The organism is Loigolactobacillus binensis (assembly GCF_005405165.1).
Classification (GTDB): Bacteria; Bacillota; Bacilli; order Lactobacillales; family Lactobacillaceae; genus Loigolactobacillus; species Loigolactobacillus binensis.
In genome coordinates this window covers 1-56,093 of the sequence record NZ_BJDN01000008.1, presented here as the reverse complement: position 1 = coordinate 56,093, position 56,093 = coordinate 1, and the positions used below count along the sequence as shown (strand labels likewise).

Annotated in this window: 63 protein-coding genes, 2 tRNA genes and 1 other annotated feature (1 of these 66 running past the window's edge); of the genes, 47 read left to right on the top strand and 18 right to left on the bottom strand. The window is 42.4% G+C overall.

The annotated features are described in order from the left end of the window. From FFM78_RS05550 to trxA, 4 genes are all read left to right on the top strand, one after another. Positions 1-241 carry the 3' portion of a cell division protein ZapA gene (locus FFM78_RS05550; RefSeq protein ID WP_137637451.1) on the top strand. The gene continues 35 nt to the left of window position 1, outside the view, so the window shows 241 of its 276 coding nt (coding positions 36-276); its start codon lies beyond the left edge, outside the window; the stop codon is at positions 239-241. A gap of 27 nt (positions 242-268) precedes the next feature. Further along, complete coding sequence (locus tag FFM78_RS05545; RefSeq protein WP_137637450.1) at positions 269-802, top strand: CvpA family protein; 534 nt, start codon at positions 269-271, stop codon at positions 800-802. A 195-nt stretch (positions 803-997) separates the two neighbouring features. Next, positions 998-3,355, top strand: a complete 2,358-nt coding sequence (locus FFM78_RS05540; protein WP_137637449.1) for an endonuclease MutS2 — start codon at positions 998-1,000, stop codon at positions 3,353-3,355. A 105-nt stretch (positions 3,356-3,460) separates the two neighbouring features. Continuing rightward, on the top strand, positions 3,461-3,775 hold the full coding sequence (gene trxA, locus FFM78_RS05535) for a thioredoxin (RefSeq protein WP_137637448.1): 315 nt from the start codon (positions 3,461-3,463) through the stop codon (positions 3,773-3,775). A 171-nt stretch (positions 3,776-3,946) separates the two neighbouring features. Here trxA and FFM78_RS05530 read toward each other — a convergent pair whose 3' ends face one another. Further along, positions 3,947-4,558, bottom strand: a complete 612-nt coding sequence (locus tag FFM78_RS05530; RefSeq protein ID WP_137637447.1) for a YslB family protein — start codon at positions 4,556-4,558, stop codon at positions 3,947-3,949. Positions 4,559-4,813: 255 nt separating this feature from the next. Here FFM78_RS05530 and racE point away from each other — a divergent pair, with 255 nt between their 5' ends. The 12 genes from racE to FFM78_RS05470 all read left to right on the top strand — a co-directional run bounded on the left by racE (position 4,814) and on the right by FFM78_RS05470 (position 14,532). Next, positions 4,814-5,656, top strand: a complete 843-nt coding sequence (racE, locus tag FFM78_RS05525) for a glutamate racemase (protein ID WP_137637446.1) — start codon at positions 4,814-4,816, stop codon at positions 5,654-5,656. Further along, positions 5,643-6,998 (top strand): ribonuclease PH, encoded by a 1,356-nt coding sequence (gene rph / locus FFM78_RS05520; RefSeq protein ID WP_137637445.1) that lies wholly within the window; start codon positions 5,643-5,645, stop codon positions 6,996-6,998. The genes racE and rph overlap by 14 nt, the downstream gene beginning before the upstream one ends. A 35-nt stretch (positions 6,999-7,033) precedes the next feature. Continuing rightward, complete coding sequence (gene cbpB / locus FFM78_RS05515) at positions 7,034-7,504, top strand: cyclic-di-AMP-binding protein CbpB (RefSeq protein ID WP_137637444.1); 471 nt, start codon at positions 7,034-7,036, stop codon at positions 7,502-7,504. Positions 7,505-7,522: 18 nt separating this feature from the next. Beyond that, positions 7,523-8,233 (top strand): 2,3,4,5-tetrahydropyridine-2,6-dicarboxylate N-acetyltransferase, encoded by a 711-nt coding sequence (gene dapD, locus FFM78_RS05510; RefSeq protein ID WP_137637443.1) that lies wholly within the window; start codon positions 7,523-7,525, stop codon positions 8,231-8,233. Between the two features lie 14 nt (positions 8,234-8,247). Beyond that, positions 8,248-9,387 carry an N-acetyldiaminopimelate deacetylase gene (locus tag FFM78_RS05505; RefSeq protein WP_137637442.1) on the top strand — a complete coding sequence of 380 codons (1,140 nt, stop codon included), beginning with the start codon at positions 8,248-8,250 and terminating at the stop codon, positions 9,385-9,387. 128 nt (positions 9,388-9,515) lie between these two features. After that, a complete protein-coding gene (gene folP, locus FFM78_RS05500; RefSeq protein ID WP_137637441.1) occupies positions 9,516-10,616 on the top strand; it encodes a dihydropteroate synthase in 1,101 nt (366 codons plus the stop codon). Between the two features lie 10 nt (positions 10,617-10,626). Continuing rightward, the gene (gene folB / locus FFM78_RS05495; RefSeq protein WP_137637440.1) at positions 10,627-10,986 is read left to right on the top strand and encodes a dihydroneopterin aldolase; all 360 of its coding nucleotides are present in this window, start codon (positions 10,627-10,629) and stop codon (positions 10,984-10,986) included. Then, positions 10,986-11,471 (top strand): 2-amino-4-hydroxy-6-hydroxymethyldihydropteridine diphosphokinase, encoded by a 486-nt coding sequence (gene folK, locus FFM78_RS05490; protein ID WP_137637439.1) that lies wholly within the window; start codon positions 10,986-10,988, stop codon positions 11,469-11,471. Before folB ends, folK begins: the two co-directional genes overlap by 1 nt. Beyond that, the gene (gene folE / locus FFM78_RS05485) at positions 11,468-12,028 is read left to right on the top strand and encodes a GTP cyclohydrolase I FolE (RefSeq protein ID WP_137637438.1); all 561 of its coding nucleotides are present in this window, start codon (positions 11,468-11,470) and stop codon (positions 12,026-12,028) included. Before folK ends, folE begins: the two co-directional genes overlap by 4 nt. After that, positions 12,028-13,329, top strand: a complete 1,302-nt coding sequence (locus FFM78_RS05480; RefSeq protein ID WP_137637437.1) for a bifunctional folylpolyglutamate synthase/dihydrofolate synthase — start codon at positions 12,028-12,030, stop codon at positions 13,327-13,329. Before folE ends, FFM78_RS05480 begins: the two co-directional genes overlap by 1 nt. Then, a complete protein-coding gene (locus FFM78_RS05475; RefSeq protein ID WP_137637436.1) occupies positions 13,322-13,894 on the top strand; it encodes a non-canonical purine NTP pyrophosphatase in 573 nt (190 codons plus the stop codon). The genes FFM78_RS05480 and FFM78_RS05475 overlap by 8 nt, the downstream gene beginning before the upstream one ends. A 152-nt stretch (positions 13,895-14,046) precedes the next feature. Continuing rightward, on the top strand, positions 14,047-14,532 hold the full coding sequence (locus FFM78_RS05470; RefSeq protein ID WP_137637435.1) for an S-ribosylhomocysteine lyase: 486 nt from the start codon (positions 14,047-14,049) through the stop codon (positions 14,530-14,532). Positions 14,533-14,550: 18 nt separating this feature from the next. Here FFM78_RS05470 and FFM78_RS05465 read toward each other — a convergent pair whose 3' ends face one another. Further along, positions 14,551-15,234, bottom strand: coding sequence for a metal-dependent transcriptional regulator (locus FFM78_RS05465; protein WP_137637434.1), 684 nt, complete (start codon positions 15,232-15,234; stop codon positions 14,551-14,553). 351 nt (positions 15,235-15,585) lie between these two features. Here FFM78_RS05465 and FFM78_RS05460 point away from each other — a divergent pair, with 351 nt between their 5' ends. Continuing rightward, the gene (locus FFM78_RS05460; RefSeq protein ID WP_137637433.1) at positions 15,586-17,223 is read left to right on the top strand and encodes a C40 family peptidase; all 1,638 of its coding nucleotides are present in this window, start codon (positions 15,586-15,588) and stop codon (positions 17,221-17,223) included. Between the two features lie 55 nt (positions 17,224-17,278). Here FFM78_RS05460 and FFM78_RS05455 read toward each other — a convergent pair whose 3' ends face one another. Continuing rightward, positions 17,279-18,352, bottom strand: a complete 1,074-nt coding sequence (locus FFM78_RS05455) for an LCP family protein (RefSeq protein ID WP_137637432.1) — start codon at positions 18,350-18,352, stop codon at positions 17,279-17,281. 244 nt (positions 18,353-18,596) lie between these two features. Continuing rightward, positions 18,597-18,836: a binding site (T-box leader), on the top strand. 72 nt (positions 18,837-18,908) lie between these two features. Here FFM78_RS05455 and FFM78_RS05450 point away from each other — a divergent pair. Beyond that, positions 18,909-19,748, top strand: coding sequence for a homoserine O-acetyltransferase/O-succinyltransferase family protein (locus FFM78_RS05450; RefSeq protein ID WP_137637431.1), 840 nt, complete (start codon positions 18,909-18,911; stop codon positions 19,746-19,748). 24 nt (positions 19,749-19,772) lie between these two features. Beyond that, positions 19,773-21,047 (top strand): O-acetylhomoserine aminocarboxypropyltransferase/cysteine synthase family protein, encoded by a 1,275-nt coding sequence (locus FFM78_RS05445; RefSeq protein ID WP_137637430.1) that lies wholly within the window; start codon positions 19,773-19,775, stop codon positions 21,045-21,047. A gap of 85 nt (positions 21,048-21,132) precedes the next feature. Here FFM78_RS05445 and FFM78_RS05440 read toward each other — a convergent pair whose 3' ends face one another. The 3 genes from FFM78_RS05440 to FFM78_RS05430 all read right to left on the bottom strand — a co-directional run bounded on the left by FFM78_RS05440 (position 21,133) and on the right by FFM78_RS05430 (position 23,401). Then, complete coding sequence (locus tag FFM78_RS05440; protein ID WP_137637429.1) at positions 21,133-21,513, bottom strand: hypothetical protein; 381 nt, start codon at positions 21,511-21,513, stop codon at positions 21,133-21,135. Between the two features lie 29 nt (positions 21,514-21,542). Beyond that, a complete protein-coding gene (locus tag FFM78_RS05435; RefSeq protein ID WP_137637428.1) occupies positions 21,543-22,391 on the bottom strand; it encodes an aldo/keto reductase in 849 nt (282 codons plus the stop codon). Positions 22,392-22,516: 125 nt separating this feature from the next. Further along, positions 22,517-23,401: a mechanosensitive ion channel family protein gene (locus FFM78_RS05430; protein WP_137637427.1), complete on the bottom strand. Its 885-nt coding sequence runs from the start codon at positions 23,399-23,401 to the stop codon at positions 22,517-22,519. A gap of 207 nt (positions 23,402-23,608) precedes the next feature. On the opposite strand from FFM78_RS05430, the gene FFM78_RS05425 reads away from it, so the two are divergent. Beyond that, positions 23,609-24,076 (top strand): DUF948 domain-containing protein, encoded by a 468-nt coding sequence (locus tag FFM78_RS05425; protein ID WP_137637426.1) that lies wholly within the window; start codon positions 23,609-23,611, stop codon positions 24,074-24,076. After that, complete coding sequence (locus tag FFM78_RS05420; RefSeq protein ID WP_137637425.1) at positions 24,076-24,522, top strand: YtxH domain-containing protein; 447 nt, start codon at positions 24,076-24,078, stop codon at positions 24,520-24,522. Before FFM78_RS05425 ends, FFM78_RS05420 begins: the two co-directional genes overlap by 1 nt. A 52-nt stretch (positions 24,523-24,574) precedes the next feature. Here the strand turns inward: FFM78_RS05420 and FFM78_RS05415 are convergent, their stop codons facing one another. Further along, positions 24,575-25,675, bottom strand: a complete 1,101-nt coding sequence (locus FFM78_RS05415) for a M24 family metallopeptidase (RefSeq protein ID WP_137637424.1) — start codon at positions 25,673-25,675, stop codon at positions 24,575-24,577. Between the two features lie 208 nt (positions 25,676-25,883). Here FFM78_RS05415 and ccpA point away from each other — a divergent pair, with 208 nt between their 5' ends. Next, a complete protein-coding gene (ccpA, locus tag FFM78_RS05410) occupies positions 25,884-26,885 on the top strand; it encodes a catabolite control protein A (RefSeq protein ID WP_137637423.1) in 1,002 nt (333 codons plus the stop codon). A 46-nt stretch (positions 26,886-26,931) separates the two neighbouring features. On the opposite strand, the gene FFM78_RS05405 is transcribed toward ccpA, so the two are convergent. The 3 genes from FFM78_RS05405 to FFM78_RS05395 form a co-directional block, all read right to left on the bottom strand. Continuing rightward, on the bottom strand, positions 26,932-29,460 hold the full coding sequence (locus FFM78_RS05405) for a transglycosylase domain-containing protein (protein WP_137637480.1): 2,529 nt from the start codon (positions 29,458-29,460) through the stop codon (positions 26,932-26,934). Between the two features lie 200 nt (positions 29,461-29,660). Then, positions 29,661-30,761: a baeRF6 domain-containing protein gene (locus FFM78_RS05400; RefSeq protein WP_137637422.1), complete on the bottom strand. Its 1,101-nt coding sequence runs from the start codon at positions 30,759-30,761 to the stop codon at positions 29,661-29,663. A gap of 104 nt (positions 30,762-30,865) precedes the next feature. After that, on the bottom strand, positions 30,866-31,831 hold the full coding sequence (locus tag FFM78_RS05395) for a biotin--[acetyl-CoA-carboxylase] ligase (RefSeq protein ID WP_137637421.1): 966 nt from the start codon (positions 31,829-31,831) through the stop codon (positions 30,866-30,868). 218 nt (positions 31,832-32,049) lie between these two features. On the opposite strand from FFM78_RS05395, the gene FFM78_RS05390 reads away from it, so the two are divergent. Beyond that, on the top strand, positions 32,050-32,298 hold the full coding sequence (locus tag FFM78_RS05390; RefSeq protein WP_137637420.1) for a hypothetical protein: 249 nt from the start codon (positions 32,050-32,052) through the stop codon (positions 32,296-32,298). Between the two features lie 24 nt (positions 32,299-32,322). Here the strand turns inward: FFM78_RS05390 and FFM78_RS05385 are convergent, their stop codons facing one another. Next, positions 32,323-32,787 (bottom strand): alanine acetyltransferase, encoded by a 465-nt coding sequence (locus FFM78_RS05385; RefSeq protein WP_137637419.1) that lies wholly within the window; start codon positions 32,785-32,787, stop codon positions 32,323-32,325. 82 nt (positions 32,788-32,869) lie between these two features. Here FFM78_RS05385 and FFM78_RS05380 point away from each other — a divergent pair, with 82 nt between their 5' ends. The 4 genes from FFM78_RS05380 to FFM78_RS05365 all read left to right on the top strand — a co-directional run bounded on the left by FFM78_RS05380 (position 32,870) and on the right by FFM78_RS05365 (position 34,397). Further along, a complete protein-coding gene (locus FFM78_RS05380; protein WP_137637418.1) occupies positions 32,870-33,328 on the top strand; it encodes an ASCH domain-containing protein in 459 nt (152 codons plus the stop codon). Between the two features lie 60 nt (positions 33,329-33,388). After that, positions 33,389-33,568, top strand: coding sequence for a hypothetical protein (locus tag FFM78_RS05375; RefSeq protein ID WP_137637417.1), 180 nt, complete (start codon positions 33,389-33,391; stop codon positions 33,566-33,568). 217 nt (positions 33,569-33,785) lie between these two features. Further along, the gene (locus tag FFM78_RS05370) at positions 33,786-34,001 is read left to right on the top strand and encodes a hypothetical protein (protein WP_137637416.1); all 216 of its coding nucleotides are present in this window, start codon (positions 33,786-33,788) and stop codon (positions 33,999-34,001) included. A 96-nt stretch (positions 34,002-34,097) separates the two neighbouring features. After that, a complete protein-coding gene (locus tag FFM78_RS05365) occupies positions 34,098-34,397 on the top strand; it encodes a hypothetical protein (RefSeq protein WP_137637415.1) in 300 nt (99 codons plus the stop codon). 433 nt (positions 34,398-34,830) lie between these two features. Here FFM78_RS05365 and pepV read toward each other — a convergent pair whose 3' ends face one another. Next, entirely contained in the window at positions 34,831-36,234 is a 1,404-nt protein-coding gene (pepV, locus tag FFM78_RS05360) for a dipeptidase PepV (protein ID WP_137637414.1), read from the bottom strand. 108 nt (positions 36,235-36,342) lie between these two features. Here pepV and FFM78_RS05355 point away from each other — a divergent pair, with 108 nt between their 5' ends. Further along, the gene (locus tag FFM78_RS05355) at positions 36,343-36,912 is read left to right on the top strand and encodes a GNAT family N-acetyltransferase (protein WP_137637413.1); all 570 of its coding nucleotides are present in this window, start codon (positions 36,343-36,345) and stop codon (positions 36,910-36,912) included. Beyond that, entirely contained in the window at positions 36,909-37,562 is a 654-nt protein-coding gene (locus FFM78_RS05350; RefSeq protein ID WP_137637412.1) for an HD domain-containing protein, read from the top strand. The genes FFM78_RS05355 and FFM78_RS05350 overlap by 4 nt, the downstream gene beginning before the upstream one ends. Before the next feature lie 32 nt (positions 37,563-37,594). On the opposite strand, the gene FFM78_RS05345 is transcribed toward FFM78_RS05350, so the two are convergent. From FFM78_RS05345 to FFM78_RS05335, 3 genes are all read right to left on the bottom strand, one after another. Next, positions 37,595-37,933, bottom strand: coding sequence for an ArsR/SmtB family transcription factor (locus FFM78_RS05345; RefSeq protein ID WP_137637411.1), 339 nt, complete (start codon positions 37,931-37,933; stop codon positions 37,595-37,597). A gap of 41 nt (positions 37,934-37,974) precedes the next feature. Beyond that, a complete protein-coding gene (locus FFM78_RS05340) occupies positions 37,975-38,460 on the bottom strand; it encodes a GNAT family N-acetyltransferase (protein WP_137637410.1) in 486 nt (161 codons plus the stop codon). Between the two features lie 111 nt (positions 38,461-38,571). Beyond that, the gene (locus FFM78_RS05335) at positions 38,572-39,993 is read right to left on the bottom strand and encodes a glycerophosphodiester phosphodiesterase (protein WP_137637409.1); all 1,422 of its coding nucleotides are present in this window, start codon (positions 39,991-39,993) and stop codon (positions 38,572-38,574) included. A 204-nt stretch (positions 39,994-40,197) separates the two neighbouring features. On the opposite strand from FFM78_RS05335, the gene FFM78_RS05330 reads away from it, so the two are divergent. The 15 genes from FFM78_RS05330 (at position 40,198) to FFM78_RS05260 (ending at position 51,266) form a co-directional block, all read left to right on the top strand. Next, positions 40,198-41,424: a NupC/NupG family nucleoside CNT transporter gene (locus FFM78_RS05330; protein ID WP_137637408.1), complete on the top strand. Its 1,227-nt coding sequence runs from the start codon at positions 40,198-40,200 to the stop codon at positions 41,422-41,424. Between the two features lie 278 nt (positions 41,425-41,702). Then, complete coding sequence (locus FFM78_RS05325; RefSeq protein ID WP_137637407.1) at positions 41,703-42,662, top strand: nucleoside hydrolase; 960 nt, start codon at positions 41,703-41,705, stop codon at positions 42,660-42,662. Between the two features lie 11 nt (positions 42,663-42,673). Continuing rightward, entirely contained in the window at positions 42,674-43,378 is a 705-nt protein-coding gene (gene rpiA / locus FFM78_RS05320) for a ribose-5-phosphate isomerase RpiA (protein WP_137637406.1), read from the top strand. A gap of 29 nt (positions 43,379-43,407) precedes the next feature. Further along, the gene (gene rihA / locus FFM78_RS05315; RefSeq protein WP_137637405.1) at positions 43,408-44,343 is read left to right on the top strand and encodes a pyrimidine-specific ribonucleoside hydrolase RihA; all 936 of its coding nucleotides are present in this window, start codon (positions 43,408-43,410) and stop codon (positions 44,341-44,343) included. Between the two features lie 23 nt (positions 44,344-44,366). After that, positions 44,367-44,714, top strand: a complete 348-nt coding sequence (locus tag FFM78_RS05310) for a hypothetical protein (RefSeq protein ID WP_137637404.1) — start codon at positions 44,367-44,369, stop codon at positions 44,712-44,714. A 495-nt stretch (positions 44,715-45,209) separates the two neighbouring features. Next, positions 45,210-45,758 (top strand): GNAT family N-acetyltransferase, encoded by a 549-nt coding sequence (locus FFM78_RS05305; protein ID WP_137637403.1) that lies wholly within the window; start codon positions 45,210-45,212, stop codon positions 45,756-45,758. A gap of 46 nt (positions 45,759-45,804) precedes the next feature. Continuing rightward, a complete protein-coding gene (locus tag FFM78_RS05300; protein WP_137637402.1) occupies positions 45,805-46,110 on the top strand; it encodes a hypothetical protein in 306 nt (101 codons plus the stop codon). 180 nt (positions 46,111-46,290) lie between these two features. Continuing rightward, positions 46,291-46,362, top strand: a tRNA-Asn gene (locus FFM78_RS05295). Positions 46,363-46,487: 125 nt separating this feature from the next. Next, a tRNA-Asn gene (locus tag FFM78_RS05290) sits at positions 46,488-46,559 on the top strand. Positions 46,560-46,714: 155 nt separating this feature from the next. Next, complete coding sequence (locus FFM78_RS05285; RefSeq protein ID WP_137637401.1) at positions 46,715-47,326, top strand: metallophosphoesterase; 612 nt, start codon at positions 46,715-46,717, stop codon at positions 47,324-47,326. 83 nt (positions 47,327-47,409) lie between these two features. Next, positions 47,410-47,649 (top strand): hypothetical protein, encoded by a 240-nt coding sequence (locus FFM78_RS05280; RefSeq protein WP_137637400.1) that lies wholly within the window; start codon positions 47,410-47,412, stop codon positions 47,647-47,649. Between the two features lie 100 nt (positions 47,650-47,749). Beyond that, positions 47,750-49,132, top strand: a complete 1,383-nt coding sequence (locus tag FFM78_RS05275) for a bifunctional metallophosphatase/5'-nucleotidase (protein WP_137637399.1) — start codon at positions 47,750-47,752, stop codon at positions 49,130-49,132. 9 nt (positions 49,133-49,141) lie between these two features. Next, entirely contained in the window at positions 49,142-49,807 is a 666-nt protein-coding gene (locus tag FFM78_RS05270) for a YutD family protein (protein WP_137637398.1), read from the top strand. A 53-nt stretch (positions 49,808-49,860) separates the two neighbouring features. Beyond that, entirely contained in the window at positions 49,861-50,631 is a 771-nt protein-coding gene (locus tag FFM78_RS05265; RefSeq protein WP_137637397.1) for a TIGR01457 family HAD-type hydrolase, read from the top strand. Then, positions 50,619-51,266 carry a TIGR01906 family membrane protein gene (locus FFM78_RS05260; protein WP_137637396.1) on the top strand — a complete coding sequence of 216 codons (648 nt, stop codon included), beginning with the start codon at positions 50,619-50,621 and terminating at the stop codon, positions 51,264-51,266. Before FFM78_RS05265 ends, FFM78_RS05260 begins: the two co-directional genes overlap by 13 nt. 227 nt (positions 51,267-51,493) lie before the next feature. Here the strand turns inward: FFM78_RS05260 and FFM78_RS05255 are convergent, their stop codons facing one another. From FFM78_RS05255 to FFM78_RS05245, 3 genes are all read right to left on the bottom strand, one after another. Then, positions 51,494-52,147, bottom strand: coding sequence for a VTT domain-containing protein (locus tag FFM78_RS05255; RefSeq protein WP_137637395.1), 654 nt, complete (start codon positions 52,145-52,147; stop codon positions 51,494-51,496). A gap of 173 nt (positions 52,148-52,320) precedes the next feature. Beyond that, entirely contained in the window at positions 52,321-52,821 is a 501-nt protein-coding gene (locus FFM78_RS05250) for a phosphatidylglycerophosphatase A family protein (protein WP_137637394.1), read from the bottom strand. Position 52,822: 1 nt separating this feature from the next. Continuing rightward, entirely contained in the window at positions 52,823-53,818 is a 996-nt protein-coding gene (locus tag FFM78_RS05245; RefSeq protein ID WP_137637393.1) for an NAD(P)/FAD-dependent oxidoreductase, read from the bottom strand. Positions 53,819-54,010: 192 nt separating this feature from the next. Between FFM78_RS05245 and FFM78_RS05240 the strand changes: the two genes are divergently transcribed. The 3 genes from FFM78_RS05240 (at position 54,011) to FFM78_RS05230 (ending at position 55,535) form a co-directional block, all read left to right on the top strand. Continuing rightward, positions 54,011-54,595: a peptidylprolyl isomerase gene (locus tag FFM78_RS05240; RefSeq protein WP_137637392.1), complete on the top strand. Its 585-nt coding sequence runs from the start codon at positions 54,011-54,013 to the stop codon at positions 54,593-54,595. A 155-nt stretch (positions 54,596-54,750) separates the two neighbouring features. Next, entirely contained in the window at positions 54,751-55,122 is a 372-nt protein-coding gene (locus FFM78_RS05235; RefSeq protein ID WP_137637391.1) for a CvfD/Ygs/GSP13 family RNA-binding post-transcriptional regulator, read from the top strand. Positions 55,123-55,154: 32 nt separating this feature from the next. Further along, on the top strand, positions 55,155-55,535 hold the full coding sequence (locus FFM78_RS05230) for a hypothetical protein (RefSeq protein WP_137637390.1): 381 nt from the start codon (positions 55,155-55,157) through the stop codon (positions 55,533-55,535). The last annotated feature ends 558 nt before the right edge of the window (positions 55,536-56,093 follow it).

Below are 56,093 nucleotides of genomic sequence, written 5' to 3'. Positions count from 1 at the left end.
CGACGGTAAAACTTACATTATTATCGGGAATGCTTCTGATGCACATATTCAGGCAGTGACCCAGTTAGTTAATGACGAGTTAACGCAGATTAAGTCATTAGCAACGACCCTAGATGATGAGCAGGCCGCGGTTTTATTAGCAATTAATACCGTTTCCGATCAGTTAAGATTGCAAACCAAGCTCGAACGCTTGGAAAAAGAAAATGAGCAGCTTAAACAACAATTAGCGGCACAGAATTAATTTCGAACAAAAGCGAAGAGGAAACTAATGTTATCATTTATAATTATAATCTTTTTAGCCTATGCTTATTATGCAGGTACGCGAAGAGGCTTAGTCATGCAGGGCGTTTATACGCTTGGTTATTTGATTGCATTTATTATTGCTCGACTAGGCTATTTACATACAGCACCAAAATTGACGCTATTGATTCCTTATCAGTCAGCCACCGAAGCCAGTCAATTTACTTTCTTTAGTCACAAAGTTGGTTTAGAATTAGATAATGCTTTTTACGCCGCGATCGCCTTTATGTTGATTTTATTTTTTGGTTGGCTAGTGACGCGGTTCGTCGCGGTTTTATTGCAGCGGCTGACTTTTTATCCGCTGCCACAGCGACAAAGCACGATCGGTGGTGGGGTTTTGTCATTACTCACTGTCTATGTCGGTATTTTTCTATTGTTGACCGTATTAGCTTTAATTCCAGGTGCTGGGATTCAATCATTATTAAAACACTCATTATTAGCACAGGGGATGGTCCGATTTACTCCCATTCCAGCAATTCATTGGTGGTTACAGGCAATTTAAGTTAATCTTAGGGTAAGACTTAATTTGTTCAATCGGGTTGATATCTTAACTAGCAATTAGTGGCTTGCAACCGCTACTTGGAAATGGTGGTTATCAGGAGAAAATACCCTTTGCGACACATTTTAGTGGAAGATAGGCTGCTGGCAGGCTATCTTCTTTTTACGTTTTAACTAGGTACGAGCAAGGAGGCCTACTTTGAATTCAAAAATTTTAGCGATTTTAGAGTTTGCTAAAATCAAACAAGCATTACAACAGTATATTGTGTCGGCGATGGGACAAACACAGATTGAAGCGCTAAAACCATTGACTGACAGTACGCAGATTCAGCAACAATTAGATGAAACAAAGGACGGCGCCGATATTTTGCGGTTGAAGGGTCCGATTCCGATTCCTAAACTGACTAGCGTTGCTGCGCATATGCAGCGTCTAGCTATTGGCGGGACTTTAAATGGTAGTGAATTAGCGGAAATTGGTCGGGTGCTGCGAGCCGCCAATGCAGTGGAACAATTTTTTGTCGAATTTGCCGATGAAGAGATCACTTTGCGGCAAGTTGATCAAATCCAAGCTCAGTTAGTCACACTACCTGAATTAACTAAACGGTTGCGTTTGTCTTTGGAAGAAGATGGTCACGTTACCGATGATGCTTCCGTTAAGTTAAAGGGAATTCGGAATGGTATCCATCAATTGGAAGGCGATATTCGCGCGAAAATGACGGGATATACACGTGGCAACAGCGCTAAATATTTAAGTGATCCAATTATCACTATCCGGAATGATCGCTATGTGATCCCAGTTAAACAAGAATATCGTAGTCATTTTGGTGGTGTTGTTCACGATCAGAGTGCTAGTGGCTTAACGTTATTCATTGAACCACAAAGTGTGATGGCGCTGAATAATCGTTTACGCCAGCGCCAATTGGAAGAACAACAGGAAATTCAACGGGTTTTAGCTGAATTATCTGCGGCGATCGCGCCGTATCAAAATGAAATTACAGCTAACGCGACGATTTTAGGACGGCTTGACTTTATTAATGCTAAGGCACGGTATGCTAAGGCAATAAAGGCCACGGAGCCGCTATTGAATTTGAACAATGAGGTGTATTTACGGCAAGCACGTCATCCGTTGATCGATCCGGCTAAAGTAGTTGCCAACGATATTATTTTAGGCAAAGATTATCGGGCGATGATCATTACCGGTCCAAACACTGGTGGGAAAACGATCACGTTAAAAACTGTGGGTATTTTGCAATTGATGGCCCAGGCGGGGTTATTTATTCCGGTGGCTGAAGAAAGTCAGGTTGGCGTTTTTGACAACATTTTTGCTGATATTGGTGATGAACAATCAATCGAGCAGAATTTGAGTACTTTTTCCGGCCATATGGCAAATATTGTGTCGATCTTGGCTCAAGTCGACGATCATAGCTTAATTTTGATCGATGAACTTGGCGCCGGTACTGATCCTCAAGAGGGGGCTGCTTTAGCAATCGCAATTTTGGACCAGTTAGGCACAACGAACAGTTATGTATTGGCGACAACGCATTATCCAGAATTAAAAGCTTATGGTTATAATCGGCCGGGAACCATCAATGCTAGCATGGAATTCGATGTCCAAACCTTACAACCAACTTATCGGTTGTTGATTGGTATTCCAGGACGGTCAAATGCTTTTGAAATTGCGGCTCGGTTAGGCCTAAGCGCGACCATCGTTGCACAGGCAGAAGGTCTGATCACTGCTGATAGCCAGGATCTGAATAATATGATCAGTGACCTGGAAGCACAACGTAAGGCAGCGGAAAATGAACGCCAAAAGGCCAAAAAATTATTGGCCGCAGCCACCACATTACATGACGAATTGGCTAGCGCCAGTACTGAGTTTGTCACTGCTCGGGAACAACAGTTAGATAAGGCTAAGGATCAGGCTAATCAGATCGTGGCGCACGCACAAAAAGAAAGCGAGCGCATTATTAATGACTTGCGACAGATGCAAAAGCACCACCAACAAACCGTTAAAGAGCATGAGTTGATTGCGGCCAAAACTGGCTTAGCTGACTTAAAACAAGAGAAGTCTTTAGCTAAGAATAAGGTCTTACAACATGAAAAAAGACGCCAAGCGCTAAAAGTCGGGGATGACGTGATCGTCACCACGTACGGACAACATGGTGTTTTGCTTAATCAATTAGATAAAAAGCACTGGGAAGTTCAATTGGGGATTCTCAAAATGAAGGTAGCCGTCACCGATCTAGAAAAAACTAAGGGTGTGCCGGAAGAAAAGCCGCAGCGGCAATTTGCAACTGTTCATATAGGTAACCACGTTAGTTCAACGCTTGATTTACGTGGTGAGCGCTACGAGGATGCTTTAGCAGATGTCGATCAATATATTGATTCTGCTTTATTAGCAGGTTATGGTCAAGTAACTATTGTTCATGGTAAAGGAACAGGTGCGCTCCGCCAAGGGATTACTAATTATTTAAAGACTAATCGGCAAGTTAAGAAATATGAATTTGCGCCGGCTAATGCTGGTGGAGACGGTGCAACTGTAGTTACTTTTAAATGATCAGTGGTTAATGGATGACGTTAGACTAATTTTAAGTAAGCAGTTTGTTTGTTGTTCAAGTCGTTTTCTGCTAGAATTAAACATAAATCAGAGGGGGTAGTAATAATGGTACAAGCGATTACTGATCAAGATTTTAAACAAGAAACTGGTACGGGCGTTGTTTTAACTGATTTTTGGGCAACTTGGTGTGGTCCTTGTCGGATGCAATCGCCTGTTGTTGAACAATTAGCGGAAGATTATGACGGTGAAGTTAAATTCACTAAAATGGACGTTGATGCTAACCCAGCAACGGCCCAAAGCTTTGGTATCATGAGTATCCCAACTCTTTTATTGAAAAAAGATGGTGAAGTGGTTGAAACACTTGTCGGCTACCATAGCAAGGATCAGTTAGATCAAGTATTAAAACAATACACTGCTTAATTCATAATGAATTTGACTAGTTTAGTGATATAAAAGACCGCGGCAATTTTTTTGCTGCGGTCTTTTAGTTATATTATAATTGTTTCACGTTAAGGATAGTCTTAGCATTGCTGTTGTGATTTATCTTTAGATAATAAAAAAACAGATCAACTCTGATGAGTGATCTGATCTCTAATTGCGGCCAAACCAGCTACGTTTATGACGTTGCGTCCGCTTTGGCATTAAGTCAGCGACTGGTGTGGGGCCAACTTCGGATGTTGGTGCCGCTGTGTCTTCTTTAGGCGGCGTTGCTTCATCAGCATCACCAAAATGATGTAGCTGAATGGGCTGCTCATGACTATTTTCTAGAGGAACATCAGTATGGTCGGTTTGGATGATGATCGTAATTTGATTATGATCGAATTCAAGTTGTCCTTCGGCGATTGTTTGGGTCAATTGCTGAATTTGTTGAGCAACAAAACCAGTTTCTAATTGAAAATCAGCGTTACTGAAGGCCTTTTGTCGTCGTTCGATCTGCGGGCCACTTAGTTGATAAATATAACGATTTTTAACTTGTTGACTAAGGGTTAAATCGCCAAAATTAAATTGGGTAAAAAAAGTTGGTAGATCTGCCAACTGACTTAAAGGTAAGCGACGAGCAAGATCCTTACCAGCCCAATATAAGATACCCGGAGCTTCTTGGCCCAATAGATCAGGTAGCAAAATATCGCGGAGTAACTCGTAGCCTAATGTTTCCGGCTTAGACACTGCCCGTAATAAACTTTCATAATGATTCTCTGGCATAAGCCTGATCACCTCATTTTTCTTCCCTCTCATTATAGCAAAAATAATTAGCCTAGTGGGCATCCGGCAAATAATTATTAAAAATTAGATAACGCTGTCGATTTACTTGAACTTAATTATAAAAAAGGTGAAAATCATATGTAGGTCAGCAATTTGCGGATCAAGTCAGTTTTAGTTAAGTAGTTATGGCGGTAGTCTCAACCAGCCTGTGAGTTTAGGTGATTAACTATTTTACGCAGAAAGAGGAAGGAATAAATGGTGAGTGTAAAACAAGGTATCGGCTATATGGATTCAGGCGTGGGTGGCCTGACGGTGGTGAAAGAGGCGTTACGGCAATTACCAAATGAGCAAGTTATTTTTATTGGTGATACAGCGCGTAATCCTTATGGACCACGACCAGCGGCCCAGGTCAAAACATTTACTTGGCAGATGACTAATTTTTTGCTCAGTAAAAATGTTAAAATGATTGTGATTGCCTGCAATACAGCGACTGCTGCGGCCTTACCAGAAATTCAGGCGGCTTTAGCCATTCCTGTGATCGGTGTGATCGTGGCTGGTAGCCAGGCGGCCATTAAAGCAACTCAAAATAGAAATATTGGTGTGATCGGTACTATTGGTACGATCAAAAGTCAGGCTTATCCCCGGGCCATCCACCAGCAGGTACCACAGGTCAAGGTTACTGGCGTCGCTTGCCCGAAGTTTGTGCCCTTGGTGGAAAGTAATGAATATAAATCTGCAGTTGCTAAAAAAGTAGTGGCTGAATCGTTAAATGCCTTTGATAACACTGGTATTGACACCTTAATTTTAGGCTGTACACATTATCCATTGATCCGCCACTTGATTCAAAATCGAATTGGTGATCAGGTGACTTTGATTGATTCCGGAGCGGAAACAGTTAATCAAGTCTCAGCAATTTTAAACTTTGATCAATTAACGGCGCCGGTGCGGCAGCCCCAACATGAATTTTATACCACTGGCAATCCAGCCATGTTTCAACAAATTGCTGGTGATTGGTTGGAGTTGAAGAATTTAGATGTGCGCCATGTTGAATTAGCGGATTTAATTAAAAATAGTGAGGTTAAGCATGCAAAGAAATAACAATCGGGATAACGCTGAATTACGTCCCTTCGAATTTACTGCTAACTACTTAAAAAACCCAGAAGGCTCCGTTTTAGTGACCTTAGGGGCAACCAAAGTTATTTGTAATGTTAGTGTTGAAAATAGCCAACCACCGTTTTTACGCGGGACAGATAAAGGCTGGATCAGTGCTGAATACAGTATGTTACCACGAGCGACCAAGGAACGAACGCGGCGCGAAGCCACAAAAGGGCGCCAAACAGGCCGCACAATTGAAATTCAGCGCTTAATTGGTCGTGCTTTACGGGCAGTGGTGGATTTGGATAAGTTAGGCCCCCGGTCATTAGTTGCTGATTGTGACGTGATCCAGGCCGATGGTGGCACCCGTACAGCAAGTATTACCGGTGCTTTTTTTGCTTTGAAGTTGGCTTTAACTAATTTAGTGACCGCGCAAGTTTTGCCGGAGAATCCTTTGAAAGACGATTTGGCCGCGATCAGTGTGGGTATTTTACCAGAAATTGGTCCGGTGTTGGATCTAGATGCCGCTGAAGATCAACATGCGGCAGTGGATATGAATATTGTGATGACTGGCCAAGGTGAATTTATTGAGCTGCAGGGAACTGGTGAAGAAGCGACTTTTTCTGGTAGTCAGCTCAATGAATTGTTATATTTAGGCACTAAAGGAATTGAACAATTGATCACTGCACAGCGCTACCAATTTGATAAATTACAACATCCTTACGATACCAGCGACATTAGCAATACGGTGGTGATCGCCACTCGTAATGCAGGTAAGGCGCGGGAATTTCAGGCTATGTTTGCGGCGGATAGGCTTCGGGTCAAAACCCTTAAAGATTTTCCTGATTTACCAGAAATTGAGGAAACGGGTAAAACCTTTGAAGAAAATGCCCGGCTTAAGGCCGATAAGATTGCACAAATATTGAATCTCCCCGTTCTGGCTGATGATTCGGGCCTGCAGGTTGCGGCCTTACATGGGCGGCCGGGAATTTATTCGGCGCGCTACGCTGGGGACCATAACGATGCGGCCAACAACGCCAAACTTTTATTTGAATTATCCGGTGTGCCACAAGAAAAGCGGAATGCTACTTTTCACACCACTTTAGTTTTTGCTAAACCGAACCAACCAACCAAAGATCTAGTAGTCGAAGGAGAAGTTAAGGGGGTTATTCTAGGCATACCGCGGGGGGATAATGGGTTTGGTTACGATCCATTGTTCTTAGTGCCTGCATTGAATAAAAGTTTAGCTGAATTAACTGAAGCAGAAAAAAATCAAGTCAGCCATCGTGGAAATGCTTTACGTCACTTGGAAAAAGTATGGCGTGACTGGCTTAACCAGAAATAAACGACTTAAACGACTCTGAAAAGGGGGATGCTGTATTGATCAGTCAACCAATTGTGGACATACTATTACAAAATAAAGCTCACTTTTTAATTCCAGCTGAAAAAGTTGCTAATGTGCAAGTGGATAATAATTTAAATCATGCGTTTTTAGTGCTGACCAAGGTACGCTACGCCAAAATTCCGGTTTTAGCCAATGATTCAAAATTTATTGGTTTAATTTCGTTACCGATGATCACGGAAACCATGCTAGGCCGTGATGACTTTGATTTAAGTCAATTAAATCAGCTTTGTGTCGGCGATGTTTGCGAAAAAAACGTTCCAACGGTTGAAAACCCATACGATATTGAGTTAATATTACATTTATTAGTGGATAATCCGTTTCTACCGGTAGTTAGTCACGAAGGTGATTTTACGGGCATTGTGACGCGGCGGGAAATTATGAAAAGTATGAATTACTTAGCCCATAATTTTGATCAGGTTTATCCGCTAAATGAGAGTGAAAAATGATAAATTATGGAGAGGTGCGTGCGTGATTTGGATGCAAAAGAAATCATCCGTTTCATTAGTGAGGCAAAGAAGAAGACCCCAGTTAAGGTTTATGTGAAGGGGCACTTAGATCAATTGACGATTCCTAGTTCGATTCAAACCTTTTTTGAGGCCCATAGTGGTGTATTATTTGGTGATTGGGCAGACGTAGCTCCCTTCCTGACTGCAAATCAAAAAGCAATCAGTGAATACCATGTTGAAAACGCAGCGCGTAATTCAGCAGTACCAATGGTTGATTTAAAGCAATTTAACGCGCGAATTGAACCCGGCGCTTTTATTCGTGATCAAGTTGAGATCCATGATAACGCGGTGGTTATGATGGGCGCAGTAATCAATATTGGTGCGGTGATCGGTGAAGGATCAATGATCGACATGGGCGCCGTTCTCGGCGGCCGCGCAACGGTGGGTAAAAATGCCCATATCGGTGCTGGTGCAGTATTAGCCGGTGTAGTTGAACCACCTTCAGCGCAACCAGTTGTGGTTGAAGATGATGTTTTGATCGGTGCCAATGCGGTTGTTCTTGAAGGCGTTCGAATCGGTAAAGGCGCCGTTGTTGCGGCAGGTGCGATCGTTACAAAAGATGTTGACCCACATACTGTTGTTGCCGGCGTTCCTGCCCGTAAGATCAAGGATATTGATGATAAAACGCGTAGTAAAACGGAAATTCTTGATGCTTTGCGTCAGTTATAAGCCGAGGCTATTAAATGACAATGACAACGGATGAACTAACAAAAATTTATCAAGATTTACACCAGATTCCAGAGATTGGGTTACAAGAGTTTGAAACGCAGGCTTATTTGTTAAGTGTGATTACAAAATTGCCGCAGACTTGGTTGACTGTCAAAAAGATTGCAACCGCAACTTTAGTTTTGGTCAGTGGTCGTGCACCGCACAAAACGCTAGGCTGGCGAACTGATATTGACGCATTGCCGGTTCAAGAACAAACAGGATTACCATTTGCGTCTAAACATCCGGGGATGATGCACGCTTGTGGTCATGATATCCATATGACGGTTGCTTTAGGTCTACTGGATTATTTTGCTCAGCAGCAACCGAAAAATAATTTGTTATTCCTATTCCAACCGGCTGAGGAGAATGCCAGCGGCGGTAAACGTCTTTACGAAATGGGTGCCTTAGATGAGTGGCGGCCAGATGAATTTTATGGTTTACACATTAATCCCCAATTACCCACTGGTGCGATTGGTTGTCGCCAAGGAACTTTATTTGCTGGGACTTGTGAGATCCATGCTCATTTCAGCGGTAAAAGCGGTCACGCGGCGTATCCCCATCTAGCCAACGATATGGTGGTGGCTGGTGCGCAATTCGTTAATCAAATTCAAACCATTGTTAGCCGCAATGTTGATCCAATTGAAAGCGGTGTGGTCACTTTAGGCCAATTTCATGCCGGCACGATCGGCAATGTAATCAGTGGTAGTGCTCAAATTGATGGCACGATTCGGGCGTTGACTCAGGTAATGAATCAACATATCCAACAACGTGTACGGACCATTGCGGAAGGTATTGCATTAAGTTATGATTGCCAAGTCGCCCTTGACTTACATCAAGGCGGCTACTACCCAGTAGAAAATGATCCTAAAACGACAGCGGCTTTCATTCAGACGATGCAGGCTGATCCGGCAATTGAATATGTTGAGACGGAACCTGCCATGACGGGTGAAGATTTTGGCTTTTTGATTTCTAAAATTCATGGGACCATGTTTTGGTTAGGCGTGGATCAACCTTACCAACTACATTCAGAACATTTGGCACCCCATGTTGGCGCAATCGAAAAGGGTATCTACGCCATGACCACGTATTTTAAAAAACGTGATGCAGAAGTGTAACATGACTTTTAAGGAGCAGTTTTTGCTCCTTTTTTTGTTACCATAAGGTGTATTAGGATATTTTATTGACGCTTCCGTTTTTTCTGGGTAAGATTGGGCTAATCAATTTAATAATTGGGGGGAGAAGTGTGCGACTTACACAACAATCGCTGGCAACGACAACCTTACCAGCGCAATTATTTAAACCAACTTTGATCTTGTTAGCGGCGGATGAGGATCTACCAAAAACGTCGGCGGCACAGCAGATCAATCGCGCCTTGCAGATCACTTATTTATCTGCGCAAACACTGATCGTCGACAAATATAGTTTATTGAACTTGGATAAATGGGTACCAACCATTGTTGAGACGACTGATTATCTAGCTGCTTTACGTGCTGTTGCCGTCAGCCTACAGCAAAGTCATTTATTCCAGGCACGGCATTATCGCCTGGCTACCCAAGATAAAACTCAGGTCTACGGAATTTTAAATATTACAGATGATTCATTTTACGATGGTGGCCGGTATTTTACCCCAGCTGCGGCAATTAAGCGAGCACAGGAAATGGTGGCCCAAGGTGCGGACGTTTTAGAATTAGGTGGGCAGTCAACCCGTAAAGGTTACCAGGAGTTAACTGCGGTCGAAGAATTAGCGCGGGTGATCCCAGTTCTAAAAGCAATTCGGCCGGTGATCGACATACCGATCGCAGTCGATACTTATAAATATGAAGTCGTTCAAGGGGTATTGGCGGCTGGTGCGGATATTATTAACAATGTGCACGCGTTGCAAGATGATCCGCGAATCCTAGAAGCCATCGCTGCAGTCGATGCAGGATTAGTGATCATGCACACACAGATTGGTGATCATTATAGTGATTTAGTGCAAAACATTCACGATTACTTTGCGACAGCTATTGATTTTGCTGGGCAGTATGGAATCCAACAGCAACAAATTATGATCGATGTTGGTTTGGGCTCAGTTTATGGTAAAAATTATGAGCAGGAGTATACGTTATTACGGGAATTGGATCGATTTAATGATCTAGGCGTCGCAACCCTGATCGCGCCATCGCGTAAGGGGTTTATTGGCACCCTACTAAATTTACCAGTTGAAGAACGCTTGGTTCCCACTATGGCGATTTTTGCTAATTCGGTTGGACTGGATGTTAATTTTATGCGGGCCCACGATATTGCTGAAACGCGTTATACTCTAGGTATTATTGATAAAATCAAGCGCAGTTTCAGCTGTTAGGGGGATAATAATGGGATTGATCAAAATTAATAATATTCAGGTCTATACTTACAATGGGGTTTTACCAGAAGAAAATCGGTTAGGGCAGCGCCTGGAAATTGACGTTGCGTTGACGGTACCAATCGAAACGTTGGGAACTCAAGATAAATTAAGCCAAACTGTGAGTTATGCTGAAGTTTACACAACGATCACTGAGATTGCCAAAACGCGGCAATATCAATTAATTGAAAGTTTGGCAAATCAAATCAGCCAAACTATTTTGGCGCAGTATCATTTGGTGGAAAAAGTTCAATTACGCGTACGCAAATATAGTGTGCCGATCGCCGGCATTTTTGACAATGTTGAAATTGAAGTGCAGGTGAGCCGTTGATGCATCAGGCTTATTTAAGTATTGGGTCCAATATTGGAAATCGTCAGGTTCAGCTACAGCAGGCCATTACGGCTTTACAGGCCGATCCGCAGATTCAGGTCGTGCGTATTTCCAGTATTTATGAAACGGCACCAGTTGGTGGGGTAGTCCAAGATGATTTTTATAATTGTGCGGTTTATTTGGAAACCGAGTTAACGGCGTTAGCATTATTGCAACGGATTCACACCATTGAACAGGCTCAAAAGCGCCGGCGCTTAGTTCATTGGGGACCGCGCACGATCGACTTGGATATTTTGTGGTACGATGATGTGGTTAGTCAAACAGCTGAATTGACTCTGCCGCACCCAGAAATGGCCCGGCGCGCTTTTGTATTAGTGCCATTACTAGAAATAACGACCGGGGAAAAAAGACAACAAGTCAAAAAATTATTACAGGCGTTACCAGCCGCTCAGCGGGTAACCAAAATTAAGGATGAGCGTTTATGAATGATGAACAGAAACAACAAATCGCAGCGGCCGTTAGACAAATCTTGATTGCTGTCGGTGAAGATCCGCAACGCGCTGGTTTATTGGAAACACCAGAACGGGTTGCCCGAATGTATGCTGAAGTTTTCAGCTCGTTACAGGAACCTGAATTTACTAACTATAAGTTATTTCAAACCGACAGCCAAACGGAAATGGTGGTCGTTAAGGATATTCCCTTCTACTCCATGTGTGAGCATCACTTATTACCGTTTTTTGGAACTGCCCATATTGCTTATTTACCGGCTGGTGGTCAGATCATTGGTTTGAGTAAAATTGCGCGTTTAGTCGATTATGTCGCGCACAAACCTAATGTTCAGGAACGACTGACTTCGCAGTTAGTTGATGAACTGCAGCGAATTTTGCAACCTAAGGGAATCGCTGTCGAATTACAGGCCCGCCACATGTGTATGGAGATGCGGGGAATCCAAAAAACAGGTAGTCAAACGGTGACAACTCGGTTTACCGGCGATCTAAATGATCCAGGGCGAATCGCCGAATTTGAGCGGCGGTTACGCTGATGACAATACAAGCACAGGTTCAAGCCGCGCAGGCAGAAATGACCCAAGGAATGCTTTACGAAATCGGCGATCGTGTCGGTTTGTTACGCCAGGTTTTAGCTCAATTAGACCATCCTGAAGAAACGTTTAAAATTATTCATATTGCAGGGACTAACGGCAAGGGCTCAACTACGCAAATGTTACGGACTATTTTGACTACAGCCGGGTACCGTAGCGGAGCGTTTATGAGCCCCTCCTTACGTGGTCCATTGGAACAAATTACGATTGATGGTCGGGCGTTGCCTGCTGCTGATTTTTTAGCGGTCTTTGTCCAAGTTAAGCAGGCTTTAGCACAACTAAAATTACAGCCAGCAGCTTTGTCTGAATTTGAATGGTATTTTGTATTGGCGATGGTGTATTTTCGCCGACAACAGATTGATTGGGCAGTGATCGAAACTGGTTTAGGTGGCGAATTTGATGCTACCAATGCTTTGGAACGGCCTAATTTAGTTATTTTCACCAAAATTGCGTATGATCATATGGCCTTGTTGGGTAATACGCTAACGGCGATTGCTACCACCAAAAGCAAAATTATGCGGCCAACGGTACCGGTAGTGAGTTACCCACAGCAAGCTACCGCAGCAGAGCACGTTTTACAGCAAGCCGCACAGCAAAATCACGCTACTTGGTGGCAGGCACAACATTTGACGACGCAAATCGAAGGTTTTAGTTTGACGGGTATCACGGTCAGTTTGAAGTGTGAATTATTTGATTGGCACCACCTTAAATTAAGTTTGGCAGGGGAATTTCAAGTGGCTAATTTAGTAACTGTTTTAACCGCGGTGGCTGCCTTGCAGCAACAAATAACTTTAGCGCCTGCAGTTATCCGACAGGCTTTGACTAAGGTCGTTCTACCTGGTCGTTTGCAAGTGATTGGTCAGCATCCCATGGTTTTGCTTGATGGTGCTCATAATCCCGATGGTGTTCAGGCTTTAACAGCAACTTTACGGCGCTTACGACCTCAACGCTGCTTGACTTTGGTTTTGGGGATGTTGCGCGATAAGAATTACCAGCAAATGTTGACTTTGTTACTACCTCAAGCCCAGCAAGTTGTGATCACAACACCTAATAATCCGCAGCGGGCTTTGCCGGCCGCTGAATTGGCGGCCGTCTGTCATCAGTTAGCGCCGCAATTGATCATCAAAGTTCAACCTGAACCCAAGCAGGCGTTACATCTTGCACGACAGCAGACGTCAAGTCAAGATCTAATTGTGGTCACTGGCTCTTTTTATTTAGTGAAGGAGTTGCTGCCAGATGCTTGAGCAACCGATTTTGCTGGCGTCACATAATGCGGGAAAATTGGCGGAGTTGCAGCAACTATTTGCCCAGTATTCGATTTCCTTGCAGGGCTACACTAGTCAACTAGCACCAATACCTTTTGGGCTTGAAGGTGGCGATTATTGGCAAAATGCAACCAGTAAGGCTGCTCAGGTAGCGGTTTTAACGTCATTACCAGTACTAGGTGATGATTCCGGAATTGATTTAGCTGCCTTTCCCAATGAATTTGGTGTTTATACTGGCCGTACTTTAGCGCGACAAGCAGTAGCGGCCAATACCTATTTGCTGGCGCGGCTGCGTGATAATCCACAGCGTCAAATCACGTTGCACAGTTATTTAGTCCTTCAAATCGGGCACCGCCTAGTACGCGCCCATGGAAGCCTGACAGCTCAGGTGGCCCTACAAGAGCAAGGGCAGTTAAGTGGCGGGTTTGATCGCTTAGTGTATATTCCGGAGTTAGGTGCTACTTTGGCCGAGTTACCGGCGCTTCAGCGAGCACATTATAGTCAGCGAGGACGGGCAGTAGCGGCCTTGATGCAACAAATTTAGGCGCTTATTTTCTAAAAGTATTGTTTATGGCCGTGCTGATTTTTTAAGCGCGTTCAAGCAATAATTAAATTAGTAATTTTCCAAAAGGTCTGGTTAGCAGTACAATGGATTTAGCGCATTTTTACGCAATTAATTAATTGGAGGAATCGGAAATGGCAAAAGTTGAAAGTTTTACTTTAGACCATACTAAAGTAAAAGCACCCTATGTTCGCTTAATTACAACGGAATCTGGTGCTAAAGGTGATGAAATTCAGAACTACGATCTGCGGTTAGTTCAACCTAACGAAAATGCGATTCCAACTGCTGGGTTACATACGATCGAACATATGCTGGCTGGTTTGTTGCGTGACCGTTTAGACGGTGTGATCGACTGTTCACCATTTGGTTGTCGGACAGGCTTCCATTTGATCTTATGGGGTCGCCATAAGCCAGAAGATGTTGCTGCTGCTTTGAAGGGCTCGTTGGAATTCATTGCTGGTCCAACAACGTGGGATGATGTTCAGGGTACCGACATCACGAGTTGTGGTAATTACCGTGATCACTCTTTGTTCTCCGCTAAAGAATGGTGCAAGAAGATTCTTGAAGAAGGAATTAGTTCAGATCCATTTGAACGCCATGTCGTTGAAAAATCATTGTAAAATAAAAAAGCGTGATACTCACGCTTTTTTATTTTGCTCTAGTGAGGCGCCATTTTCATCAGTGACGAAAATATTGTGGGCGGCCTTAAAGCTAATATTAAATTCTTGGCCAGCAGGAGTGGCAACACTGATTGGACCGTCAAAGGGTTCATGCTTGATCACAATGACTTGTGTTTCTAAAGCTAGCTGGATATCCGCTAAATAGGTCAATAGATCGTGATCATCAATGAAACGTTCAATCGTCACCGTTTGACCATCAGGAATTTGTGCTAAGACGGTATAGCTTTCTTCTTGAAAGTGACCGTCTTGATCAGGAATGACGCCACCATGAGGACAATGTTTTGGATAATTAAGAAATTTATCGAGCCGAGCTAGCAATTTAGGGCTAGTCACATGTTCTAAAACCTCAGCTTCAGGATGAACATCTGCCAGGGCAAAAGCCAAATCAGTAGCAAGAAAAGTTTCCCAGAGGCGATGTTTGCGGATCAGTAAAATTGCTTGATCTAATCCAGCCTTTGTCAAAGCAATATCATGATAAGGCCTATGTGTCACCAATTTTTCTTTTTTAAGTTTGTTGACCATCTCGGTGACTGAGCCAGCGGCAATTCCTAAGGCTAATGAAATCTGTTTATTTGAGACTTCCTTTTTTGCGCCGCCTAGCTCAAAAATAATTTTTAAATAATCTTCCTTGATCGGCGTCATTGACGTTATCACGCTCCTGTAGCAAGTTTTTACCGTATAAATCAACTTTCATCATTATAACGCACTTTCTTTATTGGTAACAGTAAAACTAAAAATGTGCATCCAAGCTTATTTGGCTTTTTCATTGTGCAGTCATCGCTTTTTCAAATTGGCTGCTAACAATGGCTCTTTCATGACTTTTTTCATCACAAATAGATTACAAATTCAGTATAAAGCGATAAATACTGTAAATTTTTATTAAAGTACGGTATACTAAAGTTCGAAAGTTCGGGGACCCAAGTTGTTCCCAGTTTAGATCATATAGTGACGAAACGCACTATCCTAATCTAGGCATAACAAGGAGGCTGTTATATGTCAAAAGCGAAATCAAAGTCTAAAAGTCATTTATCTACATACTTGGCTGCTGGTGTTGTCGGTTTAGCCGGTGCCACTTTAGCAGGGGCTCAACAAGCACAGGCTGCGCAAACGGCTGAAGTTACTTATCAAAGTGGTGCAACTACTGTTTGGGACAATCCGTCGACTGGTCAGCAACCAACCCGCTATTTAACTAAAGGTCAATCAGTTAAAATTCAAGCAACTAAACAAGTTTATGGTGAAAAATGGTATCAAATCGGTAACGATGAATGGGTACCCGCTAAATATTTCAAAGCTGCCGCAACTGAAAAGGTTGCCGCTAAGACTAGTGATACGGTAACTGGTAATTATAAAGATGGTGCCATTACTATTTGGACGTCACCAACAAGTGGTCAGGCAAGTGGCCAATACATGGTTTATGGTCAAACCAAAACCACTACTAATAAGGTTCAAGTTGGTAATATTACTTGGTATCAGATTGGCACCAACGCTTGGGTACCAAGTGCCTATGTTGCATACAACAATACTAGCTTGGCTGGTTTGACACCAGTTGCAAGCACTAATTTGCAAGCTACTAGTACGGCTGCTACAACACCAGTTAGTGCTGCTAGTACGGCTACCAGCACGGATACGGCTAGTGCCAACGCTGCTTCAACTGCCGCTGCTAAATCGGCCGCTACAGCTAGCGCCAATGCTGCTTCTGCCGCTGCTGCATCTGTAGCCCAAGTTAAGGTTGCTCAGCAAACTGCTGCCCAATCCGCTGCCACAGCTAGTGCGAATGCTGCTAGCCAAGCTGCTGCTAAGTCGGCTGCCACGGCTAGCGCCAATGCTGCTTCCGCTGCCGCTGCTCAGGCTGCTGCCCAATCTGCTGCCACAGCTAGTGCGAATGCTGCTTCAACTGCTGCCGCTAAGTCAGCTGCCACAGCCAGTGCCAATGCGGCTAATCAGTCGGCTGCTACCGCCAGCGCGAACGCTGCCTCAACTGCTGCTGCCCAATCCGCTGCTACCGCCAGCGCGAATGCTGCTTCGGCGGCTGCTGCCAAGTCAGCTGCTACGGCTAGTGCAAATGCTGCTTCAACCGCTGCTGCTAAGTCAGCCGCTACGGCTAGCGCCAATGCTGCTACTGCTAGTCAAGCAACCGTTCAACAAACAAGTACGGCTGCCACTAGTCAGGCATCTACTAGTAACACAGCGGCATCATCAGCACAAACAACGACCGCGAATACTAGTTCATCAACGAGTAGTTCTGCCAGCACAAGTACAAGTTATGGTACTGGTGCTCAGGCTGCGATCTCTGCTGCTGAATCACAAATTGGCGTTGCTTATGTCTGGGGCGGCGAAACAGCTGGTGTTGGTTTCGACTGCTCTGGTTTGACGCAGTGGGCCTTAGCTAAGGCTGGTGTTTCGATCGGCCGTGTTACAACTGCACAAGAAAGTGCTGGAACTAAGGTTTCAATTAGTCAATTACAAGCCGGCGACTTAGTATTCTGGGGTAGTGCAGGCGCAACCTATCATGTTGCCTTATATATTGGTAATAATCAGTATGTTAATGCACCAGAGCCAGGTGAGACCGTTAAAATTGCAACGATCTCAAGCTACTTTGAACCATCATTTGGTGTACACATCAACTATTAAACTTTAAAGTAAAAGCCTTGCGTTTTGATTACGCAAGGCTTTTTTGTATTCCCAATTATTGAGCAATTGTTGTGGTGAAATCGCTACTAACGTTAAAAATTTGATTATTGGTACCGTCAAAATAGGGATTTAATTCGTTTTGATAAACTTCTGCATTATCAACCTTTTCACTGGTCAGGCCAAGTTCACGACGGATTTTACTGGAAACGCGGTTTAATTCTTTGGTTGAAGCGATCTGATAGGAAGATTGATTGATCCAAGCATCTTGGCCTTGTAACTGATCCGATTTAATGTTGCCAGCCGCATGACGGTAATCTAAAGCTAATGTTTTCAAATCAGAAAAAGTAAGATCGGTGCGCAGATTTTCGGCCAAATCTTGAGTGATCTTTTTATATTTTAAGAGTATCTTAGGTTGTGTTGCCTTTTTTAAAACGGCGCGGATAACTTGTTGTTGGCGCATTTGGCGGCCGTAATCGCCACGCGGATCTTCATGGCGCATTCGTGAGTAAGCTAAGGCTTGAGTGCCATTTAAATGGTGGACACCTTTTTTAAATTTCTGACCGCCAGTCCATACACTGGTAAAAGAAAAAGGAATATTAACATCAATACCACCGACATCATTAACAATAGTTTTTAAAGCCCCCATGTTAATGGTCATGTAATAATCAATGGGTACATTGAGTAGGCGACTGACGCTTCGTGCTGCCATTTTAGTGCCACCATAGTTGTAGGCCGCATTGATTTTTTGCATATTTCTTGGTTTAGCCCCAATTAATTCGGCCAAAGTATCGCGGGGAATGCTGACCAACTTAACTCGATTCTTATTGGGATTAACGGTGGCTACAATGATCGTATCGGAATTGCCTTTGTATTTTCGGCCATCGGCTCCGGTATCAGCCCCGAGAAGTAAAATTGAAAAGGATTTCTTTTGCTGGATTTTACTTGAAGCCTTACCGATCGAAGCATGCATCCCGGTGATCGTGTCCCCAGCATGAGAATAAAGCTTATAAGCAAAAATTCCGGTTAAAAAAATAATAATTGAAAGGACGAGTAAGATGATTTTCAGTAACGGATGATTTTTTCTTAAATGTTTACGTCCGCTACGTGTAGGTTCATCATTTTCTGACATGAGGGCCTCCTGTTAATTGCTGAAACAATTATTTTTAGATTGCTGCGGTGTTGGGGCCATTAATACTTGTATAGCGACTTACTTCGCAGTAATTAAAAATATTTAGTTACTTTCTATTATAGCTAAATCCCGGATAACTGCAATTTTATCCCAGTAGTCTAGACTGATTATTAAGGTTTATTAATAACTTGGGCTTGACGTGATAAAAAGATGGTGTTAACATGAATACCAAGTTAGAAAATAATGATAAGCAATGAAGAGAAGAGTAAGTCAGGTTATCTATTTAGCGAGCTTCGTGAGGTGAGAGGAAGTTAGTTAACTTGATCGAAGATGGTCTTGGAGCTTGATCTGTGGCGGTAGCGCTATTGATCCGTTGGCAAGCGATATTTTGCAAAGTATAGTCAGTTTTGATGTACTTATAAAGACATTGAATTGTGAAATCAATGTAAATCAGGGTGGTAACGCGAAAGCTTTCGTCCCTAAACGTTTAAATACGTTTGGGGACGAAAGCTTTTTTTATGGTTTATGTAAAAATAATTTGGGAGGTGGTTCTTTGATGTCCGTAAAGCACGAATCGAGTAAACGCTTGGTCTTTAATCAATTAGGCACTAGCACACAGAAAACAATCGATTTGGTTGTATTAAATCTAATGCCCAACAAATTAGAAACCGAAGGACAATTATTAGATTTATTTGCTGGGTTACCAGAAAACTTAACGTTAACATTTTTGTATCCACGGACGCATCACTTCAAATCACATGTGTTACCGTATTTGAAAACTAGTTATGCCACCTTGCCGGAAATTGCAACAAATGATTATGATGGTTTGATTATTACTGGGGCACCGGTAGAAACCTTAGATTACGCTGATGTTGATTATTGGCCAGAGTTTACGGAAATTCTCGATTGGGCACAACAGCATGTTCGCCAAAATCTATTTATTTGTTGGGCTGCTCAAGCTGCTTTATACGCTCAGTATGGAATTGAAAAATATGCGGTACGACCGAAAGTTTTCGGTATTTTTGAACATCACACTACCGCTGGCAGTTCCTTATTAGCCCATTTGCCGCATCATTTTTATATGCCACATTCTCGGCACACCACTTTACAGTCTAGTGATATTCGCGCTCAGGCTGATCTAAATCTATTAGTAGATGACGTGAACGTTGGTCCAGTGATCATCCAAAGTCGCGATCAGCGGCAGACCTTTATCACGGGTCATCCTGAGTACGCACAAAATACTTTAGCTCAAGAGTATCAACGCGATTTGGCCAATGGTATTCCGATCACGTTGCCAGAAAATTATTTTTATGGTAACGATGCAAATTCACGCGTACTTGAACGGTGGCATGCTTCGGGACAACAAATTGTCGCTAATTGGTTGCAACAACTTTAATAAAATTAAAAAGAGGGTCATAAAATGACAAAAAAATTAAACTTTGAAACACTGCAAGTTACGGCTGGTCAAACGGTTGACGAAACTGGTGCCCGTGCGGTACCGATCTATCAAACGACTTCCTACGTCTTTAAAGACGCCGCACAAGCAGCCGGCCGTTTTGCCTTGACCGACGCCGGCAATATCTACACGCGCCTGACCAACCCGACCACCGACGTTTTTGAAAAGCGGGTCGCCGCTTTGGAAAATGGTACAGCCGGCGTCGCTTTGGCAACTGGCTCCGCGGCGATCACCGCCGCGATCCTCAATGTGGCGGATGCTGGTGACGAAATCGTTTCGGCAAGCACCCTTTACGGTGGCACCTACGATCTGTTCAGCGTCACGTTGAAGAAATTAGGCATCACCACTCATTTTGTATCGCCTGATGACCCCACTAACTTTGAAACGGCGATCAACGAACATACCAAGGCCTTATACATCGAAACCATCGGTAACTCTGGTATCAATTTAATCGACATTGAGGCCGTTGCGGCGATCGCCCATAAACATGGGCTGATCCTGATCGCTGACAATACGTTTGGAACCCCGTATTTGATTCAGCCTTTAGATCATGGTGTCGACGTTGTGGTCCATTCCGCAACTAAATTCATCGGCGGCCACGGCACGACCATGGGTGGGGTGATCGTTGAAAATGGTCAGTTTGACTATGCGGCTAGTGGCCGTTATCCAAGTTTCACCACGCCTGATCCGCAATATAACGGGTTGGTCTGGAATGAAGTGGCCCCTGCTGCTTTCACCACTAAAGTGCGGGCGCAATCCTTACGTGATCTTGGTGGGACCATCAGCCCCTTCAACTCCTTCCTGTTGATTCAAGGCCTTGAAAGCTTGTCCTTGCGGGTTGAACGCCATGTCAGTAACACCCGCAAGATCGTCAACTATTTAAACGAACATCCAAAGGTGGCCTGGGTCAACTATCCAGAACTGGCCGACAGTCCTTATCATGCTCTAGCCGATAAATACTTCCCTAAAGGCGCCGGTTCGATCTTCACCATTGGCTTAAAAGGCGGCGAAGCAGCAGGCAAGGCCTTGATCGAACACCTGGAACTGTTCTCGTTGCTGGCCAACGTTGGCGACGCGCATTCGTTGATCATTCATCCTGCATCAACGACCCATGCCCAGCTAAATGCCGAAGAACTGAAACAAACGGGGATCACCCCTGATTTGATTCGGTTGTCAATTGGGATCGAGAACGTGGATGACCTGATCGCTGACCTTGATCAAGCCTTACAACAAATTTAGAATAGAAGTTTTAGGATTCACCAGTAAATTGAATAATCAAAAAAAACTCACGATTTTCGGTGAGTTTTTTTTGATTGTATGCGGGTTATTTTTTTTGATTTTCGGCGATCAATTCTTTGATTTTATTGATCTCACTATGCGCGTGCTCCGGTGCATCGTGGGGCAGGGTGAATTGAACTTGCATTTTATGGGGATCTAAATTGAGTGGCACCTGAATGATACTCAGAAAAGAATGCTGATCAACTGTTGCGGTGGTTGTTGTTTGTGTCAGTGCTTGAATTTTTGTTGGTTGATCTTTAAGCGATAGTAAATAGTCGGCCAAAACCCGATAAGCATAGTATTCAGCCTCGGCGTAAATTTCACCAGAGGCGCTAAGTTGGGGAATCGTCAAAAAAGCAATAAAAAAACGACCAGCCCGTTTGGTGACTTTTATTGGGAAAGTGTAGCCAAGATTAGCTGCAGCCATGTCTAAAGATCTCCTTATTCCAAATAAATTTAATGATATTGGTGTTCAATTTCATACACCACTTCAGGATCGTCGCCAGTACGTTGCCGACGATTGAGCCGAGCAATAGCAGTCATATCATCGGCCGATAATTTGAAATCAAAAATTGCCGCATTTTCCTTGATTCGTTGTGGATTTTGCGATTTAGGAATCAAAGCTAAGCCTCGTTGTAGATGCCAACGTAAAATGATTTGCGCAACAGAACGCTGGTGTTGCTGCGCAATAGCCGCTAAAGCGGGATCTTGTAAAACAGCACCACGACCTAAAGGACTCCAGGCCTGGTTGACGATATTGTGCTTACGGTCATACGCTAATAATGGTTCTTGCGATAAATAAGGATGGTTTTCAATTTGATTAACAACTGGCTGTTCATTGGCCTGGGTGGCTAAATAATCCAGATGTGTTTGGTGATAATTGGAAACACCGATGCTGGTGACAATTTTTTCGGCCTTTAGGCGTTCAAAAGCCCGCCAAGTGGCAAAAAATTGTGAATGAATCGGCCAGTGAACCAATAAAAGATCGAGATGATCTGTTTGTAAACGCTTAAGTGAAGCTTCTACTGAACGTAACGTATTGTCGTAACCTTGATTAACCTCGGCAACCTTAGTGGTAATAAATAGGTTTTTACGGGGGAGAGCTAGTTGTTGAAACGCGGTACCTAGTGCTGCTTCGTTACCATAAGCTTGTGCAGTATCAAATAAGCGGTATCCAGCCTGATAAGCAGCCTTGATTGCTGTAGTCATTGTTTCTGGTGTATTTAATTTGTAAACACCAAAGCCTAACTGGGGCATAGTATGTCCATCGGCTAATTGTAATTGTGGTTGCATGAATTCAGTCATAGCGAACTCCTTTTTCTGATCTAATTAGAAGAACTACTAAGTCTATTGTAGAGCGTAAATATCAATTTGACAATCATTCGTTATGACACGAAAAGGCCATCACATTAGGTGATCGCCTACTCTAATTAACCATTGGTCAGTAGAGGAGTTGTCGGTAACTTAATGCCTTGATCACTTAAAGCAGCAATATAAGCAGCCAAAAAATCACTTTGAATCCGGCCTTGCGCACCATTTTTAGTGTAAAGTAGGACCCGAACGGCAAAATTACCATTGCCTAGATCAACTAAGCCGAATACATCCGGGCCGGATTTAATTTCAGGGTATTGTGGCGTTAATTTTTCATTAACTTCCGTTAGTACCTTCTGAACCTTTTCAGAATCCGTATCTGGGAAAAGGCGAACATCGATTTGAACGCGCATATTGCTTCGGGAAAGATTGCTAACAATATTGATGTTGCTATTTGGAATAAAGTTCAATGTACCATCAAAGCTTTTGACCTGCGTTGTCCGCAAACCTACTGCCATTACTGTACCTTCAATTGTGCCAACCTTAATATGATCGCCGACATCTAATTGTTGTTCCAGTAAGATGAAAAAACCGGATAAAAAATCCTTAACAAGACTTTGTGCGCCCAGGCCAAGCGCTACACTCAAAATCCCAGCACTTGCAATCAATGTGCCTACTGGGACCCCTAAAATGCTTAAAATAGCGTATAAGTAAAAGAAGAAAATTAAGTATTTGAAACTATTTAAGATCAGGGTATAGATTGTTTTTGCGCGACCTTCACTTAAGTTTTGTTTAGTCTTGTAATTATTAAAGCTGCGTTCTAAAACGAACCGTGTGATGCGATTAATGACCCAGAAAAGAAGACTTAACAGCAAAAGTTCAATGGTCACAGCCACTATTTTACCTAAAATTGTTTCCCACTGAATGTTTTGTACAAAGCGCGTCAAAATATTGGTTTGTTTAGTCACGGAACCAGTGACCGTCATTAATTGTTCCACCGCCAAAATCTCCACCTAATTTCTAATATTCTGGTCTTAGTGTAGCAAAAAAAACTTAAAGATGCCAAATTACATGGACAATCGTTGAAGAAAGCGCTAAATGATGCTATCCTAAAAACATTAGATGTGCTTGCATGATCAGGTTTGCTGACCCCTGCACATTAGGGTGAGCTGTTCTTAGCTCACTGATTAAATAATAGAGGAGGCTATGCTATGACTGGTGGTGAAATTGCTGGGCTAATTGCCGCCGTCGCTTTTCTAATTTTAGTGGTTGCGTTGGTCATGCTTTTGCGGCGCGTAACTAAAGTGATGACTGAAATTCAAACAACAGTTAATGAGGCAACACGAACAGTAACGGTTGTGACGGAAGATGTGGACAATTTATCAAAGGAAGTAGAAGGTCTACTGACGAAGGCTAACGTTTTATTAGATGACGTTAATGGCAAGGTTGCTAATTTAGATCCGGTATTCCAAGCAGCAGGTGATCTAGGGGCCAGTGTTTCTGACCTTAATGAGGCAAGTCATAACTTAGTGGATAAAATAAACGATGCTGGTGTAACAACAGCTAAGGCCTCAGCGCTTAGTCGCTTTGGTGCTAGTGCGTTTCGTTTCTATCGGAAGCGGCGCCAAAATAAAGCAACTGATTCTAATGATAAAACACAACAAGGGAGCGATTTATAATGGCAAAAGGACATTTTCTATTTGGATTCTTACTAGGTGGTGCGGCTGCGTTTGCAGCAACTCGTTTGTTAGCCCCAGAATCTAGTGATGAATTAAAAGACAATTTGGCACGTAAAGTTAACGAATTTCGTGATAAAGCAGCTGATTATGCAGATTTTGCGGATGAAACCGCAGATGAGTTTACTGATATTGCCGGTGATACCTTTGACGATTTAAGCGAAACGGCTTCCAGTGCGGCTGATCAAGTGAAAGCAACGGCTGCTGAAGCCAAAGATGAGGCAGCTGATCTGCACAGTCATGTTAATGATACTGCGGACTATGCTGATATCAATCTTGAAGGTCAAAGTGCTTTTGCGGAGGCAAAGAACGCGGATGAACCAACTAGCGAGGCACCTGCTGCTAGTGAAGCACCAACAAGTGCTGATAGCAATGCTACGGATGAATAAATTAGGTGTTAAAAATGCCCCGGCCATTATGGCTGGGGCATTTTTGATGCCATTAGTTTTTGATGTATTGCAGCTCTTTAGGCGTATGAGTAAAGGGTTCATTACCAGTTGCGGTGATGTGAATACAATCTTCAATGCGGACACCGGCCACGCCAGGAATATAGATCCCCGGTTCAATGGAGAAGCACATACCAGGTTGTAATTCCATGTTGTTACCTTCCATAATTGAAGGAAACTCGTGTGTGGAAGTTCCAATACCATGACCTAAACGGTGGATGAAATATTCCCCATAACCCGCTTTGTCGATCACGTGTCGAGCAATGTGGTCGAGTTCAGCAGCGGTTAAGCCAGGCTTAGCTGCTGCTTGTGCCGTTAATTGTGCTTCTAGACAAACCTTGTGAATGTCCAAAGCTTTATCATCAGGTTGACCAAAAGCAACTGTTCGGGTTGCGTCACTCATATAACCATTGTGGACAGTTCCTAAATCAAAAAGGATTAATTGATTAGGTTGAATTTTAGTAGCTTTAGGGCCCTCGTGAGGGTCAGCAGCATCAGCACCGGCCTGGACAATAGTATCAAAACTCATTTGCATGACGCCGCGTTTCATTAAGGCATATTCAATTTCCGCGACGACTTCTTGTTCAGTTCGGCCAGCCTGAATGGCCTTAAAACCAACTTCAAAAGCATAGTCGGCTTCTTTACCAGCGGCAACCATTTCGGCAATTTCATCAGGCGTTTTAAATAATTTGGCCTGTTCAATAAACCGACTTGCGTCACCAGGGAAAGCAGCATCTGGAAAGGCTTGTTGCAAAACTTCATAGCGTCCAAAGGAAAGATCATCTTTTTCAATTGCCCAATTTTTTGGTTGTGCCTGCCGTGCTTTGACTTGGGCCGCAATCAATGCGAAGGCATCTTCATGATCAAGGTAACCGTAAGCCGGATAGGTCCAGCCGCTGGCCTTAACTGCTTCGACTTCAAGTTGGGGACCAAAATAAAATGGTGCTTGATCAGGAAAAACTAACAGCGCTTGAATTCGTTCTTCAGGATCAGCAAAGAAACCAGAGAAATAAGCAACATTAGTAGGATTACTGATATAGGCAACGTCATAATGATTAGTTGCTAACCAGTTTTGTAGATTTTGTAAATGACTCATTAAAGTAATCATCCTTTCTTGATTCCATTTTAGTATAGCATAATTAGTTGCGATAAAATTTTCAATTACACTTGACTTATATTATGAAAACTCTTATGTAAGTTTTATGAAAAAAGCATTTAAAACGCTTGCATTTATTTACAAACTTTGTTAAATTAGAAAAGGTAATTCTATGAAAATTAATGAAAACAAAGCGAGGAATTTAATAATGGACAAACAGACCATCACAATTTATGACGTTGCGCGTGAGGCCAGCGTCTCGATGGCAACCGTCTCACGTGTTGTGAACGGTAACCCTAACGTCAAACCAGCGACTAGAAAAAAAGTGTTAGAAGTGATCGATCGTTTAGATTACCGACCTAATGCAGTCGCCCGCGGTTTGGCCAGCAAAAAAACCACAACTGTTGGCGTGATCATTCCTGATGTGACGAATATTTATTTTTCGTCATTAGCACGCGGGATCGATGACGTAGCGACCATGTATAAATACAACATTATTTTGGCGAATTCAGATGAAAACGGTCAAAAAGAAATTCAAGTGCTGAATACATTATTGGCTAAACAGGTTGATGGGGTTATTTTCATGGGTAATCAGATCACTGACAGTATTCGCGCTGAATTTGCCCGTTCAAAAACGCCGATCGTTTTAGCTGGTTCTGTTGATGCTGATGAACAAGTGGCGAGTGTCAATATTGACTATGTTGAAGCAATTGAAGAAGCTACTAGTACCTTAGTGCGTCACGGTAATCAAAAGATCGCTTTTGTCACAGGGAGTTTAAGTGAACCGATCAATGGTCAATATCGGTTGAAAGGGTACAAGAAGGCTTTGACGCAGGCTAAAATTGCTTATGATCCTAATTTAGTGTTTGAAACTGAGTATAGCTATAAAGCTGGTGAAGCGATTTGGGATCGGGTCAAAGCTGCCGGCGCAACTGCTGCCGTTATTGGTGATGATGAATTGGCCATTGGGTTGCTGAACGGTGCTGGTGATGACGGCGTCAATATTCCGGATGATTTTGAACTGATCACTAGCAATGACTCCAAGTTAACCGAAATTTCACGGCCCAAGATGAGCTCAATTACCCAACCTTTGTACGATATTGGGGCTGTGGCAATGCGGCTTCTGACTAAGATGATGAATAAAGAAGACGTTGATAACCAAACAATTCTCTTACCTTATGGGATTGTCGAACGGGGAACCACCAAATAATGACAAAAAAAATAAACCTCATTCTGAGGTTTATTTTTTTGCTATTTTATTCAGTAGAAGTGGTGCTACTAGTACTAGAAGTAACTTCGCCACCATAAAGTGCACCATCGGCATTATTACCACTTAAATAATTCTTCCAGAAAGTCGCGTAATTAGCCGCAGTACCACCGATCCCGAATTTTTCCTTGGTAGTAGTTGGTTGCCAGCCATTATAGTAAGATTTAACCAACGTTCCACTAGCAGAAACGGAAGAACCACTGACCGTCAAACTGCCAGGTAGTTGGCCAGTCGCTTTGACGACAGAAGCCGTGGTGACGCCACTAGGCTTTTTACGTGTTTTGGTAGTGCCCATTACTTTGCTATCGGCTGTATAAACAGCGTTAGCTAAGTTAGACCAAAATTGATTGGTGATCTCACTGGATGAATCGGTTAAATTATATGAAGAACCGTTGTAGTTATCATAACCAGTCCAAGTGGCTAAGGTGACCGTTGGGGTACTACCTACAAACCAACTATCCCGGTTATCATTTGAGGTCCCAGTTTTGCCGACCAAATTAGTGGTGTCAAACAAGGTTTGGCTAGGAATTTGGCTAGCTGTCCCACTGGTTACAACAGAATGCATCATGTTTGATGTAATGTAAGCTGTTGCGGCCGAATAAACTTTGGTTGTTTTAGCTTTATGTTGATAAATAACCTTACCATTGGCATCCGTAATTTTATTGATCACATATGAATCAGTATGGTTACCGTTGTTGGAAAGGGTAGAGTAGGCACTGGCTTCATCGGCAACAGTAAGCCCATAGTCTGTTCCGCCTAGAGCCAAACCTAGGTTTTTATAATCATTACTGGTCAAAGTCGTAATCCCCATTTTTTCTAGATAAGGTTTGACAGAGCCTTGTTTACGAACTTGATTATAGAGATTAATGGCCGGAATATTATACGATTCCTTTAAGGCCTCACGTGCATTGATGAAACGGTTTTGGATGGTTGAACCATAGTCAGTTGGTTTATAACCGTTAAAGTTGACTTTGAAATCAGCCAATTTAGTTTCGGACCCAATAAGTTTGCGCTCGATGGCAGGTGCATAAACAGCCAAAGGTTTGATAGATGATCCTGGTGAGCGCATGGTGTCAAACGCATGATTTAATTGACTACTAGAGTAATTACGCCCGCCGATAAAACCAAGAATAGCTCCAGTTTTGTTATTCAGTAAGACACTTCCGTTTTGTACAGGTTCTTTGACTTTGACGGTGTTACCATTGGCATCAGTGGTTGTATCGTAATAAGTTTGCCCCAAAGTTGAACCCTGTTGTTTAACAACTTGTTGCATGGCATTGTAGATTGGCTTATTGATCGTACTGTAAATATGGTAACCACGGTTGGCCAACAATTGCTCTGCCTGTTGATCGTACTGTTCTGAAAGGGCGCCGTCTTTATTGACCTTTTTAGCCGACAAACCATCGGCTTGGTACAATTGTTTTTTGATAATGGTCTCTGCCTGAGAAGTCAGTAAGTTATAAACATAACCATATTTAATACTTTGCTGAGAATTCTTAGCTCGAGGTAAAAAGTCCTTGGTTAAGTCATATTTTTTAGCGGCTTGATAAGCGTGATAACTAATTTTATTATCACGGTACATCCGGAAGAGTACCGTATCTTTACGCTCTAAACCGTAAGTAATATTTTTCTTCAACCTGCCGGTATTGGTATAGGGTGTATAAACTGAAGGACTTTGCGGTAAACCAGCAATAAAGGCAGCCTGAGCTAAATTAACTTGGCTTGCTGGAACACCGAATAAGCCTTCTGCTGCTTGTTGCACACCCGCCACATTTTGGCCTTTATTGTTACGGCCAAAAGTTGCAGCATTTAAATAAGCCTGTAAGATCTCAGTTTTCGAAAAGTATTTATCAACACGCAAAGCCAATAAAATTTCAGTCGCCTTACGTTTAAAGGTCGTTTCCGAGTTTAAGATCTGCATTTTGACTAATTGCTGCGTTAGTGTCGAGCCACCGGTTGCGGCCCCAATGCCTGTTAAGCTGGATAAAAGTGCCCGAAAGACTGACTTAGGTACAATTCCTTTATGCTGATAGAAATACTGGTCTTCAGTTGAAGTGATCGCCTTTGTCAGGTTAGGCGAAATTTGATTGATCGAAACAGATTCACTGACTAAATTAGTGCGCATCGATCCTAGCCGTACATTATTGGCAAAGTAGAGATTAGAAGCTTCATAGCCACTATTGATCTCATTTTTCATAGTTGTATAACTCGGAATGTTGTCGTGACTGATCAGTGAAGCAAAGTAACCCAGTCCTAGTCCTAGACCTAGTGCGCCGACAACTAAACCAAATGCCAATAAATGGAGCAATAGACTACGAATGACACTAATACTAATATCAAAGTAATATATAATTGCTTCCTTGGTCGTGGCTGTTTCTTTTAGTGTGACGTCTGGAAAACTCAGCCGCCGTTTTATGTAATGCCATATTTGGCCCAATATGTGACCTAACCGCGGAAAGAACCCATCAGGCTTTTTTTGTTGGCGCTGATCAGTTCTAGATCTATGGTCTTTCAACATCATCCCACCTTAAAAATCTAAATACTCTTAGGTATTATAACAGATTGAATTTTATTTGCGCCGAAAAGTTGGGAATCGTAATCAAATTGAAAGACTTCCCAGCGATGCAGCGTAATCTAAGGGGAAATTAAGCGATATTAAGAATTACTTAAACTAAAAAAACGCCTAACGATTTGACGTTAGACGATCAGATTTAAAATTTAGCGATAACGCTTAATTGCTGTTATTGCTTCGGTGGCAGGATAATCAGCCGCCGGGAAAATTCGAACTCGTCCTTGGTAACGCAAGGTTTGATCACAGATTTCCAACAGCCAATCCGCAACAGGAGCCGTTAATTGGGTTTGATTAATCAATAAGGTATCGATTTGACCGGCTAGGGCAGCAGTCCGCAGTTCTTCGTGGTCAGCAGTGATCAATTTTTGATTGATCGCAAGTTCATAACGCTCACTGACGATCGCTAACAACTCAGTCTGCCACTTTGCTTGTAGTGGTTTGATTGCCGCGGTGAGTTCACTTTGACTTAAATTAAGTGGTGATCGCTCAAGCGTTAAATGCTCAGCTAAATAAGGATTTTTAGCCAACTGGCGAAATAGACTTTGATTTTCTGGTAAGGCGAATAGAATCAGTGCACGTTGGCGTTTAGCCGTTACTTTCTGGAAATAGTCTGCTACGGCCTGATAGTAATTACGGTGATCGATCTCTTTTTCAGCATCAATCGTGTTATGGCCGTGATAACTGACGTGACCACCATTACCGCCAGTGTGCGCATGGAAGTTAAGATCACCACCGCTGATCTCCGTGCCTAACGCTTGCTGTAGCGTGGTCGGTGCGGTTTCTGGTAAGGTGATCAAATTAGCGTTGCCGGCTTCAACTTGATAGAGCTGAAAGCTATCCTGATTTAAACATAATAAATCAAAATTATAGGCTAATTGTTGGGCGGCAATTTGTGGCAGTAAATTAGGCCAACTACTGACGCATGCTTGTGGTTCAACCGCGGTGTCAAGCCGCAACAAGGTAGTGTGGGCCGCGCTGGTAATGATTCCAAAGCTAGTTGGCAATTCATCTTGCCAGTACGGAATATCGGTCAGTAATGGGGTTAATTGACGTTCATAAGGTTGCCAAGCTAGATCTGGGAAAGACTCACTAAACTGACTAGCCGCCGTTTTATAAAGTTGCTTGATGATCAAGCGATTTTTAGCGGCTTGGCGGGCCGGCGCCATTTGAAAATAAAGAGAGACGAACGGGCCTTGATCGAGTTCAGTGAGTAAAGTTTTTAAATCAGTAAAAGCTGTTGTGGTCATAGGCGTTACCTCCTCAGATTAGCGGTTGTTTTAGATTAAGGTTACTTCATGCTTTCAGCTTAACACGTGCGGGAGAGCCCTTGCCACTTTGACACTTGACCGGTTTAAAAATTAACTTTTGTGACTTCACCGGAACTAAAGGTTTGCGGACCGGTAGCAGTGGTCAGTACTAATTCACCGTTGTTATTGATGTCGGTCACTGTGCCCATAACGGTTTGCTGACCTTGCTGCAGGCTAACTTGATGACCCAGTAATAGGGAGTGCGCACGATATTCGGTTAAGAAGGCACCATTTTGATAAGTTTGAAAAAGATCGAAAAATTGATTTAGAATAGCACCAATCAATTGGTTGCGTGTCAACGGTGGTTGCCCCTGAAAAAGAGCACCCACTTTAGCCTGCAACGCAGTGGGAATGGTTGCGGAAGCAGCAAAATTTAAACCGATTCCGATCACAAGGTGACTGATTTGCTGGCTTTCAAAATCTGTGATTGCTTCCGACAAAATACCGCAGATTTTTTTACCTTGATAATACAGATCATTGACCCACTTAATATCAACTTCAATGCCTGTAGTGTCTTTGATTGCTCGAAAAACAGCGGTGGCTACGGCGGTGGTCAATAAACCAACATCAGCTAGTGGTTGTGTTGGTTGAAGTAAAAGGGACAAATAGATCCCTTTTTGTTCAGGCGAAACAAAGGTCCGTCCGTAACGGCCGTAGCCAGCAGTTTGTTGATCGGCAATGAATACCTGTGGCGTGGCCAAATTATCGGCCGCTGCCTTTTTAGCCGTTTGATTGGTGGAAGGTAATTGTTGATAAATATTTAGTGGTAATGTTTTTAAAGCCGCATTCAGAGTTTGGCGAATTACAGGCGCACTTAACAAATCAGTTGGTCGGTAACGATAACCTTGGTGCGGTTTGGTTTCTAATTGGTAACCCGCGGTCTTTAAGGCCTGAATTGCTTTCCAAACGGCGGTGCGTGAAATACCTAACTGTTGACCTAATTGCTCACCTGAAAGGTATTTAGTCGGTTGTTCTAATAAAAGCGTTAATAATTTTTCTTGAGTTGACATAACAGTGACTCCATTCTGACGACTTTTTAGATAAAATATTCAAATCATTTTAAGTAAATGAACCTAAATTAGGCCGTTCCGGCAGGTCATCAGCAATTGAGCTAACTGCTGATGACAGCCATTTTTTATTAAAAAATATTGACTAAACTAAATATTATCAAGTTAACATAACCTTTATTATGTTAAATGGTCTATAATAAAGTAAAGGGGGCTTTCTTGTGACATGGCAGGATTTTCTACAACATAAATACGAACCAGCTGATTTGAAGACGGCACAGGTCACGGTTGAAGTACCAAATACCAAAGAAAAATTGGTGTTGAAGATCAATACTGATGTATTGGCAAAATTAAAGGCAGACGACGGTAAGTTGCAAAAGTTAGTGAAACATCTTTTACGGCAACACCATAAACAAACACGAGCGGAAACAATTGTCATTAATAAACGCAATTTACGCATCTTTCTGTAACCGCTGACAGGTGACTTTGAAAAGTTACTTGTTTTTTATTAGCTTGGTTGGCTGTGACTGGGCTTGATAGCCTTGATCAAGTAATTGTTGGCGTAATTCAGCATCCATGCTGTCTAAATTAATAATGAAATGATCAAGCTCAAGCTGGGCAAATGTAAAAGCGGCCAGATAGTCAATGATCTCGGCGCGGGCGGCGGTTGTTAATTTGGTTGGTTGATAAATAAATTTTAAAGTTGCTTGGTTAACTGTTTGTTCAACTGTCAAACTAGCGATGCCGCAAAATTGATGGTTTGCACGGTGTACGATGCCCCAAATCAACGCTTGGTTATGCATGATCAATTGCATTGCTTGACTAATGATCTGGGCAAAATCGGTCATTGTGTGTTGGCTGGCAATTGCGGTGTGGATCGTTTTCAATGGTGTTTGCGTCAGCCAATCTAGTGTGTAGTTAGCACTCATCATCGGATGGTAGTGCTCAAATTTTAGCAAATCTATCGACCTCATTTCTAGATATATTTGTCAAAGCCGCTCTAATTTCCTATAATTGAATTAGGAATGAGGGAGCAGCAATATGGAAAATGAATCAGCAATTAAAATGTGGTCTGCCTTTACCAACGAACATCCGGAGATTAACAGCGGCTTTGATGTTTGGTCATTTGGGGCAACACCGCAAATGGCCGATGATTTAGCAAGCCTAGTGCTTAAGCACAAAAAAACTGCTACTGCATCAAATTTTGCGTTATACGGTTTAACGAATATGCCGTTACCGCAGGTCGGCGATTACAGTGTTATTTTAGATGGTCACCAACAGGCAGTGGCGATTATTCGAACGATTGCCGTGACGGTTATGCCGTTTGGTGACGTTAGTGCCGATCATGCTTTTGCTGAAGGTGAGGGTAACCGCACCTTAGCTTACTGGCGTCAAGTCCATGAAAAATTTTTTACCGAAGAATTAGCGGCGGCGCAGCAAAAATTTACTGAGCAAACCCTAGTTCTGTTAGAACGTTTCATGCTGGTCTATCATTATTGATTTTGTTTCGTTGATTGACACTTATTTAGCATAATATCATTAGAAGGAGTAAGCAAGTAAATGCATTATCAAAGTAAGGTTTTTATGACCTATGCCCAAGAATTAGAAAAGCGTCTGAATAAGGTACTACAGGACATTAGCGATGAAGATCGTGAATTGGTTGACATTAAACTCACTCCCGTCAACAGTTCGGAAAGTATTGACAGCGAGATGCTACTGGTAGTAGTGATCTCCCGTTAATATTGGGTTTGGATCATGCTAGCGGTGTTCAGCAATCACTGTTAGCGTCTGTTTCAACAGTACAGTCAAAACAAAGCGAGCATGCAGCATGAATCATCTGCTGTGTGCTCGCTTTGTTATTAGCCTAGTTTCAGCATAATTTAATGACTTTAGCGGTGATAATGCGTATGATAAAGGTAATGATTGTAATTGGCAAAATATAAAGTGAGGGATCACCATGAGTGCTGAAGATTTAGATTATGCACAACAAGTGTTGGCAGATGCTGCTGATGGCCAAGACTACGCTTGGGTCAGTGAATACACAGGCAATCCGCATTTACCATTGACTATTCAACATACGGCTAATTGTGGATTTAAATTTGAACTGACACCACTTGAATTTGCAGCCGGTAAGCGGTGCTACATTCATCAACACTGTGGCTGGCAAGGTTAGCGGGTCACTGCGCACGACAGCCGATTTGGCGGTCGTGTTTTTTGATTGGACATTCTACAGTTAAATAGATAAATTTTAAAAAAGTGAGGTTTCAGCATGACTTTTGAGGGAATTGTTGAAGATGTGGTCAAAACGATTAAAAATCGCCGGCAGCGGCAATCTGGTGAACCTTTTACGTTGCCAGTGACATTTACTAGCAAGCATAAAATTGCTCCTGGCTGCGTGGTCTTTATCGTGGCTACAGATGGGCATTATCAGGCACAAAAATTTGATGTTCGCTATCCTGATATTGATGAAAAGGTCCAGGCCATTTACCATGGTGCTTACTTTGAATGTGACGACGATGTTGATCAGATGGCACCACTGATTGCTGCCGTAGCCGCACAATTAAAGTGATCGTATTATAATCGGTGTTGGGTTAATTATGGTGAGCCATTTTTGTCGTTTTAAAATGATTTTTGATCGGAATTGTGTAATTATTTGTGCACAGCATTCTTGCTTGTGTTTTACGGAACGCAGTTACCTTTTTAGGATCATTTTATAACGTCTAAAAGTAAGTGTGGCGGTCAGCATTAATTAGGACTATTCGAAAACGTTTTACTAAGCGTATTAAAAAATACGCATCTCGACCAACTGGTAGGGATGTGTATTTTTTGGATTGGGCTGATAGTGTTATTTATAGCTGATATAGCCGATTTAGGGACAGGATTAAAAGTTACGTCAGAAAATGATTTTCAGTATCTTTATATGATTTAGCTTAAAATAAAAACACCTAGAAATAGGTGCTTTTAAATCAGTTACAATTATTGAAAAGTATATGGAATAATTTTTATTTAGCTAGCTCGTAAATAGCCTGTGCGTAAATAGCTGTGGCTTTCAAAAAATCAGCCTTAGGGGTATATTCATTTGCTTGATGCATAACATTAGCATTTTCGTCGAATAAAGCGCCAAAGGCAACCCCACGTTTAAGCAAACGACCGTACGTGCCACCACCGACTACTGCTTGGTGACCAGGTTGGCCGGTGCGTTCTTCGAAAACCCGAAGTAATGTTGCAACCAATGGATCCTCGGGAGATACATAATGCGGCGTCATTGAATGTGCACTAGCAGTGATCTCAACCTGATAAGCCGCTAATGTTGCCTGAATATTTTTGGTGATCGTTGGGGCATCGATTCCCTTTGGATAGCGGACATTCAGTAGTAAGTCAGGAACTTGACCAGCCTGATAATGGAATAGATCAGGGCTGGCCGTTAACTCACCCATAATTTCATCAGTATAAGCGATATTTAAATGTTGCCCACGATCGGCTTGATGAAGGTGAGCCTTAATGATCGTCGCGTAGGCTTTACCGGCCTGATCCAAATCGAGTTCAGCTAAGAAGGCTGCTAGATAAGTTGCGGCGTTAATGCCCGCTTCTGGTGCCATCGAATGGGCTACTTTACCGGTTACCGTTAAGGTTATTTGCTTACCAGTTTGTTTAAGTTGGCCACTAACTGGATTGGCTGCTAGAAAGGCAGTAAAAGCAGCGTTTAAATCAGTAGTACCAGTTAAAATTGCGGTTGCATTTTGTGGTACCATATTACTACGTAAGCCGGCAGTGAAGCTTTGCAGTATTAAAGGCGCTGTTGTGGTGTGCGTTAAAGTGGGAAACTTGATGGTTAAATCAGTGATGCCTTTTTCACCATTGATGATCGGGAATTCAGCATCAGGTGAAAAACCAAAATCAGGCATTTTTTCGGTTTCTTGATAACGATTTAAGCCGGTCCAATCAGATTCCTCATCGGTGCCAAAAATCAATTGCACTTTTTTGCGTAGTGGTAGACCTAGGTCACGTACGATTTTTAGGCCATAATAAGCGGCGATTGAAGGCCCTTTGTCATCACTAGTTCCCCGGCCAAATAATTTGCCGTCTTGTTCAATTAATTTAAAGGGTTCGGTCGTCCAGCCTTCACCAGCGGGAACAACGTCCATATGAGCAAATAGACCTAGCGCTTCTGTGCCGGTACCATACTCGATTCGTCCAGCTAAGTTAGCAACATTTTTAGTGGTAAAACCGTCCCGATCACCGATGGCTAGCATTTTAAGTAATGCGTCCCGGGGACCTTCGCCTAAAGGCGCGGTGGCGGTTTTATGTTCATCATCACGTGAAGAATCAATGGCAATCAAAGCAGCGAGATCGGCCAACATTTCTGGCGTACGCTGTTGCACTTCTTTTTCCCAATCAATTGTCATGTTATGCACCTGCTTCCAAATAAGTTAAAATAAACACTATCAGCGTATCATATTTACTTGATTAGGCAATAAAATATGCCTGTTTGATGAGAAAAGGAGGCATGAACGATGGGAATTTTAGTGCGGGAGTTACTTGAACATGCGGTGATCACTGCTAGGCGAGTTAAGCTACGGCCGGTAACACTTGCCGATAACGCGGCAATGTTCACCTATGCCAGTGATCCAGCTACCGCGCATTATATTTTTCCGGTTAATTATAGCTTGGAAGACAGTAAAACTGCACTTCTAGATTTTTTTATGACGCGACCGGCTGGACAATATGGGATCGCTTCACGGGCCAATGATCAATTGATCGGTGCGGTGCAATTACTTAACTTGGATGAAAATAATCGTAAAGCTGGCTTAACCTACGTGTTAAATCCAGCGTACCAACATCAGGGGTATATGCAAGAAAGCTTAAGCGCATTACTGGCCACGTTATTTCACCAGACCAGTTTGCAGCGGCTTTACGCCTTACATGAGCCGGAGAATCAGGCTTCTGCTAAGGTTATGTTAGCTGTGGGATTGCAACAAGAAGGGTTATTACATCAAACCCTTTTACTACGCCATCAATTTGTTGATGGGTGTCTACACGCGCTTACACGTGATCAATATTTAAAGGAGCATGAGCAAGAATGAACGATATTCAGCAACAACAATTGGCTGCGGCAACGACATACATGCAGCAAGTACTTGGCCAAGATCATAGTGGGCACAGTAGTGACCATATTCAGCGGGTGGTACATTTAACTACCGCCTTATGTCGTCAAGAGCAAGTAGCGGCCTTTATTCCCTTGATGGCAGCAACATTACATGATGTGATCGATGATAAGGTTGTGACTGATGTTACGGTTGCGCGCCAGGCACTCAGTGATTTTTTGACACACCAACAAGTGTCGGCGACTGACCAAGCCGAAATCTGGTTGATCATTGATCGGCTTTCCTTCAGCAAAAATTTAGTTCACAAGCAGCAATTGCCGTTAAGTGGCCAAATCGTTCAGGATGCTGATCGCTTAGATGCCATTGGTGCGATCGGTATCGCCCGTACTTTCTATTATGGTGGGCATACTGGGGAAAAATTATACGATCCAGCAATTAAACCGCGTACGCAAATGGATAAGGCCGCTTACCGGGAGCAAAGTACTGTCATCAATCATTTTTACGAAAAGTTACTGTTACTACAAGATAGTATGAATACGGCCAGTGCTAAAAAGTTAGCGGCCCAACGGCAACAAGTGATGCAGACCTTTTTAACGGAATTTAAGGCTGAATGGAACGGTGAAGCATAAAAATAGCAGCGACCTTGTTGGCAAGGTCACTGCTATTTTTCATTAACATGTTGAATAACTTGACTGAAAATGCTGATCACATGATGATCAGCTAATGAATAATAAATCATTTTACCGGCGCGGCGATTTTTTACTAAGCCTGCTTGTTTTAGAGTTTGTAATTGATGAGAAACGGATGACTGTGACATATCCAAAACAGCGACTAAACCTGATACCGATAACTCTGATTCATATAGGGCATACAAGATGCGGGCACGAGTTTTGTCGCCAAGCACTTTAAACAGGGTGGTAATATGGGCCAGAACAGCCGCATTGGGGATCGCCTCTTGAACGGCAGCAACTAGCGCCGTTGGGGCACCAGGATTTTCCACAGCAATGCCTCCTTATTTGGTAGCAAAATTTGTGTGGCCAATTAATTTAATGGCTGAACCATATTATACCAGACAACGTCACCATGTGTAGAAGCGGACTGGCCATGGTTGCGGAAACCATTAGCTTCATAAAATGGGATCAGACGCTTTTCGCAAGTTAACGTGACCGCTTGGCGCTGTTGTTGCTGTGCTTGGCTGGCCAAGGCCTTAAGCAACTGCTGTGCCACACCCTGGTGTTGCCAAGCAGGCGCAACGGCTAGGCCCAATATGCTTTGGTAACCGCCTTGGGTCGGATTAGCTTGGGTCGTGGTAAATAGGTCATCAGTTAAATAAAGTTGTGCGATCACTGGGCCGTTAACAAAACCGATGACTTGATCTTGCTTTGTGGCCACCAGAAAAGTATCACTAATATTGGCAATTCGATTTTTAAAAGCAGCTGGGGTGGCAGCTTTGGCCGGACTGAAACCAGCCTTTTCGATGGCGATCAAGGTGGATAAATCATTTGCTTGGACATGACGAATTTGCATGTAAATCAACCTCCTAAGTTGAATATGGTCAATGATCTTGCGGAACCGTATAGTTTATACTGGAAATTTCTGTTCATATTTTTTAAATAAGCTGCTGCTTTGTGTTCCGCATTAATCATTTTGCGGATTAAAATGAGCTTGTAAATGAATCGGGCTGATCGTTTGGTGGCGCGGCCAAAATAGTGGCAACTTATGTTTAACTAGCTGGCTGTTTGGTGTTGCGATAGCTTGAGGTAATTGAATGGCACTGATTCTGGCGTCTGCTGGTAATTGTTGATAGGTCTTTTTAGCAGTGGTCCCCGCCAGCGTGGTTAAACCCTGTTCGGCCGGCAACCATCCGGATTGATTTAACTCGAACCATGGCCGACCGGCGACTAATTTAACTGCTGTGATCGTTGTTGCGGTGTTGGCTGGTAAATAGTCGCTTATTTGTTGTGGTCGGCTAGGACTAGTAACTAAGGGATAGCTGACGCGCTTTGGCTTAAGGACAAATGTGCCGTTCAAATAAGGTGCCGCCAACAAAGCATCCGTGCCAAAGTTAAGGTAGTCTGTATTGACCCAGCGGTGCAGATCAAGGGCCGCATAAGTTTTATGCGTGCTAGAAACTAAGTCAGTTAAACGATAAGTCCGTTGTGCTTGCAGGACCGGTGCGGCATTAGTGGTCACATAAGGATTCATGACGCTGGTTACTTTGTGGGTTGCATCAATGGTGGCGTTGGTATCCGTTAAAGTGGTCAAAGTTGTTCCTTGTTTACCACGTTCATAAGTACTGGCCAGTTGGGTATAATTGGTGACGATGCCATCAATATTGGTCAAACTTAGATTAGCTAGTGCGCTGGCCTGTTCATCCATATCACTCCACACAAAAACTTTTTTACCTAGGCTGTGAAACTGTTGCAAAATGGTTGGCGTTAAAAGGGTCACGTCAAGATTAATACCAGTAACGTTCTGCAAAGTAGCAAAATCAATGTCTTGAAGGTCGCTAGCAATCAAATAGCGCGGTACCGTTGGCAATAATTGACTAAAACTTTCTACACTGGCCGCAGAAAAGGACTGGACCAACACGCGCTTTTCCATGTGATATTGTTTGACTAATGCGGCTACCTTGGCTTCCATATCAGTGGGCTTATTTTTTTTGCTTTTTTTTGTTTCCAGCATAAAGCGTGCGTTAGGCTGCTTTTGGTAGTAGGCAAATAACTCGGCTAGTGAATGAACTGGTTCACCATTACTTTGTTTGAATTGGTGCAGTTGGGCAAAATCAGTTTTACTGATGCTGATGTTTGCGCCACAAATACGTTTGAGGTTCGCGTCGTGAGCGATCACTAAGGTACCATCCTTACTTTCCCGCAGATCTAATTCCGCATAACTGGCACCATCCGTAAAGGCAGTATTAAAGCTTTGAAAAGTTTCTTCTGGTGCTTCCAGTGGATCGCCGCGATGGCCAACGACTGTGAAGCCACTTAAAAATAAAAAACAACTGAATATAAAAAGTAAACAAAGCGGTAATGTAAACCAATGAATTAAATTTTTCAATTGTCGAAAACCACATTCCTAAAAGATTAATATGACTAGTATAGCCGATTTGCAAATTGAATGTAAACTCAACTGACGATGGAAAAGTGCTGTCTTTCCCTGTGCTTTTCTAGTATACTATTTTCAGATTACTGCTCAAGTTGGAGCTTTGAAGGGAGGGCCGGCCAGGACAACAGTCAACATAAAAAGAAAGAAGGATATGGGATGTACTTAGTTGTCAATATTATCGGGATTTTTGTCTTCCTTGTAATTGCATTTGCGTTTTCTAAGAATCGACACAATATCAAGTGGCGTTCGATTATTTTGATGTTAGTTTTAAATTTAGTTTTAGCTTGGTTCTTTACTAGTTTTTCAGTTGGTACGGACATTGTCAAAGGCGCTGCCGAGGGCTTTAACTGGTTAGTTGCCGTGGCTTATCAGGGGATTGCCTTTGCCCTCTCCAGCTGGGTCCACGTTAAACAAATGGACTTTGTTACTAGTGCGTTATTACCTATTCTACTAATTGTGCCATTATTTGATATTTTAACTTATATTGGAATTTTACCTTTTATTATTAAATGGATCGGCCGCGGGTTAGCGGTGATCACAGGACAACCAAAATTTGAATCATTTTTTGCGGTTGAAATGATGTTTTTAGGTAATACGGAAGCCTTAGCCGTTTCTAGCTTACAATTGAAACAAATGAAGGCTGAACGTGATCTGACTTTGGCAATGATGTCAATGAGTTGCGTAACCGCCTCGATTCTGGGTTCTTATACACAAATGATGCCCGGGCAGTATATTTTGACTGCGGTGCCGATCAATATTATCAATGCCATTATCGTTACTAATTTATTAAATCCACTGACGGTCACACCAGAAGAAGATACAATTGCACGAATGACTGGAAGTAACGCAGCAGCTAATGAAACGGATGGTCCCGCTAAAAAAGAACCATTCTTCTCTTTCTTAGGTGACTCAATTCTAGGTGCTGGTCGCTTGATCTTGATCATTGCAGCAAACGTAATTGCCTTCGTTGCCTTAGCTGCCTTGATCGATAAGATTTTAATGTTGGTCAATCCATGGTTGACTTTAGAACATATTCTAGGCATCATTATGTTCCCATTTGCCTGGTTAACTGGTTTGAGTGTTGATGACGCCTTTAAGTTTGCCCAATTTATGGGAACAAAATTAGTGACCAATGAATTTGTTGTTATGGGTAAAGTGACTGGCTCCATCAATAATTATGCTCCTCATTTCAAGGCAATGTTGACCGTTTTCTTGACTTCATTTGCAAATTTCTCCACCGTGGGGATGATCATCGGGGCCTTCAAGGGCTTGGTTGATAAGGAGAAGAATGATTTGATCTCAGCCAATGTTGGCTACTTGCTACTTTCTGGGATCTTAGTTTCCTTACTTTCAGCTGGAATCGTTGGGGTCTTTGTTTGGTAATTGGGATAATCGTAATTGCAAGGTATTCTTAGATAGCCTTTCAATTTGAGCGTAAGAAAACCGATTACAGGTTAAGTTGATGCACTAGCGTATTTGAGTTAGTCCATGGTGGCTAACTCTTTTTTTGATAGGCCATTAAAACGCTTTCTTGGCAAATTGAAATAGCGGCGCGGCTATGCTATGCTTTTTGTGAGTACGAATAGCTTGGCAGTTAAAAATTGCCGTCTGTACCGAATTAAGCTTAATTAAGGTCGGGGGCAATGAAAGAGGGAATAAAAATGGCGCAAAAGAAAATGATCCTTGATCTTGATACTGGGATCGATGATTCGCTGGCAATTGCTTATGCATTAGCGAGTGAAGAAGTTGATTTGATCGGGATCACCAGTACTTACGGAAATGTGATTACGACACAAGCAGGCCAGAATAGTTTGCAAATTTTGGAATTACTTGGGCGAACTGATATTCCGGTTTATTTAGGGTTACCGCATTCGTCAACAACCGATCATTTTGATGTGATGCAGGTTAGTAAAGACATTCATGGTGTTAACGGAATCGGTGAAGTCATTTTACCACCTGCACAACGTGCCGTTGAAAGCACGACGGCCGTTGATTTTTTGATTGAATCTGCACACCAATACGGTGATGATCTGATCATTGTGCCAACTGGACCAATGACTAATCTGGCCGCAGCTTTGAAGAAAGCACCTGAGATCACGGCCTTGGTTGGCAATGTAACCTTTATGGGTGGGGCACTAACTGTTCCTGGAAACGTTACGGAAGTTGGCGAAGCCAATATTAATCAGGATCCAGCCGCTGCAGATCAGGTGTTGCGCAGTCAATTTGATTTGACAATGGTTGGCTTAGATGTCACTTTACGTACCCTATTGACTAAACAGGAAACGCAATTATGGCGTGATCTGGGAACCAAGGCCAGTGTGGCGTTTGCCAACATTGTTGACTATTATATCGACGCGTATGCGGCTTTAAATCCACAATTACATGGGTGTGCGCTGCATGATCCTTTAGCAGTTGGTGTGGCAATTGATCCTAGTTTAGTCCAAACTATCGGCTTAAACATGAAGGTTGAGACGGTAGCGCCATTTGCGGCCCGGACAGTGGGGGACGTTGAGCGGCTGAATCAGGCAACAACTAACGTTAATGTTGCAGTGAACGTTGATGTGCCTGGTTATTTGCACCGGTTTATGCATCGTTTGACGGCCTTATTCGCACAACAGTAAAGGGGAAAATTATGACACAAGATGAACTGAAAAAAATGGTCGGCGATTTAGCCGCAACTTATGTTGATGATGGCATGGTGGTCGGTTTAGGCACTGGCAGTACGGTTAAATTTATGGTCGATGCTCTTGGCCGCCGCGTTGCTGCCGAAGGTTTGAAGATCGTAGGGGTACCTACTTCTGATCGTACCGCTGAGCAAGGTCGGCAATTAGGTATTCCGATCAAGGCAGTTGATGAAGTTGATCATATTGATCTGACTATCGATGGAGCCGATCAAATTGATGCCAATTTCCAAGGAATCAAGGGTGGTGGCGCTGCACATTTATTCGAAAAAATTGTGGCCATTAATTCTAAACGCAACATGTGGATCGTAGATGAGTCAAAAATGGCGCCTAAACTGGGTAGTTTTCCTTTGCCATTAGAAGTTATTCCTTATGGCAGTCAACAGCTGTTTAAGCGCTTAGCCGCCGATAGTTTACAGCCGGCCTTTCGGGAAAAGGATGGCCAAAGGGTCTTAACTGATTCGAAAAATTACGTTATTGATCTTCATTTAGGCCAAATTGGCGATCCATTTCAGCTGGCCCGCTATTTGAATCAGCAAGTTGGGGTGGTGGAACACGGTTTATTTTTGAATGTGGTCAATACGGTGATCGTAGGTTATGCAGATGGTCCGAAAGTACTTAAAGCACCACAACGACCATGTTACCGCAGTCTCTAAACGTTTAGCTGAAAGGAGGACCAATAAAAATGGCAAAAAAGATTATTTTAGACTGTGATCCCGGCCATGATGATGCAATTGCATTGATGATGGCGGTTGCCTCACCCAAAATTGATTTATTAGCGGTCACCGCTTCCGCTGGTAACCAAACACCGCAGAAAACTTTGAATAACGTTTTACGAATGCTAACGCTATTAGGGCGGACTGATATTCCGGTAGCTGGTGGCAACCAAAAACCACTGTTACAGGAACTACAAGTTGCGGCTAGTGTTCATGGTGAAACAGGTTTAGACGGCACAACCTTACCAGAGCCGGGTTTTGCCCCCCAACCTATTCCGGCTGTTGAACTAATTGCTAAAACACTGCGCGCCAGTTCAACGCCAGTTACCTTAGTTGTTACCGGGCCAATGACCAATGCTGCCTTATTTTTATCTGTTCATCCTGAATTAAAGGTCAAAATTGATCAGATCGTCTTTATGGGTGGTGCGATGGGGCTAGGTAATTGGACCCCCCAAGTTGAATTCAATATGTTTGTTGATCCAGAGGCAGCTAAAATCGTGATCGACGCCGGAATTCCGTTGGTGATGGCTGGTTTAGATGTGACCCATAAAGCACAAATTTTAGCAGCAGATGTTGCGGCTTTTCGTGCGATTGCTAACCCAGTAGCTAAAGCCGTTGCTGAATTATTAGACTTTTATCATATCTACTATAAACAACCAAAATGGGGATTTAAGGGCACCCCGGTTCATGATCCGTGTACGCTTGCCTGGTTGATCGAACCAAGTTTATTTAGTAGTGTTAAACGTAACTTAGACATTGAAACGACAGGTGCATTGACTCGTGGTCAAACAATCGTCGACTATTATTCGCTAACTGGTAAGCCGGTCAATGCCGAAATTCTTTTAGACATTCAACGTGAACAATTTGTTGCCTTGCTAAAACAGTGCCTACATGCTTTTGATTAGTCAAAAGAAAAGGGATGCTTAAGATGCAATTAGTAGTAACTAATGAAACTGACTTACGTGAATTGATTGAAAAGGATGATCCGCAAACCGGTGGCGTATTGATCTTTGTGTTGATTCCTGTTGCTAAAACAGCTATAACTCAGGTTGGGTTTAATCATCCAATTAAAGCAACAACCGATAAATTGACACTAAAAGTTGAATATCAAGGGAAATATGTAACTGGATCATATATTTCAACAGTGACGGCTAAACAATTTACAGATTTAGAAAAAGGTCTACGTCAACTGCGTCAGTATAAGTTTGTACAAACTTTCAGGCTAACGGCGCCACTGGCCAGTGAAGCGGAAACGGTTTGGTTAACTGAACATTAAATTTGAATTTAATTAGAAAAATCACCTTTTAATTAAAAATAGACTAGACAAATTCACATCAAAATGTTATCTTCTAATTAACCATTTATTTATTTCCTCTAACACAATGTGTTAAAACCGGTTGATCGTTACTTGATTAATACGGGTAAAAACGTCTACACACACCCAGTAGGCGTTTTTATTTTAATCTAAATGAAAACAGTTTCAAAAATTCATTGACATTAGCAATTTAAACGGTTATATTCATGTTGTAAGGTATTTCATCATTACCTTTAAATCAATTCTCTTTCTCTCTTATGCCAACCACTGTTCCGCAGACAGTGGTTATTTTTGTGCAATCATATCTTAGGGTCCCGGATTAAAGATTTTTAAAAAGGTATTTAGGTCGTTTTGCAACGGGACTCTCAGTTTTTTTGTGCATTTTTTCATTGCCACAGGGCTTGGCAAACGAATCAAAACAATTTAGAATAGAGCATTGAATGCGAGGCGGAAGCGATGCAATTAGCGGCAGAATTACAGACAGTCCACTTAAAACTAAAGGCACTGAAGCAAGAAGATTTACCAACGTTGTTAACGCTTTGGTCTGACCCGCAAGTGACGCGGTTCATGAATATTACACCGATGAAGTCGATTGGTGAGGCTAAACAAATGGTTGATCTATTTGCACAGGCTTTTACCGGTGATAGTGCAGTTCGCTACGGAATTTGGTGGCGGCAACAATTGATCGGTACTTGTGGCTACAACGAAATTGATTGGGCATTGCGCCGTGCTGAGATCGGCTATGAATTACAGACAACGGCTTGGGGTCAAGGGCTAGGTACTGAATTGGTCCGTGCTCTAGTCGCGGATGCTTTTCAACATCTGAATTTACAGCGTATAGAGGCCTATGTGCTCCCGCAAAATATTGCTTCAGCACAAGTCTTACGGCATAATGGCTTTCAAAAGGAAGGCCGCCTGCGATGCTACGAGCAAACAGTTGCTGGCTTCAGCGACATTGATCTATATAGTTGTATTCGTGGCCTGGATATTAAGCTTCCGGAGTAAAATCAGGCAGAGAAATAATTAAAAATTAAACTAGAGGCGATCAAGATTGATCACAATTGATTTGATTCAAGAAATTACGCGTAATGATGGCACTACCTACTTGGATATTAGTAATATGATGATGAATGGTCGGGCGGAATTAGCGGCGATTCGAAAAATGATCAAACAAGTCCGCATCATTCAATTGAATATTCCACGTTCTACAGCAGTTGTTGCCTATGAACAATATTTAAATCAGCATTTTACTATGCCAGCTGAAAATTTTACAACTTGGGAAGAATGGCTACCAGAGGTCGGTACCCAAAGCGAGGCAGAATACCGCACGATTATTCGTGAAAATCATGTCGGCTAAATTAAATGGTTCTGTTTAGATTAAAGTTAACAAATAAAATTTCACAGAAATTACTGTGGCTGAATTGCATGGCGACGGCATTTTAATTCATAAAAATAACAACTTACTGATTTTTTACTAAAAAAAAGCTTTACAACAATGAGAGAAATATGGTATAAATTTATACGTTGAGTTATTAATTGTCCAGTAGTTCAGCGGTAGAATACCGGTCTGTTAAACCGTAGGTCGCTGGTTCGAACCCAGCCTGGACAGTTGCAGTGAATTGTGTTTTTATACAACTGTTTGTTTTTGAAATAGTGATTTAATCCTATTTTTAAAAAATCTCTTGCATTAATAATCAATTCATGGTATAAATATAGTTGTTGATCAGTTAATATTGTCCAGTAGTTCAGCGGTAGAATACCGGTCTGTTAAACCGTAGGTCGCTGGTTCGAACCCAGCCTGGACAGTCATGCATAGAAATCAAGGTTAAGGCAAAAGTCATTTTGCTTTAACCTTTTTTTATTCAATAACATGGTTATTTATTATCATTTAAAAGTATTATGACCAGCTTTTTTGCTTGATTAAGGTTATGCTAGAAGTAAAAGTATTAAAGGGTGAGTAGATGCAATATTTTACAGCAGACACACATTTTTTTCATGAACAATTATTAGGTCAAAATGATTTTGCACCACGATTATTTGCTACCGTTGAAGAAATGGATCAAGCGATCATTACGGCCTGGAATCAGCGGGTGGCTGAACGTGATACCGTTTATCATCTTGGTGATATCGCCATGCACCCCAGTAACTATCCTAGTAATCAGGAAGTGTTGGCTATTTTACAACAGTTAAATGGCCAGATCGTTTTCATCAAAGGTAATCATGACAATCGCGCATTATTTAAATTTTTAGCTAAAAATAATCCGCAATTAACTGGAAAACGGCCTAAATTCCTATTCCATGATGTTGGTGTCTTGATCAAGGCAAACCATTTTCAATTTTTCATGACCCACTATCCGTTGATGCTAGGGATCGTAAAACAAACAATCAATTTACATGGACATATTCACCATTCCAGTGTGCCTTTGGCGGAAAATATCAATGTAGGTGTGGATGCACCTGAGCTAGACTTACTAACCCACAAGTTACCATTTGGAACTCCTTTATCGGTTGCAGAAGTTTTTGAAATTTATCAGCGGAAACAAGCGTTATTAGCGCAGCAAAATAAAAATTAGTTTTTTATTAGTAATCACATTGATTTTTAATGTTCCCTCAATTATCATTAACTTAAATCAATTAGGTTTTGGGAGGGATCGGTATGACAGGACCAGCAAAATCATTAGTCAAATTTCAAGAAGCAATCGTAACGCGGGCATTGCCACAAAACCAGCAAGTTGTCGCCGATTTATTACGTTTGGCATTAGTTAAGTATCAGGCGGGAGAAATGACTTTGGCATATTTAGAATACAGTCTTTTTCCACAGTTATTACCATTACTGCAAGCGGACCAAGTCTTGGCCGTTAAACGTCTATTTCAACAATATGGGCAGACGGTCTAACTGACTTGACGCTAGCACTTTTTCACTCTAAGCTAACATTAGCCGATTAATTAGCGTAAAATAAAGGCTAAAGTTAGATAGTGATAAAGGAGCGGCAACGATGACGGAAAGCATTCATATTTTGCACACGAATGATTTACATTCACATTTGGAACATTGGCCGCGAATTCGGCGTTGGTTATTGGCAGAGCAGAAGCGGTGGCGTCAGGCCGGCGCCACCGTTGTGACTTTAGACATTGGCGATGCTATGGACCGAGTTCATCCCTTGACTGAGGCCACTGATGGTCAGGCCAACGTAGCTTTGTTCAATCAGATCGGTTATGATGCCGTAACGATTGGTAACAATGAAGGTATCAGCAATTCGCAGGATCAGTTGAATCATTTATATGATGATGCTAATTTTGATGTTGTTTTGGCTAATTTACATGATGTTAAAACCGGGCAACAACCTAAATGGGCGTTACGAACGAAAATTATTACGACGGCTGCGGGAACGCGGATCGCTTTATTTGGCTTAACGGCACCTTACTTATCGACTTATCGGCCAAATGGCTGGGAGCCTGAATTAGTGCAGCAAGTGTTGCCAGGTTTACTAGCCGAATTGGCTGGTAAAGCTGATGTTTTAGTGCTGTTATCGCATTTAGGCTTAGACGTGGATAAGTGGATGGCCAAAAATTATCCAGCATTAACGGTGATCATCGGTAGCCATACGCATCACTTATTGATTAACGGTTTGCTGATTGACCAGTCATTATTGGCGGCTGCTGGTCGTTATGGGCAATATATTGGTGATATCAGTCTAACGCTTGACGCGCAGCACCATGTGTTGACTAAACAGGCTCGAGTAGTTAAAACCAGTGAGTTACCGGTATTACCAGGTGATGCTGCGGAGATTGCTGGTTATCGCCGCCGGGGGCATCAATTGTTGAAAAAGCAGAAAATCACCACGTTGGCGCACACTTTAACGGCACAGCCAGTTGGTAATTCACCACAGATGCGTTTGGCATTAGCGGCGGTGGCGCAGGCTGCTCATACTGAGGTGGCATTTTTGAATACCGGTATTTTTTTGGCGCCCTTCAAACAAGGTGTGCTGACGGCTGATGATCTACACCAATCTTTGCCACACGGTATGCATTTATTACGAATCAAATTACATGGTTACGATGTTTGGCGACTAGTGCAGGAAATTGAAAAGGCGCGTTTGTTTTTACGGCATTTTGAATTGCATGGCTTAGGTTTTCGGGGGCGGATATTCGGTGATATGGTTTATCAGGGGCTAAGTTGGCATTCTGGCGATCGTACGGTGGATTGGTGTGGCCAGCCACTGGATCCAGAGCGTATTTATACCTTGGCCGCGGTGGATACGTATTTATATTTTCCATTTTTCCCGACGATCGAAATTGTTGGCGAAACAGAAGTTCTGTTCCCTGGTGTCCTGCGTAATGCCGTAGCTACTTATTTGAAAAACAATCAGCTAAAGTGAGGTGTAAAGATGACCGCAGATAAGAAGACGGATAAGCATACGACTAAGAAAGCAGCTGAGAAACCGGCAACGATTAATTTGGCAGCAGAGATCACGGCGGCAGTGCAAACCGATGAAGAAGCGCCGGCAATTGAGCGTGTGTTGATGGAGTCAGCAAATATGTTGACCATTGACGGCCACCCTTATGAACTAGTCGTTAATTATCACGATGGTTTTGATAAGGATAAATTAGCGGCTCGTTTCAGTGATATTTTAACCAAATATGATTATATTGTAGGTGACTGGGGGTATGAGCAATTACGGTTAAAGGGTTTTTACGCTGAAAACAATAAGCGGGCACATCGGGATCAATTGATTACGACATTGCAAGATTATTTGTATGAATACTGTAATTTTGGTTGTGCCTATTTTGTTTTACAGCGGATAGGGACTCCTAAACGTGAATCAAGTAATCCAGTGAAGCGGCGGCGGCCCCGGACACCACGGCGGCGCCCGCAGGCACATACTAGTGAACGGCATGATCGGGTCGAACCCATTAAAAAGAAAAGCACTCGTGCTGAAACGAATACAACAACACCACGGAAACGACATTTTACGATCAGAAATCAAAAGGTAGTGGCTAAAAAGACGACTTCAGTTACGCACAAACCGGCCCCTAATAAAACCAATAAGTAACGAAATAGCAAAGAAATGCACAAGCGTGTATCGTGAAGGGATTAAGTACTAGCATGCAGAAGAAATACAAGACTTATTTTATTGATTTAGACGGAACATTATATCGCGGCAAGGAAAAAATTCCGGCTGCAGCCCGGTTTATCGCGCGCTTACAAGCGGCTGGTTTGCCTTTTTTAGTACTGACAAATAATACCACGCAAACACCAGAAACCGTGGCGCGTAATTTGACTGCTAATTATGATATGTTGATCAAACCAGAAAATGTTTACACAGCTGGTTTGGCAACAGCGGATTATTTGAAACAGTTAGCTTTAGGTAAGAAAGTCTACGCGATCGGTGAGCTTGGTTTGAAGCAAGCTATTTTGAATCAAGGCTTTTCCTTTGACGACTACCGGCCTGACTATGTGGTGGTTGGTTTGGATTGGGATGTGACGTACCGTAAATTTGAAAAAGCGACCTTGGCGATTCAGCGGGGAGCCAAATTTATTGGGACCAATGCGGATACTAATTTGCCGAATGAACGTGGCTTGGTTCCTGGTGCCGGGTCCGTTATTGCATTAGTTGAACGTGCCACCCAGCAAAAAGCAACTTATGTCGGCAAACCAGAGCCAATTATGCTAAACGCAGCACTGGCGCATTTTGGTTTGGATAAATCTGAGGCCATCATGGTTGGTGATAATTATAATACCGATATTATGGCCGGCATCAATACTGGTGTTGACACCTTGTTAGTCTACACTGGCTATTCTAAACCTGCGGATATTGCTAAGGTTGCGGTGAAGCCAACTTACGAAATAACGAGCTTAGATCAATGGAAAGTTTAGCTATTTATCGGTTCAAACGGGGGCTGTGGTGGAGCTGTTTATTTTTGTGTTTGCTGAGTTGGGTGATTTTATTGACCTTTTGTTCAACTTGGTTGTACCGACTAGATGTTCACGCGTTAAAGATCTTAAAAGATGTGCCGATGACGGTTCCCCGGCTAATGCATAATTACCATCAAATGATCAGCTACGTTTTATTTCCGTGGGTCCAGCATTTACAAATGAGTGATTTTCCTAGTTCATACGCAGGTGCGCAGCATTTTGCTGATGTGAAGCAGTTGGTTTTAGTCAATAATTTAGTTTTGTTAGTGACGACACCCTTAAGTATTTATTTCTTGCGGCAGTTGCGACGGCAAAAGCTATTGTGGCAATTACAACGTCCCGTCACGGTAATGGCGGCGATTCCCTTTGGGCTGTTGCTATTATTGTTAGCTAATTTTCAAACCTTTTTCACTGACTTTCATCAAATACTTTTCCGTAATCAGGATTGGTTATTTGATCCGGCCACTGATCCGATCATCATTGTGCTTCCAGAAACTTTTTTCATGCACTGTTTTATTTTAGCCATTTTTTTATTTGAAGGTTGTCTTTTGGTCGCCTGGTTGATCGGTCGCCATGCTTTGAATCAAATCAAATAAGCGTTACGTCTGGCAGTTATTGCCGTGCGTAGCGCTATTTTTTTATTTCGACGATATCAATGTTCGCCGTGAGTTGGGCCGGGTTGCAATTGCTAGGCAATGGGGACTAGATTTTTAACTTAATAAAAAATGAAGTTAGTCAGCGTTAGTGGTTTTATTATTGTAGGTCAATGAGAATGTGCTCAGTGGGTAAATAAAAAGCCGTGCTGCTAAGCACGGTTTGAGGATTACAACGAATTGGGTTTGTGATTAAGCCGACCGCGAAGATAAGTCAGGGCTAATGGAAGCAGTGAAATACCGATGATGCCTAACACGACTAAAGAAAAATTAGCTTGTACGACAGGAATGTTACCGAAAAAATAACCGGCAGTGCAACATAACAGCACCCATAGCAGACCGCCGAGAACGTTGTAATGAATAAATTTACGATAATTCATGTGGCTGCCACCAGAAATAAATGGTGCAAAGGTGCGAATAAAAGGCATAAACCGCGCGAGTGCAATCGTTTTGCCACCATGTTTATTGAAAAATGCTTCGGCCTTATTCAATTTTTTTTGATCAAGGAAACGGCCCAAAAAAGAGTTATTGCTGGCGACTAAACCGACCCGCTTACCAATTTCATAATTTAAGCTGTCGCCGATCACTGCTGCGGCAAAGAATACTACTAACAATAGCCAAATATTTAGGTTAAAAGCCTGATTGGCCGCTAAAGCGCTGGCCGCAAATAGTAATGAATCACCAGGTAAAAATGGCAGGATCACCACTCCGGTTTCCACAAAAATCATTAAAAAAAGTAACCAATAAGTCGAGTGACCAAATTGGTTGACGATCATTACTAAGTGTTCGTCGATGTGTAAGATAAAATCAATTAATTGGGGCATAGTCGTCTCCTTTAAAGTTAATTGGTTTAAGTCTAGTCAGTATACCGAAAAAAGACGGGTAAGCAAAGCAAATTCTAAAAAATCAGCCTAAAGCCGCAGATCCAGTTTTAGGCTGATTTTAATTAATTAGTGCTAACGCATTTAAGAATACTGAGTTGTAACACAATATAAGGTTAATAGCTATCTTCTTCTGGATGCGCATGAGCAAGACGGCTTGCGGCCGCTGCAGCAACTGCGCCCACTAGATCATCGAGAAAGGTATGGATGATTCCGGGTTCATGAGCATTTAATTTAGCTAAAATACCTGGTTTGATCTTATCAATATAGCCGTAATTAGTTGAACCGATCGAGCCGTAAACGTTGACGATACTCAAAGCCATGACTTCATCAATCCCATAAAGTCCTTCATCAGACTCGATAATTTCCTGTAGTGGCGACATTAATTGCTTTTGTTCTGCTAATAGATCTAATTGAATACCCGTAATAATTGCATTCTGAATTTCACGTTTACGTAAAACGACTTGCACGCTTTCGCGACATTCGGCTAATGTTAAATGGTCAATATAATCTTTTTGCAAAAACATGACTAAGTCGGCGATCGCATCTAAGCTTACCCCGCGCTGTGTCAATAATTTTAGGGTTGTTTTGTATAATTCAGTTTGATTAGGGGTCATATCAATGCTCCAATTGGGTGCTGTGTAATGGTTGCCGGCGTTCTGGGTATAAATTAAGGGCGATGGCGTTGACCGCGGTTGGGGCTTCGCCAAAACCAGCAGCGATCAATTTAACTTTGCCAGGATAGGTGATGCAATCCCCAAGGCCATAAATTCCCGGGATGCTGGTTTCCATGTTGGTGTCGACCTTTAGCAGACGATGTTCCAGCGGCAAACCCCATTGGCGTAAAGCACGGCTATCTGCAGTGAAACCGTAGTTGACTAATAAAGCATCGACATCAAGTTGAACGTGCTGATCACCTTTAACTTGTTTCAAATCTAAAGTTAGATCAGCAGCACTATCAGTTACACCATCGATCAAATAAGGCGTCATTAACTCGATACGACTTTGCTGTAATCGTTGCACACTTGATTCCAGGCCCCGAAATTGATCACGCCGGTGGATCAAGTAAACTTTTTTAGCAACGTTTTCAAGTGTCAAAGCCCAATCAATCGCCGAGTCACCACCGCCAGCGATTGCTACTGTTTTGCCCGCAAAGGCGGCCACATTTTTAACAAAATAGAAAATACGCTGATTTTCCAATGCTTGATCGTAGTCGATGGCCAACTTACGTGGGGCAAAAGAGCCACCACCGATGGCGACAACGATACTACGCGTTTTATATTGGCCTTTAGAAGTAGTTAAAGTGAAAATATCAGCATCTTTAGCGATGGTAGTAACTTCTTCATTGGTAGCGATCGTAGGTGCGAAATCAGGAAAAATCGTCATTTGTTTGTGTAAGGCAGTGATCAACTCGGCGCCTTTGATTTCTGCGAAACCGGCGATATCCCGGATAATTTTTTCTGGATAAAGCGTACTGACTTGGCCGCCAAGCTCAGGTAAACTTTCTACCACCAAAGTATCCAGCTGACGCATACCCGCATAAAAAGCGGTAAACATGCCGATGGGGCCCCCACCGATCACAGTAATATCATAAATATGTTCAGATTCAGACAAGTTCTGTCTCCCCCTTAGATAGTAATCATGTTAATAAATGCTACTCTAGCACAAAGTTATAGTGGAGAACAAGCGTGATCGCGAATTTAGCCAGAAGCCATGGCAACTTCATGTTATAATAGGAACGATAAAATTAAAAACACCTGTAGACTGCCGGTAAAGGGGCATTCTAAACAGGGTGGAGGTTAAAAAATGAGTTATCCGCAATTAGCTTTAAATGACGTGACCGGCCCTAAAGCAACCATCAAAACTAACTTAGGTGAGATCGTGGTTCAATTATTTCCCGAACAGGCACCTAAAACGGTAGAGAATTTTGTTGCTTTGGCCAAGAAAGATTATTATAACGGCGTCACTTTTCACCGGGTGATTCCTGATTTCATGATCCAAGGCGGCGATCCAACTGGCATTGGTGCTGGTGGGGAAAGCAGCTTTGGGGGTCCTTTTGCTGACGAGTTTTCAGCTGAAGTCTTTAATTTGGATGGTGCTTTGTCAATGGCTAACGCTGGTCCTAATACAAATGGCAGCCAGTTCTTCATTGTCACCAATAAAGAAGTACCGGCGAATATGATGCAGCAAATGCAAGGTGCTGGGTATCCAGAAGAAATCATTACTGCTTATGAAAAAGGCGGGACTCCCTGGTTAGACCACCGGCATACTGTTTTTGGTCAGGTTCTATCCGGTTTAGATATTGTTGAAAAAATTAGCCAGGTCAAACGGGATATGCAAGATAAACCGCTGACTGATGTTGTCATGGAGTCAGTGACAATTGCTGACTAATTGATTAGTGTATAATAAATTTAAATGGTGTAGTTGTTGCCGTAGTGTTGGCAATGATTGCACTTTTTTTATTGGGCCAACTTGCAGGGGACCCAATGCTTGGCTATAATGTCAAGTTAGATTATTGCATTAAATATAGAAAGGAGGATTCAACTTTGACTTATCATATTGGCGATGTGCTCAAAGGAACTGTCACTGGTATTCAACCTTATGGTGCTTTCATCGCTTTAGATGAAACAACACAGGGATTGATTCATATTTCAGAATGTCAGCACGGTTACGTTAAAGATATTCACCAAATTTTACATGTTGGTCAGCAAATTCAAGTTCAAGTATTGGACATTGATGAATTCTCAAAAAAAATCAGTTTATCACGGCGAACGTTGACGCCGTTATCAACTGATAATGAGCATTTTCGACGAAAGTATTATTGGACTAGCCGTGATGAACATACTGGATTTAAGCCGATTGCGGAACGGTTACCAGAATGGATCACCACTGCGCTTGATGAATTAGTTAAAGAATAGGTAATATTGGTGTAGGTAGAAAGGGAGTTATCATGAAACAAATTGCGGGAACAATCATGCTGATCGATACCCAAGATGAACCAAAATTTTTAGTGACTAAAACGGCGGCGCGCTATCGCTTATTTCTAACGGAGCAAACTGCTGGTCAAACACCGCTGGCCACGATTTTAACGGCCTTCAAGGACCAGCTTGGAGTAGACGTGACTAGTTTGCGTTTAGGTGAACTTAGTAATGTTGTGATCCGTGGCCAAGACGTTTCACTTTTCGTGTTTGAGTGGGGCAAATTGACGCCAAAGCAATTAGCCGTTGAAACGGCAGCGTTGCAAAAGCAAGGCTATACTTTTGAGTATCCACAAACACTACAAGGTATGTTAGCGCAAATTGATATGAGCGGGGTACCACGTTTCAATTAGGTTAAATCTTAAACCACTGATCGGCTGGAGCAGATAATAAATTAGTATATTTATACCAATTTAAAATAAGTTTTTCCTTGACGCTGCGGCGAAATCTTGATATAGTATTTGTTGTTGTCAGTTACCGTCCTTGGCGCTGATGAAAAGTTTTAAAACTTTTTGTTGACAAGCATTGCGGCACCTGATAAACTAATAAAGTTGTCATTTGTTGCGTTATTCATTCCTGACTGCATGTTTATACAAGCAGGAAGCTTGATACAGCAAGATGTAGCTTGATTTGCTTTTAACCGATTGAATATTTATTCAAAAAGTTCTTGACAAGTTTTGTTAGTCATGGTAAACTAATTAAGTTGCGTTAAGCAACTCGGTAGACCTTTGAAAACTGAACAAATTTTCGACAAATCAAATGTGTAGGGTCTTTATTTTTGATCAGTCTTCTGACCGGTTTTAGGTAAAGCAAAACATTTGCGAAGTCAATTCAATTTGAATTATAACTCGCTAGCAACAAAATCAATTGAGCAATCAATTTTCATCTTATATGAGAGTTTGATCCTGGCT

Excerpts from the sequence above, each read along its gene's own strand:
- FFM78_RS05355 (WP_137637413.1), top strand. The coding sequence starts at position 36,343 with ATGGGAATTTTAGTGCGGGAGTTACTTGAACATGCGGTGATCACTGCT.
- folK (WP_137637439.1), top strand. The coding sequence starts at position 10,986 with ATGCATCAGGCTTATTTAAGTATTGGGTCCAATATTGGAAATCGTCAG.
- FFM78_RS05365 (WP_137637415.1), top strand. The coding sequence starts at position 34,098 with ATGACTTTTGAGGGAATTGTTGAAGATGTGGTCAAAACGATTAAAAAT.
- FFM78_RS05380 (WP_137637418.1), top strand. The coding sequence starts at position 32,870 with ATGGAAAATGAATCAGCAATTAAAATGTGGTCTGCCTTTACCAACGAA.
- FFM78_RS05240 (WP_137637392.1), top strand. The coding sequence starts at position 54,011 with ATGAGTTATCCGCAATTAGCTTTAAATGACGTGACCGGCCCTAAAGCA.
- racE (WP_137637446.1), top strand. The coding sequence starts at position 4,814 with ATGGTGAGTGTAAAACAAGGTATCGGCTATATGGATTCAGGCGTGGGT.
- FFM78_RS05445 (WP_137637430.1), top strand. The coding sequence starts at position 19,773 with ATGACAAAAAAATTAAACTTTGAAACACTGCAAGTTACGGCTGGTCAA.
- folE (WP_137637438.1), top strand. The coding sequence starts at position 11,468 with ATGAATGATGAACAGAAACAACAAATCGCAGCGGCCGTTAGACAAATC.
- trxA (WP_137637448.1), top strand. The coding sequence starts at position 3,461 with ATGGTACAAGCGATTACTGATCAAGATTTTAAACAAGAAACTGGTACG.
- FFM78_RS05450 (WP_137637431.1), top strand. The coding sequence starts at position 18,909 with ATGTCCGTAAAGCACGAATCGAGTAAACGCTTGGTCTTTAATCAATTA.
- FFM78_RS05470 (WP_137637435.1), top strand. The coding sequence starts at position 14,047 with ATGGCAAAAGTTGAAAGTTTTACTTTAGACCATACTAAAGTAAAAGCA.
- FFM78_RS05265 (WP_137637397.1), top strand. The coding sequence starts at position 49,861 with ATGCAGAAGAAATACAAGACTTATTTTATTGATTTAGACGGAACATTA.
- rihA (WP_137637405.1), top strand. The coding sequence starts at position 43,408 with ATGGCAAAAAAGATTATTTTAGACTGTGATCCCGGCCATGATGATGCA.
- FFM78_RS05310 (WP_137637404.1), top strand. The coding sequence starts at position 44,367 with ATGCAATTAGTAGTAACTAATGAAACTGACTTACGTGAATTGATTGAA.
- FFM78_RS05370 (WP_137637416.1), top strand. The coding sequence starts at position 33,786 with ATGAGTGCTGAAGATTTAGATTATGCACAACAAGTGTTGGCAGATGCT.
- FFM78_RS05480 (WP_137637437.1), top strand. The coding sequence starts at position 12,028 with ATGACAATACAAGCACAGGTTCAAGCCGCGCAGGCAGAAATGACCCAA.
- FFM78_RS05545 (WP_137637450.1), top strand. The coding sequence starts at position 269 with ATGTTATCATTTATAATTATAATCTTTTTAGCCTATGCTTATTATGCA.
- FFM78_RS05455 (WP_137637432.1), bottom strand. The coding sequence starts at position 18,352 with ATGTCAGAAAATGATGAACCTACACGTAGCGGACGTAAACATTTAAGA.
- FFM78_RS05350 (WP_137637412.1), top strand. The coding sequence starts at position 36,909 with ATGAACGATATTCAGCAACAACAATTGGCTGCGGCAACGACATACATG.
- FFM78_RS05405 (WP_137637480.1), bottom strand. The coding sequence starts at position 29,460 with ATGTTGAAAGACCATAGATCTAGAACTGATCAGCGCCAACAAAAAAAG.
- ccpA (WP_137637423.1), top strand. The coding sequence starts at position 25,884 with ATGGACAAACAGACCATCACAATTTATGACGTTGCGCGTGAGGCCAGC.
- FFM78_RS05460 (WP_137637433.1), top strand. The coding sequence starts at position 15,586 with ATGTCAAAAGCGAAATCAAAGTCTAAAAGTCATTTATCTACATACTTG.
- FFM78_RS05420 (WP_137637425.1), top strand. The coding sequence starts at position 24,076 with ATGGCAAAAGGACATTTTCTATTTGGATTCTTACTAGGTGGTGCGGCT.
- FFM78_RS05325 (WP_137637407.1), top strand. The coding sequence starts at position 41,703 with ATGGCGCAAAAGAAAATGATCCTTGATCTTGATACTGGGATCGATGAT.
- FFM78_RS05435 (WP_137637428.1), bottom strand. The coding sequence starts at position 22,391 with ATGACTGAATTCATGCAACCACAATTACAATTAGCCGATGGACATACT.
- FFM78_RS05375 (WP_137637417.1), top strand. The coding sequence starts at position 33,389 with ATGCATTATCAAAGTAAGGTTTTTATGACCTATGCCCAAGAATTAGAA.
- FFM78_RS05260 (WP_137637396.1), top strand. The coding sequence starts at position 50,619 with ATGGAAAGTTTAGCTATTTATCGGTTCAAACGGGGGCTGTGGTGGAGC.
- FFM78_RS05280 (WP_137637400.1), top strand. The coding sequence starts at position 47,410 with ATGACAGGACCAGCAAAATCATTAGTCAAATTTCAAGAAGCAATCGTA.
- FFM78_RS05415 (WP_137637424.1), bottom strand. The coding sequence starts at position 25,675 with ATGAGTCATTTACAAAATCTACAAAACTGGTTAGCAACTAATCATTAT.
- rpiA (WP_137637406.1), top strand. The coding sequence starts at position 42,674 with ATGACACAAGATGAACTGAAAAAAATGGTCGGCGATTTAGCCGCAACT.
- FFM78_RS05340 (WP_137637410.1), bottom strand. The coding sequence starts at position 38,460 with ATGCAAATTCGTCATGTCCAAGCAAATGATTTATCCACCTTGATCGCC.
- FFM78_RS05425 (WP_137637426.1), top strand. The coding sequence starts at position 23,609 with ATGACTGGTGGTGAAATTGCTGGGCTAATTGCCGCCGTCGCTTTTCTA.
- FFM78_RS05330 (WP_137637408.1), top strand. The coding sequence starts at position 40,198 with ATGTACTTAGTTGTCAATATTATCGGGATTTTTGTCTTCCTTGTAATT.
- FFM78_RS05475 (WP_137637436.1), top strand. The coding sequence starts at position 13,322 with ATGCTTGAGCAACCGATTTTGCTGGCGTCACATAATGCGGGAAAATTG.
- FFM78_RS05255 (WP_137637395.1), bottom strand. The coding sequence starts at position 52,147 with ATGCCCCAATTAATTGATTTTATCTTACACATCGACGAACACTTAGTA.
- FFM78_RS05440 (WP_137637429.1), bottom strand. The coding sequence starts at position 21,513 with ATGGCTGCAGCTAATCTTGGCTACACTTTCCCAATAAAAGTCACCAAA.
- pepV (WP_137637414.1), bottom strand. The coding sequence starts at position 36,234 with ATGACAATTGATTGGGAAAAAGAAGTGCAACAGCGTACGCCAGAAATG.
- FFM78_RS05285 (WP_137637401.1), top strand. The coding sequence starts at position 46,715 with ATGCAATATTTTACAGCAGACACACATTTTTTTCATGAACAATTATTA.
- FFM78_RS05275 (WP_137637399.1), top strand. The coding sequence starts at position 47,750 with ATGACGGAAAGCATTCATATTTTGCACACGAATGATTTACATTCACAT.
- FFM78_RS05305 (WP_137637403.1), top strand. The coding sequence starts at position 45,210 with ATGCAATTAGCGGCAGAATTACAGACAGTCCACTTAAAACTAAAGGCA.
- FFM78_RS05505 (WP_137637442.1), top strand. The coding sequence starts at position 8,248 with ATGACAATGACAACGGATGAACTAACAAAAATTTATCAAGATTTACAC.
- FFM78_RS05270 (WP_137637398.1), top strand. The coding sequence starts at position 49,142 with ATGACCGCAGATAAGAAGACGGATAAGCATACGACTAAGAAAGCAGCT.
- FFM78_RS05395 (WP_137637421.1), bottom strand. The coding sequence starts at position 31,831 with ATGTCAACTCAAGAAAAATTATTAACGCTTTTATTAGAACAACCGACT.
- FFM78_RS05250 (WP_137637394.1), bottom strand. The coding sequence starts at position 52,821 with ATGACCCCTAATCAAACTGAATTATACAAAACAACCCTAAAATTATTG.
- rph (WP_137637445.1), top strand. The coding sequence starts at position 5,643 with ATGCAAAGAAATAACAATCGGGATAACGCTGAATTACGTCCCTTCGAA.
- FFM78_RS05400 (WP_137637422.1), bottom strand. The coding sequence starts at position 30,761 with ATGACCACAACAGCTTTTACTGATTTAAAAACTTTACTCACTGAACTC.
- FFM78_RS05465 (WP_137637434.1), bottom strand. The coding sequence starts at position 15,234 with ATGACGCCGATCAAGGAAGATTATTTAAAAATTATTTTTGAGCTAGGC.
- folB (WP_137637440.1), top strand. The coding sequence starts at position 10,627 with ATGGGATTGATCAAAATTAATAATATTCAGGTCTATACTTACAATGGG.
- FFM78_RS05230 (WP_137637390.1), top strand. The coding sequence starts at position 55,155 with ATGAAACAAATTGCGGGAACAATCATGCTGATCGATACCCAAGATGAA.
- FFM78_RS05530 (WP_137637447.1), bottom strand. The coding sequence starts at position 4,558 with ATGCCAGAGAATCATTATGAAAGTTTATTACGGGCAGTGTCTAAGCCG.